This is a genomic window from Kribbella aluminosa (assembly GCF_017876295.1).
In the GTDB taxonomy this organism is placed as follows: Bacteria; Actinomycetota; Actinomycetes; order Propionibacteriales; family Kribbellaceae; genus Kribbella; species Kribbella aluminosa.
On record NZ_JAGINT010000001.1, the window covers coordinates 1,865,536 to 1,923,206 of the forward strand.

Consider the following 57,671-nt stretch of genomic DNA (forward strand, 5'->3'; position numbering starts at 1 on the left):
GCGCCCGATCGGCGATCCGCCACCCGAGCCACGGCGCGGTCCACTCGTACGCCGACTTCCGGTCCTCCCGCACGCACATCGCCGTGAACGTCGCGACCACGAACCCCTCGGGCGACCCGGCGTACTCCACCGATTGCCGCACGTACGCCGCGGTCGCCGGCTCCGCGAGCACGACCCCGTCCGCGACCCGCCCCGCGAGCGCCATCGACTTCGGCCCCTGCACGCCGAGCAGGATCGGCGGCACCACGGCCGGCGGCGCGTCGAGCTTCACCTTGTCGAGGTACACCTCCTTGCCCTCGAAGCTGACCTCCTCGCCGCGCAGCAACCGGGCGACACTCGTGGTGACCTCCTCGAGCGCTGTCAGCGGCGACTTCGGCCGTACCCCCATCTGCCCCATCCACGACTGCACGCCATGACCGATGCCGGGCAGGAAGCGCCCCGGCCCGAGCGCCTCCAGCGTCGCGAACTCCATCGCGGTCACGGCCGCCGTCCGCACCACGCCCGGCACGATCCCGAGCCCGACGGTCAACCGCTCGGTCGAGGTCAGCGCGGCCGACACCAGCGACGGTCCGGCGGTGAAGAAGCAGTCCTCGATGATCCACAGCTCGTCCGCCCCACCCTGGTCGAGCCGGCGTGCCACGTCGGTGACGAGCGCGGCCGGATAGGTACGCGGGAAGCACATTCCGATAGCGGTCATGGAGAGACCGTAGAAGACGCCGCCGACAGTTCGCTCGGCAGCTCGCTCGGCAGTTCGTGAAGGCCGCGTCAAAGGTGTCCACGGACCGCGAGTGAGGGCGACTAGGGCCCCGTGCGACGGGTAGGTTTCTGGTATGGCCCGTCCGCACTACTCGTCCCGTCTCGAGGACTGGTTCAACGCCGGGGTGCAGGTGGTGTTGCGGCGGCGCGGCTGGCAGGAGCGGATCATCCCGCAGGTCGGGTACGGCAACACCGAGTTCGTCCGCGTACTGGCGCGCGTGGTGCTCGGCCGCGACCCTCGTAACCAGCCGCGGTACGACGAGGACCAGGTGGTGCGCGGGTGGCGCGCGTTCGTAACAGCGCCGGCGACGAAGGTGCCGGTCACGGTGACGGTCAGCGGGCAGACGTTCGACACCGTCACCGACCGCGGCGGCTTCATCGATCTGACGGTTCCGGTGGTGCTGCCGCCGGGCTGGCACGAGATCGTGCTGGGTGTGCACGGCGACCGGCAGGCCCGGGCGCGGATCTTCGTCCCGGATCCGGACGCGACGTTCGGTCTGGTCAGCGACATCGACGACACCGTGATCCTCACGATGCTGCCGCGTCCGCTGATAGCAGCCTGGAACACGTTCGTACGGGACGAGCAGGCGCGCCGCGTCGTACCAGGGATGGCAGGCCTCTACGAGGAGCTGCTGGCGGACCACCCGGGTGCGCCGATGTTCTACCTGTCGACGGGCGCGTGGAACACCGCCCCGACGCTGACCCGCTTCTTCGCACGGCACGGGTACCCGCCGGGGCCGTTGCTGATGACGGACTGGGGACCTACGAATACAGGCTGGTTCCGTAGCGGCCAGGAGCACAAGCGGACCGCCCTACGCCGACTGGCACGTGAGTTCCCGAAGGTGCAGTGGGTGCTGGTCGGTGACGACGGTCAGCACGACCCCCAGCTGTACGGCGACTTCGCGCAGACACACCCGGACCACGTCCTCGCCATTGGCATCCGCCAGCTGACACCGGCCGAGCAGGTGCTGTCGCACGGTTTACCGGTGCCCAACGCGGACCCTGGCGCCCACGACCCGCAACGGCCGACCGCAGTCACGGTGCAAGGACCGGACGGGCACGCGCTCCGTCCGCAGCTGCGTTCGGTGCTCACGCGTCCCGAGACCACCTGAGCGGCTACTTCTCGCCGTACAGGACACTAGTGGTGACCGACGTACTCGAGGAGAGAACTAGTGACCGAACGCCGCACTCAGGTACTTGACGACCTGGAGAGCCGTGGCCTGATCGCCCACTCCACCGATCCAGACGCCCTGCGGGCCTCGATGGCGGCGGGGCCGATCACCTCGTATGTCGGTTTCGACCCCACCGCGCCCAGCCTGCACATGGGGAACCTGCTGCAGCTGCTGACCCTGCGCCGGCTCCAGCTCGCCGGCCACAACCCGATCGGGCTCGTTGGTGGCGCCACCGGATTGATCGGTGACCCCAAGGAGACGTCCGAGCGGGTGCTGAACCCCAAGGACCTCGTCCACGAGTGGGTCGAGCGGGTGCGCGGTCAGGTCGAGAAGTTCATCGACTTCGACCAGTCGCTGCCGAACCCGGCCCCGGATCGTCAACAACTACGACTGGACCAAGGACCTCAACACCCTCGACTTCCTGCGGGACATCGGGAAGCACTTCCCGGTGAACCGGATGCTCGGCCGTGAGGTGGTGAAGGCGCGGCTGGAGCAGGGGATCAGCTACACGGAGTTCAGCTACGTGCTGCTGCAGTCGCTGGACTTCCTGGAGCTGTACCGGCGGCACAACTGCACGCTGCAGACAGGTGGCAGCGACCAGTGGGGGAACCTGACAGCCGGCGTGGAGCTCATCCGCCGTACTGACCAGGGCAAAGCGCATGCGTTGGCGACACCACTGGTGACGAAGGCGGACGGGACCAAGTTCGGGAAGACCGAGTCCGGGACCGTGTGGCTGGACCGGGAGCTGACGACGCCGTACGCGTTCTACCAGTTCTGGTTCAACAGCGACGACCGCGACGTGATGCAGCTGGTGCGGTTCTACACGTTCCGTACGGCGGAAGAGATCGCCGCGCTGGAGCAGGCAACTGCTGAACGCCCACAGGCCCGGGAAGCGCAACGCGTACTGGCGGATGACGTGACGACGCTGGTGCACGGTGCTGAGGAGACCCGGCGCGTGCAGGAAGCGTCGAAGGCGTTGTTCGGCCAGGGGGAGCTGGGGTCGCTGGACGGCGCCACGCTCGTCGCGGCACTCCGCGAGGCACCGCATGTGGAGTTGGGTGCGGGTGAACAGATGCCGACGTACGGCGACCTGCTGGTGAAGTCCGGGCTGGTCGCGAGCAAGTCGGCTGCCCGCCGGACGGTGTCCGAGGGCGGGGCGTACCTGAACAACGAGAAGGTGAAGGACGCGGAGTACGTGCCGGCCGCGGACGACCTGCTGCCGGGTGGTGTGCTGGTGCTGCGGCGCGGGAAGCGTTCATTTGCAGGGGTTCTGGCTTCGCCTGCGCAGGGCTGACGGCTTGTCGCTGCTCGGATGTGGGGTGGGCTCCAATCCCACATCCGGGTTGCCAACGGCAAATTACAAGCCTGTGATTCAGCCCACCGGGGGCCGATTTGACCGGCCACCTGCGAGCCACGTACTGTTCTTCTTGTTGGAAGCGAGGCGCGGGACGCGAAAGCGGCCGGTCGCTCCAAAACCCCCAAAGGCTAGCTCAGCCGGAACGTGTCTTCGGACTCGGGTCGGCCAGCAGGACGCGGGTGGGGATCGAGAAAAACTGGGTCTTGACTCGGTGGATCTGGTCCGGTAGAGTAACGCAGGTTGCCCCGGGAGACTGGCTGCAAGGCCAAGCTGCGGTGTGCGCCCGATTCTTGAGAACTCAACAGCGTGCCGAAAGTCAATGCCGAAAGATGCATTAACCCCGTTTACAGGCATTAGATGACGATCCTTAGCCCCCCAGGTTTCTGGGTTGGGTGTGGGATGGTTGTTGTCTGTGGCGGATTCCTTTGAAATATAACGGATGACAAGTCAGTTTGATTTGTTTCTGATGTTCAAAGGATCATTCGATGTTGTTGACTCTCTGGGCTTCGGCTCAGCTTGTCTATATTTTTCAACGGAGAGTTTGATCCTGGCTCAGGACGAACGCTGGCGGCGTGCTTAACACATGCAAGTCGAGCGGTAAGGCCCCTTCGGGGGTACACGAGCGGCGAACGGGTGAGTAACACGTGAGCAACCTACCCTCAACTTTGGGATAAGCCTCGGAAACGGGGTCTAATACCGGATAATACTATGGGCCTCATGGTTTGTGGTTGAAAGTTCTGGCGGTTGGGGATGGGCTCGCGGCCTATCAGCTTGTTGGTGGGGTAGTGGCCTACCAAGGCGTCGACGGGTAGCCGGCCTGAGAGGGCGACCGGCCACACTGGGACTGAGACACGGCCCAGACTCCTACGGGAGGCAGCAGTGGGGAATATTGCGCAATGGACGAAAGTCTGACGCAGCAACGCCGCGTGAGGGATGACGGCCTTCGGGTTGTAAACCTCTTTCAGCAGGGACGAAGCGAGAGTGACGGTACCTGCAGAAGAAGGACCGGCCAACTACGTGCCAGCAGCCGCGGTAATACGTAGGGTCCGAGCGTTGTCCGGAATTATTGGGCGTAAAGGGCTCGTAGGCGGTTCGTCACGTCGGGAGTGAAAACTCGGGGCTCAACCCCGAGCCTGCTTCCGATACGGGCAGACTAGAGGTAGGCAGGGGAGAGCGGAACTCCTGGTGTAGCGGTGGAATGCGCAGATATCAGGAAGAACACCGGTGGCGAAGGCGGCTCTCTGGGCCTTACCTGACGCTGAGGAGCGAAAGCGTGGGTAGCGAACAGGATTAGATACCCTGGTAGTCCACGCCGTAAACGTTGGGCGCTAGGTGTGGGGGACATTCCACGTCCTCCGTGCCGCAGCTAACGCATTAAGCGCCCCGCCTGGGGAGTACGGCCGCAAGGCTAAAACTCAAAGGAATTGACGGGGGCCCGCACAAGCGGCGGAGCATGCGGATTAATTCGATGCAACGCGAAGAACCTTACCTGGGTTTGACATATAGGGAAATCCTCCAGAGATGGGGGGTCCGTAAGGGTCCTATACAGGTGGTGCATGGCTGTCGTCAGCTCGTGTCGTGAGATGTTGGGTTAAGTCCCGCAACGAGCGCAACCCTCGTCCTATGTTGCCAGCACGCCCTTCGGGGTGGTGGGGACTCATAGGAGACTGCCGGGGTCAACTCGGAGGAAGGTGGGGATGACGTCAAGTCATCATGCCCCTTATGTCCAGGGCTTCACGCATGCTACAATGGCCGGTACAAAGGGCTGCGAAACTGTAAGGTGGAGCGAATCCCAAAAAGCCGGTCTCAGTTCGGATTGGGGTCTGCAACTCGACCCCATGAAGTCGGAGTCGCTAGTAATCGCAGATCAGCAACGCTGCGGTGAATACGTTCCCGGGCCTTGTACACACCGCCCGTCACGTCATGAAAGTCGGCAACACCCGAAGCCGGTGGCCTAACCCTTGTGGAGGGAGCCGTCGAAGGTGGGGCTGGCGATTAGGACGAAGTCGTAACAAGGTAGCCGTACCGGAAGGTGCGGCTGGATCACCTCCTTTCTAAGGAGCACTTGGCGCTCATGTTGTGGGTGTCCATGTCATCACTTTCTCAGGCGAATGTTCTGGGGGTGATGGTGCTTCGGATTGTGGAACATTGACCATTAGGTCTGGAACTTGTGTTGTTCTTGCTAGTACTGCTGATCCTTTGGGGTGGGCGTGGAATGTGGGGATGGTGTGAGGGATGGGCCGAGGCGCGCTGTTGGGTCCTGAGGGATCGGGCTCTGGACTCGTGTGAGTTCGGGGACTGTTTCTTCAAGGGTCACGGGCCAACTGGGTGTTTCTGGTTGGTTGGGTGGCTGGGGCCGGCTCTCACCAGACTGCGGTGGGGTTCATTCTTCTGGGTGTGTTGTTTCCCTGGTGGGGTGGGTTTCTGCGGTGTGTGGTGGTTTTGGGTTGGTGTTCCTGCCCGTATTTTGAGAACTGTATAGTGGACGCGAGCATCTCTTTGTAGCGTAATTTTGCTTTTAGTTTTTGTGACAAGCTACTAAGGGCAATCGGTGGATGTCTTGGTACCAAGAGCCGATGAAGGACGTTGGAGCCTGCGATAAGCCCCGGGGAGTTGGCAACCGAGCTGTGATCCGGGGGTGTCCGAATGGGGAAACCCAGCTGGCATTCTAAAGCCAGTTACCAGTGCCTGAACACATAGGGTTCTGGAGGGAACGCGGGGAAGTGAAACATCTCAGTACCCGCAGGAAGAGAAAACAATAGTGATTCCGTGAGTAGTGGCGAGCGAAAGCGGATGAGGCTAAACCATGTGCGTGTGATAGCCGGCGTGCGTTGCGCATGTGGGGTCGTGGGAGCATTCAGATACTAATGCCGTGGTGTCAGAGAGTTATCAATCGTTGTTGAAGTCGAATCTTCTGGAATGTTGAGCCGTAGTGGGTTATAGCCCTGTAGGCGTAAGACAGCGACTCTCGAGTGTTTTCCCAAGTAGCACGGGACTCTTGAAATTCCGTGTGAATCTGGCGGGACCACCCGCTAAGCCTAAATACTTCTTGGTGACCGATAGCGGACTAGTACCGTGAGGGAAAGATGAAAAGTACCCCGGGAGGGGAGTGAAATAGTACCTGAAACCGATTGCCTACAATCCGTCGGAGCATTCCCTTGTGGGGTGTGACGGCGTGCCTTTTGAAGAATGAGCCTGCGAGTTAGTGGTGTGTGGCGAGGTTAACCCGTGTGGGGTAGCCGTAGCGAAAGCGAGTCTGAATAGGGCGCTTTAGTCGCATGCTCTAGACCCGAAGCGGAGTGATCTATCCATGGGCAGGTTGAAGCGTGGGTAAGACCGCGTGGAGGACCGAACCCACCAGGGTTGAAAACCTGGGGGATGACCTGTGGATAGGGGTGAAAGGCCAATCAAACTCCGTGATAGCTGGTTCTCCCCGAAATGCATATAGGTGCAGCGTCGCGTGTTTCTTACCGGAGGTAGAGCACTGGATGGTCTAGGGGGCTTACCGGCTTACCGAAATCAGCCAAACTCCGAATGCCGGTAAGTGAGAGCGCGGCAGTGAGACTGCGGGGGATAAGCTCCGTAGTCGAGAGGGAAACAGCCCAGATCACCAGCTAAGGCCCCTAAGCGATTGCTAAGTGGAAAAGGATGTGGAGTTGCCCAGACAACCAGGAGGTTGGCTTAGAAGCAGCCACCCTTGAAAGAGTGCGTAATAGCTCACTGGTCAAGTGATTCCGCGCCGACAATGTAGCGGGGCTCAAGCAATCCGCCGAAGCTGTGGCACTCACATGTGTACTCGGTGTCTTTGGACATCCAGGTGTGTGGGTGGGTAGGGGAGCGTCGTGCAGCGTGTGAAGCAGCCTAGTGATGGAGTTGTGGATGCTGCACGAGTGAGAATGCAGGCATGAGTAGCGAATGACGGGTGAGAAACCCGTCCGCCGAATGATCAAGGGTTCCAGGGTCAAGCTAATCTGCCCTGGGTAAGTCGGGACCTAAGGCGAGGCCGACAGGCGTAGTCGATGGACAACGGGTTGATATTCCCGTACCGGCATTAACACGACCCGACCGAATCTGCTGATGCTAAGCCAATGAAACCATGATGTCTTCGGATGGATTGGTGGGGTTGGTGGCCCGAGGTGGTAGTAGGTGCATTGAGGAGTGACGCAGGAGGGTAGTCCAACCGCGGCGATGGTAGGCGTAAGCTGATCCGCGGGCAAGGTGGTAGGGCGAGGCATAGGCAAATCCGTGTCTTATTTAGCCTGAGAGCCGAGGCGGACCCGTTTAGGGGAAGTGGATGATCCCATGCTGCCGAGAAAAACTTCGCAGTGAGTGTTAGAGCCGCCCGTACCCCAAACCGACACAGGTGATCAGGTAGAGAATACCAAGGCGATCGAGTGAACCATGGTTAAGGAACTCGGCAAAATGCCCCCGTAACTTCGGGAGAAGGGGGACCGGATCCGTTACCTTACTTGCTGAGGGAAGCGGTGATGGTCGCAGAGACCAGGCCCAAGCGACTGTTTACTAAAAACACAGGTCCGTGCGAAGAAGTAATTCGATGTATACGGACTGACGCCTGCCCGGTGCTGGAACGTTAAGGGGACAGGTTAGCTGGTTTTGGCCGGCGAAGCTTTGAACTTAAGCGCCAGTAAACGGCGGTGGTAACTATAACCATCCTAAGGTAGCGAAATTCCTTGTCGGGTAAGTTCCGACCTGCACGAATGGCGTAACGACTTGGGCGCTGTCTCAACCGTGGACTCGGCGAAATTGCATTACGAGTAAAGATGCTCGTTACGCGCAGCAGGACGGAAAGACCCCGGGACCTTTACTACAACTTGGTATTGGTGGTCGGTACAATTTGTGTAGGATAGGTGGGAGACTGTGAAGCTCGGACGCCAGTTCGGGTGGAGTCATCGTTGAAATACCACTCTGATTGTTCTGGCTGTCTAACTTTGGTCCGTTATCCGGATCAGGGACAGTGCCTGGTGGGTAGTTTGACTGGGGCGGTCGCCTCCTAAAAGGTAACGGAGGCGCTCAAAGGTTCCCTCAGCCTGGTTGGCAATCAGGTGTTGAGTGTAAGTGCACAAGGGAGCTTGACTGTGAGACAGACATGTCGAGCAGGGACGAAAGTCGGAACTAGTGATCCGGCGGTGGCATGTGGGAGCACCGTCGCTCAACGGATAAAAGGTACCCCGGGGATAACAGGCTGATCTTCCCCAAGAGTCCATATCGACGGGATGGTTTGGCACCTCGATGTCGGCTCGTCGCATCCTGGGGCTGGAGTAGGTCCCAAGGGTTGGGCTGTTCGCCCATTAAAGCGGCACGCGAGCTGGGTTTAGAACGTCGTGAGACAGTTCGGTCCCTATCCGCTGCGCGCGCAGGAGACTTGAGAAGGGCTGCCCCTAGTACGAGAGGACCGGGGTGGACGAACCTCTGGTGTGCCAGTTGTTCCGCCAGGAGCACGGCTGGTTGGCTACGTTCGGGAGTGATAACCGCTGAAAGCATCTAAGCGGGAAGCACGCTTCAAGATGAGGTCTCCCACCGGGTTAACCGGGTAAGGCCCCCAGTAGACCACTGGGTTGATAGGCCAGAGGTGGAAGCGCCGTAAGGTGTGGAGCTGACTGGTACTAATAGGCCGAGGGCTTGTCACTTATCTAAACTTCAAGCCTTGAGTTGCGCTCTGTAACGATGTTCGCGTTCACTGTATAGTTCCCAGGATACGGTCACCCCAGCAGCCCTTTTTGTGGTTCTGTGTTGGTTGATAGTGTTCTTATAGAGTTTCGGTGGCCATAGCGTCGGGGAAACACCCAGTCTCCATTCCGAACCTGGAAGTTAAGCCCTTCAGCGCCGATGGTACTGCGACCGGGAGGTCGTGGGAGAGTAGGACGCTGCCGGACATTCACACTGTTAAGGGCCACCCCGCGAGGGGTGGCCCTTAACATTTCCCCAGACGAATACACACTTGATGAACGACGCGCGGTGTCCCGGCAAGCGTCGTACGTGCAAGATCGGCAGCCGCGTGTTATCGGCTTTTGCCAATTGCCGGCGTTTCCCGCTCGGGTGACGATCGAACGGTGACTTTGCTCGAGAAACTCGTTATGACGTCGCTCAAGCGCGAACTACCGACACGTGCAGATGCGCTTCAGGTGCTCGCGGGCGAGGACGAGCTCGTGGACGTGGTGGCTGCGGCGTTCAAGGTACGACGTGAGTTCTTCGGGCGGCGGGTGAAGCTGAATACGATCGTCAATCTGAAGAGCGGATTGTGCCCGGAGGATTGCGCCTACTGTTCGCAGCGTCTCGGCTCGACCGCGGACATCCTGAAGTACTCGTGGATCGACTCCGTTGAGGCCGCGCAGCTCGCCGGCGATGCCGTCGCAGCCGGCGTGAAGCGGGTCTGCCTGGTTGCAAGCGGGCGCGGCCCAGGTGATCGTGATATCCGCCGCGTTGAGAGTGTGATCGGCGCGATCAAGGATGAGCACCCGCAAGTAGAAATCTGTGTCTGCCTCGGGCTGCTCCAGGCTGGGCAGGCCGAGCGGCTGCGTGCTGCCGGGGCTTACGCGTACAGCCACAACCTGAACACCAGCGAGCAGCGTTACGGCGACATCTGTACGACGCATACGTACGGGGACCGGGTCGAGACCCTGCAACGTGCGGCGCGAGGTGGGTTGTCGCCGTGCTCGGGCGCGATCTTCGGCATGGGGGAGTCGGACGACGAGATCGTCGATCTGGCATTCGCGCTGCGCGAGCTCGATCCGGACTCGGTGCCGGTGAACTTCCTGATCCCGTTCGAGGGAACGCCACTGGGAGGGCGCTGGGAGCTGACCCCGGAGAGGTGCCTGCGGATTCTCGCCCTGTTCCGTTTCTGCTTTCCGGACGTCGAGGTGCGCTTGGCCGGCGGCCGGGAGATCCATCTGCGCGGACTGCAGGTGCTGGCGCTGCACGTGGCGAACTCGATCTTCCTCGGCGACTACCTCACCAGCGAGGGGCAGCCGGGCGCTGACGATCTACAGCTGATCGCTGACGCCGGCTTCACCGTCGAGGGACTCGACCACACGACATCGCCGGATGTACGCCACGACCTGGTCACCCCCAGACGCCGCGGTGCCGGAACCAGCCCACGCAGAGACGCCTAACGCCGTGACGCCCGAGCTGGTGCGCGGGCTGGTGCCTGAGGTTGTGGCGCTGGAGGTGGTGCGCGGAGCGGTGCCTGAGGCTGTGGCGCCGAAGGCGGCGCGCGTGGCGGTGGGTGCGGCGGTGGCGGTGCGTGGGGCGGTGGATGTGGTGGTGCCGGAGGGGGTGCTCGTGGCGACGGTTAACACAGCCCGGTCCGGTGCCCATCACGGTGCCGTCGGCCGCCAGCGTCGGCCGCGGGTGTGGTCGGCGGTGGGCGTGGCGATGGTGATCGCGGGGGTCGCCGGGTGGCGGGGGACGTGTCAGTCATCCTGGTCCTCGCCGTCGGCCACCGCTTGTGGTCGATCGGCCTGCGGGCTGTTCGGGTGGTGATCGGTGGGCTGCCTGTGGGCGGACCTCGCGGGGCCTGACCCACTTGTGGGGATGAGGGTTGGTGGGAAATGGTCGGATGCGGTGGATCGATGGTTGGGACGGTAACGTTTGTCCGATTACTGATCTTCAGCATTGTTAGGAGTCATCGTGGCGACGCCACCTCGCAATCCTCGCTCCGGTTCTGGGGACCGTCGCGGTTCCTCCGGGGGCGCCGGCCGTTCCGGCCGTACTGGTGGTGGACGTTCTGACTCCGGTAACCGGTCGGGTTCCGGTGGGGCTGGTTCTGGTCGATCGGGGGGTCGTCCGGGATCCGGCAGTGGGTCTGGTGGCGGTCGGGGCGGTTCCGGTGATGGTCGCGGGGCTCCGGGGCGTGGCGGTTCGGGCGCCGGGTGGTCCGGATCGGGTGGGGGACAGTCGGCTTCCGGTGGTGCTCGTTCGGGCGGTCCCCGGTCGAGCGGTGGGCCACGTTCGAGCGGTGACCCTCGTTCGGGTGGTGGGCCACGTTCGAACGGCGGGCCCCGGTCGAGTGGTGGACCCCGGTTGGGCGGCGGACCTCGATCGGGTGGTGGCGGTGGTGGCGGTGCTCGTGGGGGCGCCGGCGGACGGTCTGGTGGGGCGCCGGTGCGGCGTAGTGGGATTGCTGGTGGGCGGTCCGGGGCTGGGCGTTCGGGTTCCGGCGATCGCGATGAGAACTCGTTCGAGAACCGGCGTGGGTTTGTTGGGTCCCGAGGGGATGACAAGGATCGGCGGGATCCGTTCCGCGGGCAGATGTCCGGCGAGGGGCGAGACGATCGGTCCGGTGGATATCGCCGGGACGAGCGCGGCGGCGCGCGTGGTGCCGGCGCGGGCCGTGGGATAGCCGGTTCGCGACGCGACGATCGCGGTGGGTTCCGCCGGGACGACCGCGGTGGTGACGACCGTGGTGGGTTCCGGCGCGATGAGCGTGGTGGGGACAGCCGTGGTGGGTTCCGGCGCGACGACCGTGGAGGTCAAGGGTCGGCTGGGTATCGGCGGGATGATCGCGGCGGCGACGACCGCGGAGCCCGGCGGGACGAGCGTGGTGGTCAGGGCGCTGGTGGGTATCGGCGGGATGACCGTGGCGAGGATCGCGGTGGGTTCCGGCGGGACGACCGTGGGGGCGACGACCGTGGTGGGTTCCGGCGCGATGAGCGTGGTGGGGACAGCCGTGGTGGGTTCCGGCGCGACGACCGTGGAGGTCAAGGGTCGGCTGGGTATCGGCGGGATGATCGCGGCGGCGACGACCGCGGAGCCCGGCGGGACGAGCGTGGTGCAGACAGCCGTGGCGGGTTCCGGCGCGACGACCGTGGGGTTCAAGGGTCGGGCGGGTATCCGCGGGATGACCGTGGCGGCGACGACCGCGGAGCCCGGCGGGACGAGCGTGGTGGTCAGGGCGCTGGTGGGTATCGGCGGGATGACCGTGGCGAGGATCGCGGTGGGTACCGGCGGGATGATCGCGGCGGTGACGACCGCGGGTCCCGGCGGGATGAGCGTGGTGGGGACGAGCGTGGGTTCCGGCGGGATGAGCGTGGGGATTCGCGGGGGCGGGTTGATGGGCGTGGTCGTGGGGGCGGTGCTGGTGGGGCCGGGCGCGGGGCTGGGGCTGGTGGTGCTGGGCGTGGGGGCGTTCGGCGGGATGAGCGTGGGGGCCGGGACGAGCGGCGTGGGGGGCCGCGGCGGGAGGAGCGGGAGGAGAGGGTTGGGCCTCGGCGGGACGATCCGAAGATTCCGGAGGGGATCACGGGGGCTGAGCTCGATCGTGGGGTGAAGGCTGAGCTGCGGTCGTTGCCGCGGACGTTGGCGGATCTGGTGGCGCAGCACCTGGTGGCGTCCGGGCGGTTCCTCGACGAGGACGCGGAGCTTGCGTATCAGCATGCGCGTACGGCGCGGCGGCTGGCGGCGCGGCTCGGCGGAGTGCGCGAAGCCGTCGCGATTACGGCGTACCTGGCTGAGCACTACGACGAGGCGTTGACCGAGTTCAGGGCCGTACGGCGGATGACCGGGAACCACGAGGTGCTCGCGATGATGGCCGACTGCGAGCGCGCGCTTGGGCGGCCCGAGAAGGCGCTGGCGCTGACGAAGGACAAGCACGCTCGTGAGCTGTCGGAGCCGACGCAGGTCGAGCTGCTGATCGTGGCGGCCGGCGCGCGGCGGGATCTCGGGCAGACGACGGCGGCGATTCAGATGCTCGAGGTGCCGGAGCTGACCAAGCGGACGCGGGCGGAGTGGTTGCCGCGGCTGCGGTACGCGTACGCCGACGCGTTGGCGGAGGTTGGGCGGACCGATGACGCGCTCGTGTGGTTCCACCGGGCGGCTGGGGTCGACGGTGACGGTGTGACCGGCGCGGCCGAGCGGGCGGCGGAGTTGGAGGGGCTCGAGTTCACCGACCTCGACGATGACGATGGTGTGGTGGACGACGAGTACGTCGACGAGGCGGACACCGGCGACGAGACCGGCGAAGCGGACGACGAGACCGCCGACGAAGCGGACGATGTCGACGGGACGGATGACGACACCGACGACGGCACGGACGATGTCGACCGGACGGACGACACCGTCGATGAAGCGGACGATGTCGGCGGCACGGACGATGTCGGCGAAACCGGCGAAACCGGCGAAACCGGCGAAACCGGCGAAACCGGCGAAACCGGCGATGGCGGCGACGGTACGGACGTCGAGGACCTCGGCGAGGTCGAGGGCGGATCTGCTGAAGGTGTGGCGGGCGGGGAGAGCAAGGGCGGCGGGGAGTAGGGCGTGGGGGTTGGGGGCCTGGCGGCCGAGGACCCGGTTGGTGTGCTGGTGGCGGCTGCGCTCACCAGGGGAGCGCAGCGGCTGCAGAAGTCGGTCCGGATGGTGGCGAACGAGGAGGACGACGCCATCCACCAGGTCCGGGTGTCCTGCCGGCGGCTGCGGAGCGACCTGAAGCTGTTCCGCAAACTGCTGGCGGGCGAATGGGCGACCGGACTCCGAGCCGACCTCGCCTCGCTCGCTCAGGCCTGCGGCGAGGCCCGTGACCTCGAGGTGATCGCCGACCTCGTCCGCGAGAACACCACCAGCGAGGACAACGCAGAGCACGTCGACACGATCCTCACCACGCTCACCCTCGGCCTGGACCGCGCAGCCGCCCGTTCCGCTGAGGTGGTCCTGAGCGACTCGACGAGGGATCTGCTCGCAACACTCGAGGCCGTCGCCGCAGCGCCCGACCTGAAGCCCAACGCGGACAAGCCCTGCAGCGAGGTCCTCCCGCAGCTGCTGCGCTCAGCCACGGACAAGTTCACCCAGGAGGCTGACAAGCTCCGGCCGTGGACCCCTGACGATGACTGGCACCAGGTACGTCTGCTGGCGAAGCGGGTGCGGTACGCCGCCGACACGAGCGCCGCCGTACTCGGTGACGAGGCGAAAGCCACAGCCGCGCACGCAGCGACGTACCAGGAGCTGTTGGGCCAGCACCAGGACCACTGTGCCGCGGCGGACGCTCTGACGGCCATGGCTGTCGAGGCGGCTGCTCAGGACGACCCGGAGCTCTCGTTCACGCTAGGACGCCTCACAGAGCGCCACAGAGCCGCGCGGAAGCCGCTGCGCGAGCAGTTCCTCAGCCTGTATCACCGCCCCTGACTCACAGCGTCCGGAACAGCAGTCCCACTCGTGGCTTCGGGCCGAACGACGTGGCCTTCTGCGGCAGTACGACGCCTTGCGCCGCAGAACGCAATACCTGGTCCATGTGAGGTGCTGTGAGCTCTACGGCGAGCTGCTGCGCGTCAGCAAGTGCTAGGGCGTCCGCAAGGGTGTGGTGGAAGCTGAGCGTGTCCTCAGACACTCCCCATGCCGGCAGCAGCACCTGGTGCAGCAGCGTGACCGCTGGCGCGTCCGATGCCGCATGGAGTGTCAGCCAGCTGGAGCCGTCCGTGACCGAGATGCGGTTCGGGTCGCCCTCCACCCGACCGGGCTGCATCTGCCAGCCGGACGGCGTGCGTAGCTGCACGGTCGCCAGGTCCAGCCCCGGTACGACGCGGTGGATTGGATCCAGCGTCAGCGGGTGCCGTACGTAGTCGACCAGCATGGCCAAGCCGACCTCTGCGCTCTGCCGGTACGGCTCACGCAACTGGCGCTCCAGGTACGCCGCGTACCGGTGGTGCCCGTCCGCGATGACGGCCTCGTGTTTGGCGAGCTCCGCCTCGATTCCTGCCAGTACCTCCGGGTCGCTGATGCGCCAGATCCGGTGCTCGGCGCCGTTGTACGTCTCGGCCTCCACCCAGGGTTCGCCGGACCGTGCCGTATCCACTGCGTCACTGGCCACGCCACCTCCCGCGTACGCGAGCAGAATGGGCTCCAGGTCGGCGTCCGTCGCCTGCATCAGTCTCAGGCGGTCGGCGACCCAGTGCGGCATCACGTCCTCGTGCGGCAGTACTACGTGACGTGTCGGGTCCAGCTGCAACGCGCCGACGAGCCCGCAGAGTAGGGCGTCCCCCAGGCGCTGCTCGTACACGTACAAAGCCGGCTGCTCGTCCTGCACCACCACACCGTCCCGCTGCCACCCGGACAGCCGGTGCGCCGGTTCGTCGTACCGGGCAGGTCCGAGATCCGGATCGCGTGGAAGGATGAGCCTCACCATGTTGTACAGATCAGAGTCAGTCAGCCGCCGCACGATGGCGGGTTCCAGCACGTCGTACGGCGGCGACGTGACGGCCCCCAGTGCACTCACCTTGCCCGCGACGAACCGCCACGCGCGCAGGGGATCGAGTCTCAGTACCGCATCCGGCATGCGCGGAATCGTACGGGAGGCCCGATGAGCTGTGCGCATTGCCGGGCCTCCGGCGCCGGCGGGCCATCGGGCTGTGACTCCCGGTCTTCCCTCGTCGCTCCGGTCGCTTCGCTCCCTCCGCTCCTCAGTCCAGACCGGGAGGCCAGATGACCAAGGAACGAACTGCGCCGGAACCGCTGTCGGCGTGTGACGAAGCGCTCGCGAGCCGGTACGACGTGGCGCTGCTGGACCTCGACGGTGTCGTGTACGTCGGTCCCGACCCCGTGCCGGACGCGCCCGAGAACCTGCGCAAGGCCGCCAAGGAAGGCATGCGGATCGGGTTCATCACGAACAACGCGAGCCGGCCGGCCACGATCGTTGCCGAGCACCTCGCGTCGTTCGGGCTGGACGTGCTCGCCGACGACGTGGTGACCTCCGCGCAGGCGGCGGCGAAGCTGGTCGCGAGCGAGTTCCCGAAGGGCTCGCCGGTGCTCGTGGTCGGCGGCGAGGGACTGTACGTCGCGCTCGAGGAGTACGGGCTGACGCCGGTGCGGAGCAGCGACGGGCACCCGGTCGCGGTCGTCCAGGGCTTCCACCCGGACGTGAACTGGGTGATGCTCGCCGACGGCGCGCACGCGATCAACGAGGGCGCGAAGTGGTACGCGACCAACCTGGACCTGACGATCCCGACCGCGGCCGGCAAGGCGCCCGGGAACGGGACGCTGGTGCAGGCGATCCGGGCCGCCGTCGACGTCGACCCGGTGGTCGCCGGGAAGCCCGAGCCGCCGCTGCTGGAGACCAGCATCGAACGGCTGGAAGCCAAGCGCCCGTTGATGATCGGGGACCGGCTGGACTCCGACATCGAGGGCGCGAACAAGGTCGGCATCGCGAGCCTGTGGGTGGCGACCGGGGTGAACGACGCGTACGACCTGGCGCGGGCGCCGAAGAACCAGCGGCCGACGTACGTCGCTGCCGGGCTCGGGGCGCTGGCGGAGAAGCAGCCCGGGGTGACCGTCGACGGCGGCAAGCACACCTGTGAGGGCTGGACCGCCGAGGTGGTGAACAACGCCGTCACGGTGAAGGGCGAGGGCGAGCCGTACGACGGTCTGCGCGCGATCCTGTCCGCGGTCTGGGCGGCGGTCGACGCGCCCGCCGAGCCTGCGAAGGCCGCGAAGGCGACCGCCCGCGGCCGGCGGCCCCGCCCGAAGCCTGCTCCGACAGCGGATTCCATCGCCCTGGACGCGGCCCTGCACCGGATCGGCCTCGACAAGTAGGTAGGTGCGGCTGGTATTGCGGCACCGAGGCGATACCGTTGCTGGGGACGACGCTAGGAGGCAGTCATGGTGATGGACGCGCTGCGCGGGTACGTACAACTGGCGAACGGGTTGACCGAGGTCACCAAGCAGAAGGCCCAGTCGGCTGCGAAGGCGCTTTTGCAGCAGACCGGGGCGGATTCGCTGACGACCAGGGTGAGCGACCTGGCCGACGAGATCGTTGCCACCAGCAAGAGCAACCGTCAGCTGCTGCAGGCGATCGTGGCGAACGAGGTCGAGGGCGCGGTCGCGCGGCTCGGGTTCGTCCGGTCCGAGGAGGTCGCGGGGCTCTCCCGACGGGTGAAGGCGCTGGAGACCGAGCTCGCCGAGGCGCACGCTGCCGCGGCGGAGCGGCCTGCCGAGCCGGCGCCGGTCGTGGAGGACGTTGTCGAGGCGACCGTGGTCGACGAGGCCCCTGCCCCGGCGAAGAAGGTCCCGGCGAAGAAGGCCGCGGCCAAGAAGGCTGCGCCTGCCAAGAAGACGCTTGCCAAGAAGACGCCTGCCAAGAAGACGCCTGCCAAGAAGGCTGCTGCGAAGAAGGCCCCGGCGAAGAAAGCGGCCAAGAAGGCCCCGGCGAAGAAGACGGCGAAGAAGGCCTGAGATGACCGAGCATCCAGGCGAGCAGTTCCCACCGGGCGTGGATCCGGATGTCGAGCCCGGCTTCGACCCGTACCGCTCCGAGGAACCCAAGCCCGACCCTGACTACGACACCGAGCCGGGTGCGCAGGACGCGCCGCACGATGCGGCGCGGGAGTCGGCGGGCGCGCACGTGGATCCTGCGGCTGTGGAGTTCGGGCCGGAGTTCGCCCGGGCTCCCGGCGAGGAGCACGAGCACGCCTTCGAAGCCGGCTCCGCCGAGGACCCGGCGTACGACGGCACCGGCTCCGGCGAGGACCCGGCGTACGACAGTGGCTCGGCCGAGGATCCGGTGTACGACGGCGACGGCTCCGGCGGGGATCCGGCGTACGGAGGGGATGACGGCGGGCATCCGTTGGTGGAGGAGACGATGGCTCGGCTGGACGGGTTGCGGGAGCGGCCGGTCAGTGAGCACGGTGAGGTGTACGCCGATCTGCACGAGCGACTGCAGACCGCGTTGGTCGAGGCCGACGCCGAGCAGAGCGACCGGGGCTGAGCGGCCGAGAGAGTGGCCAAGGGAGTCAAGCGGTCGCGGCTCGATGCGGAGCTGGTACGGCGGGGACTCGCGCGCTCCCGGGAGCACGCGAGTGAGCTGATCGCGGCCGGCAAGGTGAAGGTGTCCGGGACCGTGGCCGGCAAGCCCGCGACCGGGGTCGGTGCGGATGCGCCGATCGTCGTCGACACGTCCGAGCACGAGGATCCCGGGTACGCGAGCCGCGGTGCGCACAAGCTGATCGGCGCGCTGGAGGCGTTCCCGGACGTCCAGGTGAAGGGCCGCCGTACCCTCGACGCCGGTGCGTCGACCGGCGGGTTCACCGACGTACTGCTGCGTAACGAGGCCGCGCACGTGACCGCGGTCGACGTCGGGTACGGGCAGCTGGTGTGGGCGCTGCAGACCGACGACCGGGTCACCGTGATGGACCGAACCAATGTCCGGACGCTGACGCTGGAGGACATCGGTGGGGATCCCGTCGACCTGGTGGTCAGCGACCTGAGCTTCATCAGTCTGACGCTCGTACTGCCCGCGCTCATCGGTGTGGTGAAGCCGGACGGCGAGCTGGTGCTGATGGTGAAGCCGCAGTTCGAGGTCGGCAAGGAGCGGATCGGCAAGGGTGGCGTGGTCCGCGACCCGGAGCTGAGGGCTGCTGCGGTCCGAGGAGTCGCGGCCAAGGCACAGGAACTCGGGTGGGGGATCGAGGGCGTCGCCGCCAGTCCGTTGCCTGGTCCGTCAGGAAATGTCGAATACTTCCTGTGGATACGCCGGGAAGCGCCGCCTCTCGATGAGACGATGCTCCAAACGGCGATTGAACTCGGGCCGCAGTGAAGGAGGCAGGGGTTGGCTGAGCACGAGCCCCGGCGCGTGCTGCTGGTCACGCACACCGGCCGGGAGCAGGCGGTCGAGGCCGCTCGCGCCGCGCACCGGCTGCTGACCGACGCCGGGATGCAGGTCCGGCTGCTCGGCGGTGAGGCCGAGGAGCTCAAGCTCGACCCGGCGGAGATCGTCGACGACCCGGAGAAGGCGGCGAACGACGTCGAGCTGATCATGGTGCTCGGCGGCGACGGCTCGATCCTGCGCGGCGCCGAGCTGGCCCGCCCGCACGGTACGCCGGTGCTCGGGGTGAACCTGGGCCACGTCGGGTTCCTGGCCGAGGCCGAGGTCGACGACCTGGAGCGGATCGTCCAGGTGGTGGTGGACCGGACGTACACGGTCGAGGAGCGGATGACGCTGGCCGTCGACGTCCGGCTGGACGACGACCTGATCTTCGAGACCTGGGCGCTGAACGAGGCCAGCGTGGAGAAGGCGGCCCGCGAGAAGATGCTCGAGGTCCTGGTCGAGGTGGACGACCGGCCGCTGTCCCGCTACGGATGTGACGGTGTCGTGGTGGCGACGCCGACGGGCAGTACGGCGTACTCCTTCTCTGCGGGCGGGCCGATCGTCTGGCCGGAGGTCGAGGCGATCCTGATGGTGCCGCTGAGCGCGCACGCGTTGTTCTCGCGGCCGATCGTGGTGGCGCCGACGTCGCGGCTGTCGATCGAGCTGGTGCCGTCCTGGCACGGCCGTGGTGTGCTGTGGTGCGACGGCCGGCGGATGGTCGAGGTGCCGCCCGGCGCCGAGATCCAGGTCCGCCGGGGTACGACGCCGGTCCGGCTGGCGCGTGCCCACGAGGCGCCGTTCACCGACCGGCTGGTGGCGAAGTTCGACCTCCCGGTGCTCGGCTGGCGTGGGGCCGCCGAGCGCAAACGCAACGGAAACGGACACTAAGTGTCCTGTCGACGATGCTGGTCACACGCTATCGGCGCCCAGGCACGCACCTCGCGGCGTTGGACGAGCACCCACGATGAAACACCGCATCGAGGGCGCTCGTCCGCCTTGCGATGCACGCACCTGGACACCGCTATCGTGCAACCATCACCGTCGACAGGACACTGACATGCTCTCCGAGATCCGCATCACCGGGTTGGGCGTGATCGAGGACGCGACGCTGGACCTCGACCCCGGATTCACCGCCGTCACAGGTGAGACCGGTGCCGGCAAGACGATGGTCGTGACCGGGGTGAACCTGCTGCTCGGGGGTCGCGCCGACAGCGGGCTGGTGCGGCACGGGACCCGCCGGGCACGCGTCGAGGGCCGCGCGAGCGCCGTACCGCGGGCGATCGTGCAGCAGGCCGAGGATCGTGGCGGTGAGCTGGACGACGACGAGTTGCTGATCGCGCGGGAGCTGTCGTCGGAGGGCCGTTCGCGGGCGTTCCTCGGTGGCGCGTCGGTGCCGGTGTCGGTGCTCGCCGAGGTGTCCGGCGATCTGGTCGCGATCCACGGGCAGGCGGATCAGTGGCGGCTGCTGCAGCCCGCGAGGCAGCGCGAGACGCTCGATACCTTTGCAGGTAAGGCGGTTCTGGTCCCGCTGCAGGAGTACTCCGCGGCGTACAAGCGGCATCGCGAGGTCGAGACGGAGCTGACCGAGCTGACCACCCGCGAGCGCGATCGGCTGGCCGAGGCGGATCTGTTGCGCTTCGGGCTGGACGAGGTCGCGAAGGCGGAGCCGTTGCCCGGCGAGGACCTCGAGCTGGCGGCCGAGGAGCAGCGGCTCGCGTACGCCGACGGTCTGCGTACGGCGGCCACCACCGCCGCGGACGCGATCGCCTCGGAGGACCTGGACTCGACCCGGCCGAACGACGTACTCGGCCTGCTGGCGTTGACGAAACAGGTCCTGGACGGCGAGCGCGAGCACGACCCGAAGCTCGCCGAGCTGGCCGATCGTGCGGGCGAGCTGGGCTACCTGGCGGCCGACCTGGCGCAGGAGCTTTCGTCGTACGCCACCGACGTCGACACCGATCCGGCGCGGCTGTCCGTGGTGAGCGAGCGGCGGGCATTGCTGACTGCTCTGGTACGCAAGTACGGCGCTGACGAGGGCATCGTCGACGAGGTACTGGAGTGGGCGACGCGGTCCGCGACCCGGCTGGCCGAGCTGGACGGCAGCGACGACCGCGTGGAGCAGTTGAACGCCGAGCTGGCCGAACTGGACGCGACGCTCGCGGATCTCGGGCAGCAGATGCGCGCGGCCCGGATCGAGGCGGCCGAACGGCTGGGCGTCGCGGTGTCGGAAGAGCTGACCGGGCTGGCGATGCCGCACGCGAAGCTCTCGGTCGAGGTGCACGAGACGACCGCCGGCCCGTTCGGGATCGACGAGGTCGAGTTCTGCTTCGCGGCGAACCCGGGCAGCCCGGCGCGCCCGCTGCAGAAGGCCGCGTCCGGCGGTGAGCTGTCGCGGGTGATGCTCGCGCTCGAGGTGATCCTGTCCGACACGCATCCGGTGCCGACGCTGGTGTTCGACGAGATCGACGCCGGGATCGGCGGCCGGGCCGCGGTCGAGGTCGGGAAGCGGCTCGCGCGGCTGGCCGAGAAGACCCAGGTGATCGTGGTGACCCACCTGCCGCAGGTGGCGGCGTTCGCCGATCGTCATGCGGTCGTACTGAAGAGCGACGACGGATCGGTCACCACCAGCGGTCTGGTGGCGCTGGACGACGACGCCCGGCTGAAGGAACTCTCCCGGATGATGGCCGGGCTGGAGAACTCCGAGGCTGCGCAGACGCACGCCGAGGAACTGCTCGCACTTGCCGCCGAACGCCACAAACCGCGCCGGAAGCGTCGTTCGAAAGGATGATTTCACGCACCGTCACCGTTAATTCGGTGCGTGAACCAGGGGCCACCCGGGTAAATGAGCAGGTAAGGGGCTCTTGACATGGCAGGATGAGAGCGCGATGAAACTGCCCAGCCTGCGGAGAGCACGTACCACTGAACTGCCCGGCGTCACCGGCGTGGTCCGGCTGGATCGACGTACCAAGAATCTCACCAAACGGCTGAAGCCGGGTGAGATCGCGGTCATCGACCACGTCGACCTGGACCGGGTGAGCGCCGAGGCGCTGGTCGACTGCAAGGTCGCCGGGGTCGTGAACGTGGCCGACTCGATCAGCGGCCGGTACCCGAACCTCGGGCCGGAGATCCTTGTCGAGGCGGGCATCCCGCTGGTCGACGGGGTCGGTCGCGAGGTGTTCTCGGTGCTGCACGAGGGCGAACAGGTCCGGCTCGACGAGGGCACCCTGTACCGCGGGCCGGAGGCGGTCGCGAAGGGTGTCGCGCAGAACAGCAACTCGGTGGCCAACCTGATGGAGGACGCCCGTTCCGGGCTGTCCACTCAGCTCGAGGCCTTCACCGCGAACACGCTGGAGTACCTGCGCCGGGAGAAGGACCTGCTGCTGGACGGCGTCGGCGTACCGGAGATCCACACGCCGATGGAGGGCAAGCACGTCCTGATCGTGGTCCGCGGGTACGACTACCGCGACGACCTCGTCGCGCTGAAGCCGTACATCCGCGAGTACCGGCCGGTGCTGATCGGCGTCGACGGCGGCGCGGACGCCCTGGTCGAGAACGGCTACGTCCCGGACCTGATCGTCGGGGACATGGATTCTGTCAAGGACGAGACGCTGAGGTGCGGCGCCGAGGTGATCGTGCACGCGTACCGCGACGGCCGCGCGCCCGGGTCCGAACGGCTGGAGCGGCTCGGCGTGGAGTCGATCGAGTTCCCGGCCACCGGCACCAGCGAGGACGTCGCGATGCTGCTGGCCGACTCCAAGGGTTCCTCGCTGATCGTCGCGGTCGGCACCCACAACTCGCTGGTGGAGTTCCTCGACAAGGGACGCTCCGGGATGGCGAGCACCTTCATCACCCGGCTGCGGGTCGGTGCCAAGCTGGTGGACGCGAAGGGCGTCGGCCGGCTGTACCGGAGCCGGGTCTCGACGTTCCAGGTGGTCGCGCTGATCGTGGCCGGTCTGTTCGCGGTCGGGATGGCGCTGGTCGCCATCGGCGCCGACGATGTGCTCTGGTCGATCCTGCGGGCGCGCTGGAACGACCTCGTCTACTGGATCCGGGAGCTGTTCACTTGACGTCCACCCATCCCTGGAGGCTGGGATTCCAACCGTGCTACGCGGAGGTAGCGAGTTGAGGTTCACGCTTCTCGGACCCAGACATCGGGTCTCGGCGTGCGGTCGCGGCCCGTCCGGCCGCGATGTTTCGTGCTGCGTTCACGTCAGCGTTCGCGGTGTAACTGCAACATCGGCAGCGGAAGGCGGCTTGGCTCTCGCGCGCCCCCCGGTCCACGATCCCGCACCGCGGACAGGTCTGACTGGTGTAGGCAGGGTTGACCTTTTCGATCCGGCCGGGTGCCTTCTGCTCCAGACGGGTCACGAGCATGCCCCAGCCATTGGCGAGGATGCCTCGGTTCAGACCGGCTTTCTGAGCAATGCGCCGACCCGGCTCGTCCACCGTCCCCTTCGCGGACTTGGTCATCTGCATGATCTGGAGGTCCTCGACACGGATCAGGTCGAATCTGCGCGCCAGGGCAGTGGAGGTCTGTTCGACCCAGTTCTTCCGTCGGTCCGCTTCGCGGGCCTTTACCTTCGCGATCGCGGCCCGCAGTTTTGTGCGACGGTTCGACCCACGCTTGGTGCGCGAGATACCGCGCACCAACCGCACCAACCGCGCCCGCTCACCGGCCCGAAGTCCCGGGACTTTGAAGAGTTCACCGGTCGAGAGTGCCGCCGACACCGCAACGCCCCGATCGACCCCGACAACTCCACCGGTTCCGGGCGCGGCGATCGGGTCCGGAATGACAGCGAACGCGATGTGCCAGCGGCCGGCGCGGTCGCAAGTGACTCGATAGGACTTCGCGTCGGGCAGTGCCCTGGACATCCGGAACTGGACCCATCCAACCTTCGGAACGAGCACCCGCGCCCACTTCCTGGACAGCTTCTGGACGCGCTGAGCTTGGGCGCCGACAACCCGGAACCCCTCGTGTACACCGGCCCGACGCCAGGTCGGGCGGCCGTGTGTTCCCGCAGAGAAATTGGCGACAGCGCGATCGAAGTCCCGCAGCGCTTGTTGCTGCACGGTTTGCGACCCAGCCCGCAACCAGCCGTTCTCGGCGCGAGCTTCGGTCAACTGGCGAGACTGTTCAGCAAACCCTGGTGTATAGCTGCGGCGGCCTGGCGACCACATTCCCCATTGCTCCCGCGCGATGTTCCACACGTACCGCGCGTGTCTGCACTGCCCAAGCAGCAAAGTTACCTGCTCCGGGGTCGGTGCGAGACGGTACCTGGACATGAAAGGAACCCTGCCATGCGTCACCGACAATTCCGGGATCGCTGCTCCGCGGTGCATTTGCCCCCGCCCCATCTCCAAGGACTGAGCTTCCTCCGGAGGTTCGTGTGATCGACTTTCGCTACCACATCGTCTCGATCGTGGCGATCTTCTTCGCCCTGGGCGCCGGTGTGGTGCTCGGGGCCGGCCCGTTGAAGGGCACCGGCAGCGAGCTTGTCCAGGCGCAGGCCGACAAGGATCGCCAGCAACTCGCCGACGCCCGGGCGGAGCTCGTCCAGGTGAAGGCACTGGACAAGTACCGCGACGACTACGTCGCCAAGGTGACCGACGGGCTGACCGCCGGCAAGCTGGCGAACAAGAAGATCACGCTCGTCACGATGCCGAACGCCGACAGCGACCTGAGCGACGGCGTCCAGACCGAGCTGGAGAAGGCCGGCGGCACGATCTCCTCCAAGGTGTCACTGGACCCGAAGCTGTTCGACAGCGGGCAGCGCCAGCTGGTTGAGACGCTGGTCCAGCAACTCGTCACCGCGGACATGAACATCACGCCGAACAGTACGACGTACCAGCGGGCCGGCCTGCTGCTCGCGCGCGGGGTTGCCGCCAAGGAGGAGGGCAAGACCGTCGACGCGGACGCGACCAAGGTGCTCAGCGGGCTGACCGGCGCGAAGCTGCTGTCGCTGAAGCCGTCGACGGTGAAGGACCGGTCCAGCCTGATCGTGGTGATCGCCGCGAAGCCGCCGACGCCGACCCCGGACAACTCGACGTACACCGACGCCGTGGACTTCATCAAGGGCCTGGACATGGGCAGCGGCGGGGTCGTCGTCGCCGGGACGCCGGATTCCGCGAACGACGGCGGATTGCTCAAGGCCTTGCGGAGTGACTCCGACGCCACCAAGATCGTTTCCTCGGTGGACGTGGCCGATCTCCCCGCCGGCCAGATGACGGTGGTCTTCGCACTCGCCGAGCAGATCACCGGGAAGGCGGGGCAGTACGGCGCGATCAACGCGAAGAACGGCATCGCGCCGTCAGCCGTACAGACCAAGGGAAACTGACGTGGGACTTCTGAGCGCTGCCGTCGCGGCGGCCGCTACTTCCGGGCTCGAACGCGCGGCGGAGAAGCTGCCGAAGGAGAACCGGGAGCCCTTCGAGCGGACGAACCACCGCGGTGAGACGGTGACGCTGCTCGAGGGTCCGGGCGCGGTGCTCGGCGCCCTGGCCGGTGTGCTCGCCTCCCGTGGCAGCAACAAGGTCAAGGCGGCCGCGGTGGTCGCGGGTGCGGTGTCGGGCGCGGTCGGTGCGTACGACGATCTGCGCGGGACCACGCAGGCCAAGGGTTTCCGCGGTCATCTGAGCGCGTTGAAGCGCGGTGAGGTGACCAGCGGTGCGGTGAAGATCCTCGGCGTCGGCGCGGCCGGTATCGCCGCCGCCGCGCTGCTGCCGCGGAAGTCCCGCGGTGTGAAAGCCCTCGCCGGGGTCGTTGCCGACGGCGCCCTGATCGCCGGTACGGCGAACCTCACCAACCTGCTCGACCTCCGTCCGGGCCGCGCGCTGAAGGCCGTGACCGCGCTGAACGCACCGCTCGCGGTCGTGAACGGCCCGGCCGGTGCGGTCGTCGGTGCGGCCGCCGCCTCCGCCCCGGCCGACCTCGGCGAACGCGCCATGCTCGGCGACTGCGGCGCGAACGGCCTCGGCGCGATCACCGGTACGGCGCTCGCCACATCCCTGCCGCGCCCGCTGAAGGCGCTCGCGCTGGCGCTGGTCGTCGGCCTCAACCTGGCCAGCGAGAAGGTCAGCTTCACCAAGGTGATCGCCGACACCCCTGCCCTCGACAAGATCGACCAGTGGGGCCGACGACCCAGGTGAGTCGGGTCGCCCGCGCCGCGCTGATCGTCGCGGCGGTCACCGTTCTGGCGCGGGTTGTCGGCTTCGGCCGGTGGCTGGTGTTTTCGAAGACAGTTGGTGCGGGATGCCTGGCGGAGGCGTACACGACGGCCAACCAGCTGCCCAACATCCTGTTCGAGGTGGTTGCCGGTGGGGCGTTGGCCGGGGCGGTCATCCCGGTGCTGGCCGGTCCGGTCGCACGGGACGACAGGGCCGCGCAGGGCCGGATCATCGGGGCGTTGTTGTCCTGGTCGTTCGTGCTGCTGACGCCGGTCGCCGTACTGGCCTGGCTGCTCGCCGGGCGGTACACCGACGCGATGCTCGACCCGGGTGCAGCCTGCGGCAGCACGACGGCGACTGCGACCCGGATGCTGGCGATCTTCGTGCCGCAGATCTTCGGGTACGCCGTCGCGGTGGTCGCGACCGCCGTTCTCCAGTCCCACAAGCGTTTCGCGGCCGGCGCCCTGGCCCCGCTGATCTCCAGCCTGGTCGTGGTCGGGACGTACTTCGTCTTCGCGGCCGCCGCTCCGGACGCGGACCACGCCTCGCAGGGCGCCAACGACGTACTCGCCTGGGGCACTACGGCCGGTGTGCTCGCTCTTGCACTCACTGTCCTCGTCCCGATGCTCGTACTGCGCCTGCCGATCAAGCCGACGCTCAGGCTCGATCCTGGCGTCGGTCCGGTACTGCGGCGGCTCGCGCTCGCCGGAATCGCCGTACTGATCGCGCAGCAGCTCACGTTCGTCGTCACGACGTACCTGGCCAACCACCGCGGGGTAGCGGGCAGCATCGCCGTCTACACGTGGGCGAACGCGATCTACCTCCTGCCGTACGCCGTCCTGGCCGTGCCGATCACCACCGCCGTCTTTCCCCGCCTGGCAGCAGCGTTCGAGGCAGGGGAGGGGTTCGACCGGTACGCCGCCATGTCTACGCGGGCCGTGATGCTGGCGGGTGGCGCGGGTGCGGCCCTGCTGATCGGTACGGCGGTACCGGTCGCCCGCATCTTCGCGTACAACGACGGCGCGGTGCAGGCGGGTCAGGCGGCCTCCTTGGCCAACGGCCTGCTCGCGTTCGCCCCTGCCGCCATCGGGTTCGCCGTACTCATGCACCTCGGCCGTGTGCTCTACGCGCGGCACTCGGGGCGTGAGGTCGCTGTTGTGACCTCAGGCGCCTGGGTGCTCGTAGCGGTAGCCGGTGTGGTGCTCACAGCCCACTGGGACGCAGTACCGGCGCTGGCAGCCGCCATGTCGATCGGTATGGTCGTCGGAGCGTTCGTCCTGCTGCTGGTACTGCGTCGTGAGGCAGGGCCTGGTGTGCTGGCCGGAGTACCACGTGCGTACCTCACAGGCCTCGCAGGCGCTGTACTGGCGGGTGCTGCCGGGTGGGTGGTCGCCCTGCCCGCAGGACACGGTGGAGTGGGCAAGGCGGTCCTGTTCGCGCTCCTGTCCGGGCTCGCCGTTGTCGTCGTGTACGCCCTTGTCGTGCTTGCATTGGATCGCGCGGATGCTCGCGCACTCGTACGACGGGAGAAAGCATGAGGATCGGGCTGCTGCTCGCGGAGTCGCGCGGCGGGATCGGGCAGCACGTTGCCTCGCTGGTGCCGCGGTTCGTCAGTGCCGGGCACGAGGTGGTGGTGTGCGCCCCGCCTGGCACCGCTGAGCACTTCGACTTCGCTCCCGCAACCGTCGTGACCCAGGCTGTCGGGCTGCGCGGCTGTGATGTCATCCACGCGCACGGGTACCGCGCCGGTATGGCTGCGCTGCGGGACAGGTCTCGGCTGCGCCCACTGGTCGTCACCTGGCACAACGCGGTGATCGCTGCGGGGCCACGGGGGCTGGTGATGCGCATGGGGCAGCGGCTGGTTGCCCGCGGCGCCGACCTGACGCTAGGCGCCTCCAGCGACCTCGTGGAGCTGGCCAAGAGCCTTGGCGCCCGCAACGCCCAGCTGGCACCTGTAGCGGCTCCTGCGATGCCCACGGTCCGTATGTCGCGTGCAGCGGTCCGTCGTGAGCTGGGCCTCCGCGACCAGCCCGTCGTGCTCACGGTGGGCCGGCTGGCGCCGCAGAAGGACTACCCGACGCTCCTGTCCGTAGCTTCACGCGTGCACGAGTCCACCCCGGACGCAGTGTTCGTAGTCGTCGGTGACGGGCCGTTGCGGGACAACCTGCAGGCGCGGATCGACGCGGAGCACCTGCCCGTGCGGCTGCTCGGGCACCGCAACGACGTCGCGGACCTTCTGGGTGCCGCGGACGTGTTTCTGCTCACGTCGCACTGGGAGGCCCGCGCGCTGGTCCTCCAGGAGGCGATGCAGGTCGGCGTACCGGTGGTCGCGACCGCGGTCGGCGGCGTACCCGAACTGGTCGGCGACAGCGCAGTACTGGCGTTTCCCGGCGATGCGGACGGTCTGGCCGACGGCGTACGGGCGGTCCTGGCGGAGCCCGAGACGGCGAACGCTATGCGGACACGAGGCCGGGAACTGGCCGCCAGATGGATGGACGAGGACGCCGTGGCAAAGAATCTCATCGACATCTACGCGGGTCTCGTCGCGACCGGTGCTTGACACGAGGTAGGCTGGAGACCCGTGGACAGGGCTTCGACTTCCCAGCAGACCAAGCACGTATTCGTCACCGGTGGCGTGGCATCCAGTCTCGGTAAGGGACTGACAGCGTCCAGCCTCGGCAGTCTGCTGACGGCTCGGGGCATCCGCGTCACGATGCAGAAGCTGGATCCGTATCTGAACGTGGATCCCGGCACGATGAACCCGTTCCAGCACGGCGAGGTGTTCGTCACCAACGACGGCGCCGAGACCGACCTGGACATCGGCCACTACGAGCGCTTCCTGGACCGGGACCTCTCCCAGGTCGCGAACGTGACCACCGGCCAGGTGTACTCGAGCGTGATCGCCAAGGAGCGCCGCGGCGAGTACCTCGGCGACACCGTGCAGGTCATCCCGCACATCACCAACGAGATCAAGGAACGGATGCTGGCGATGGCCGGCCCGGACGTGGACGTCGTACTGCACGAGATCGGCGGTACGGTCGGCGACATCGAGTCGCTGCCGTTCCTCGAGGCGGCCCGGCAGGTCCGGCACGACGTCGGCCGCGACAACGTGTTCTTCCTGCACATCTCGCTGGTGCCGTACATGGCGCCGAGCGGCGAGCTGAAGACCAAGCCGACCCAGCACTCGGTCGCCGCGCTGCGCTCGATCGGTATCCAGCCGGACGCGATCGTCTGCCGGGCGGACCGGCCGATCCCGGACAACGTGAAGCGCAAGATCTCGCTGATGTGCGATGTCGACGTCGAGGCCGTGGTGGCCGCCGTCGACGCGCCGTCGATCTACGACATCCCGAAGGTGGTGCACGCCGAGGGCCTGGACGCGTACGTCGTCCGCCGGCTGAACCTGCCGTTCCGGGACGTCGACTGGACCCGCTGGGACGAGCTGCTCCGGGTCGTGCACCACCCGAAGGACGAGGTCACGGTCGCGCTGGTCGGTAAGTACATCGACCTGCCGGACGCGTACCTGTCGGTCGCCGAGGCGCTGCGCGCGGGCGGGTTCCACAACGACGCCCGGGTGAACCTGCGCTGGATCGCCTCCGACGAGTGCGCCACCCCGGAGGCCGCGGCCCGGCTGCTCGGGGACGCGGACGCGATCTGCGTCCCAGGCGGCTTCGGGGTGCGCGGCATCGAGGGCAAGATCGGCGCGATCCGGTACGCCCGCGAGCAGGGCGTGCCGATCCTCGGGCTCTGCCTCGGCCTGCAGTGCATGGTGATCGAGGTGGCCCGCGACCTGGCCGGGCTCGACCAGGCGAACTCCAGCGAGTTCGACCCGGACGCCGAGCAGCCGGTGATCGCGACCATGGAGGAGCAGAAGCACATCGTCGACGGCGCCGGCGACCTGGGCGGCACCATGCGGCTCGGTCTGTACCCGGCGAACCTGGCCGAGGGCTCGATCGTCCGCGAGGTGTACGGCGCTCCGTCGATCCAGGAACGGCACCGGCACCGGTACGAGGTGAACAACGCGTACCGGGACAAGCTGGAGGCCGCCGGCCTGGTGTTCAGCGGGCTGTCGCCGGACCACGAGCTGGTCGAGTTCATCGAGCTGGAAAGGGCCGTCCACCCGTACTTCGTGGCCACCCAGGCGCACCCGGAGCTGCGGTCGCGGCCGACCAAGCCGCACCCGTTGTTCTCCGGCCTGGTCGCGGCCGCACTCGACCGGCAGCGCGAGTCCCGGCTCCCGGTGGAGGACCCCAAGCCGGCCGCCGCGAAGAAGGCCGCCAAGCCTGCTGACAAGGCCGAGACGGTCAAGGCGTGATGAAGGACTACCCCGAGCTCCGGTTCGGCGCGGGCCTCGCCGACCGGCCGGAGCACTGGCCGGTCTCCGCCTCCGAGGTGGTGCACCAGACCGGCCGGGTGATCTCGGTACGCCGGGACACCATCGAGCCTCCGGGCGGTACGTCGTTCGTCCGGGATGTCGTCGTACATCCCGGAGCCGTCGGCGTGGTGGCGCTCGACGAGAACAACCGGATGCTCCTGGTCCGCCAGTACCGGCACCCGGTCGGCCACAAGCTGCTGGAGGCGCCCGCCGGGCTGCTCGACGTACAGGGTGAGCAGTACCGCCTGGGCGCCGAACGCGAACTGTGGGAGGAAACCGCGACCAAGGCTGCCGACTGGCGCGTCCTTGTAGACGCGTTCACCTCACCCGGCCTGACGAACGAGGCCGTCCGCATCTTCCTGGCCCGCGACCTCTCACCTGCCGACGAGACGTTCGAACGCGAAGCCGAAGAAGCCGACATGGAAACCGTCTGGGCCCCGCTGATCGACGTAGTCGGCGCAGTCCTGGCAGGCCAACTCCAAAACCCCATCCTGATCATGGGCGCCCTGGCCACCTGGACCGCCCTCAACGGCCCGGGCTTCGAAACCCTCCGCCCAGCCGACTCCCCGTGGCCGGCGAAGGACCGCTAGCCACGCGATCGAAGCCTCGGCGGGGAACAAAACCACCGTTCCGTGACGATTACCTACCCCACCGGTCGCCTTAAGATCCTCCCCGGATCAACCGGCGAGCGCCTCGCCGCCGTGCTCCGCGAGGGCGGCGGCGACCCGGCGGGCGTTCGCGGTGAACTCCTCGGCGGGGATCGCGGGGAGCAGGTCGTCCCAGATCGCGATCATCGCGCCGCGGAGCTGCATCATGCCGAGCGGCCGGGCGAGGAACCACAGGTGGAAGTGTTCGCTGCCGTCGCCCCAGCGGTTGAAGTGCGTGCGGGCGACCGGGTCCAGGTCCTGGATCGCCTTCGCGACCCGCTGGATCGTGGGGCCGAGGGTGGCGGTGAGCTCCGGCGGCAGGTTGTCCAGCCGGTAGTGGTCGCGCGGCTCGAGCGTTGCGACGAACGGTAGGCCGCTTGGCTTGCGGGCCTTCAGTTTCCATTGCGCGTCGCGCCAGATCGCGTCCTTGTCCGGCTCCGAGCACGACCAGCAATCCTCGCCGCCCTCGCCACCGCGGGTCGGCTCCGGCAGGACCGGCTCGTCGAGCGGCACCACCTGGACGTCGCCCTCGAACGGGAAGAACGGGTGGCCGACGAGTGGCTCGGCGGACCTGCGCTCACCGTACGGGAGCCGGCGGTGGTAGTCGGAAGTCATGCCCGCACTCTGCCGGAGAGTCGCCGTGCGGAGAAGTTTCGGTTGTCGTTTCAGTGGTTGACGGGGTGACGGGTGAGCGGTCACGCTGCGGGGAATCGATTTCCGTGAGGTGGCTGATGGAGCTGAGGCGGCGGACCGTGGTGCTGGGTGGACTGGGGCTGGCGGCCACCGGACTGGTCGGGCTGCCGGCGGAGGCCGCGGCGTTGGCCTGGGTGGGGGCGGGGCCGTTGCGGCACGTGTACGACCCGACGCCGGACGGGCCGCCGTACGAGTACCTGAACGACCACTGCGTGATCCAGGGACCTGACGGGACCTGGCACCTGTACGGGATCATCGGCGACTCCGCTCCGCCCGGCGGCTTCCCGGACGGTGCGAAGGAGATCCACTTCGCGCACGCGACCGCCCCGGCGCTGGACGGGCCGTGGACGACACAGCCGCACGTACTGACCGTCGACCCGAACTACTACGGCGAAGTACACCTCTGGGCGCCGCACGTGATCGAAAGCGGCGGCACGTACTACATGTACTACGCCGCCGGCGGTAACGGCTGCGCGATCAACCTGGCGACCTCCACTGACCTGTTCACCTGGACCCGGATCCCGCAAGGCCCGGTGTTCCGCGGTCTGGTCGCGCGGGACCCGTACGTCACCCGCATCGGCAACCAGTGGGTCATGTACTACTGCGAGCTCAAGGACTGGCAGTCGAACCACATCGTCGCGGCCCGCACCAGCACCGACCTGATCCACTGGAGCGCCGCACGGACTGTGTTCACCGACCCGAGTACCGACTCGAACGCATCGGTCACCGAGTCGCCGGTCGTGGTCGTGCGCGACGGCACCTACTACCTGTTCATCGGCCCGCGCTTCGGGTACGTCGGTACGGACGTCTTCCGCAGTACCGACCCGTTCAACTTCCAGCTGTCCGACTACGCCGGCCACGTGCCCGCGCATGCCCTTGAGGTCGTGGGCGACCACGTGACCGCGGCAGGCTCGTTCCAGCGCGGCATCTACCTGGCCGACCTGCAATGGCGCAGTACGCCGCCGGTGTGGCACAGCCCGGACAACCCGGCCGCCGGCCTGAACCCGCAGGGCGCCATCGAACTGTTTGCCCTGGACAACAACCACCGGATCGTACGAAGGGTGCTGCCGGGGGACTGGGAGCTGTTCAGCGACGAGGTCACGACTGTCCCGACCGTCGGCCGCAACACGGACGGCCGGCTGGAGCTCTTCACGGTTGCCAAGGACCAGGGCCTCATCCACCGCGTCCAGCGAGCCGACGCGACCTGGGGAGGCTGGGAGGTGTTCGGCGGTGCTGCTGGTGCCGCACCGGCCGTGTCACGCAACGCTGACGGCCGCCTCGAGGTGTTCGCCCTCGGCCCGGCAGGGGCGTACATCACGCACCGCTGGCAGAACGGGGGCGGCTCTTCGACCTGGAGCGACTGGGAGAGCTTCGGTGGTGCGGCCGGAGCACCACCTGTCGTGGGTGTGAACGCCGACGGCCGCATGGAGGTCTTCGCGCTAGGCCCCGGCGGTGCGTACGTCGCCCACCGCTGGCAGAACGCACCGAACGGTGACTGGAGCTCCTGGGACACGTCCTTCGGCGGGCCTGCTGCTGCGCTCAGTACGGTCAACCGGGACGGCCGTGGGCTGCTCAACGTGTTCGCGCTCGCCCCGGTGGGTACCGGCGTACACCGGAGAGTCCAGGCCGCACCGAGCGGTGGCTGGGCCGGCTGGCAGCAGGCGGACTCGTGGGCCGACGCTGCCGCACGTACTGCGGTCAACGCGGACGGGCGACTGGAGATGTTCTGCATCCCGCCTGGTCGCGCACAGATCACTCACCGCTGGCAGACGACACCGACCAGCGGCACGTGGAGCAACAGCGAGGTCTTCGACACACAGCCGGTCGCAGCCAGCCCTACGGTGATCGTGGACCCGAGCGGCCGTCAGCACGTGTTCGCCGCGTCACCGGACGGCGTACTGCGCGAACGTGTCCAGGTAGCTCCCAGCGGCGGCTGGGGACCCTGGCAGACGTTGCCAGGAGCCCCCATCCTTCCGCTACCTACCGGACACCCCTCCTAGCTACATCTGCGGTACGGCGGTCTCTCCGCCGGTGGTGAGCTCCGGGAGGTGTTCGCGGACCATGTAGCCGCTCGCGGCGAGCACCCAGATCGCGGACAGCAGCAGCGGAATCGTGCTCATCAACCAGCCACCGGCCACGAACGCACCGCTGGTCGCGAAGACGCCGAACGCGCCGAGGAAGGAGACCGCGGCGGCCAGCAGCCCGAGGTAGCCGAGCCAGTCCGGCATCAGGTGTGTCCGCAGTACGCCGATCCCGGCCGCGGCCAGCGGGAGCGCCGCGGCGAAGCCGATCAGCGTCGTGGTGAGCGCGCCGAGCTCGAACATCGACAACGTGATCGCCGCGTCCCGCCCGCTGATACCGGACGCGACCGCGGCCTGCATCCCGGCGTTCACGAAGATCGCGCCGCCGACCAGCACGGATCCTGCCATCAGCGCCAGGTGGACGTCGCTGCGCTCGGCCCGCTCCCGCATCGCCTCGGCGAACGCGACCGCGAACCAGATCACCAACCCGGCGGCGGCCGCCCACAACAGCGAGCTGAACAGGATCGTGGTCCGGTGGTCGGTCACCCAGCTCGAGATCGTGCTGCCCGAATCACCGACCGTCGGGGGGTTACCGGGCAGGAACCTGCCCAGCATCGCCAGGACGACGAAAGCCAGTCCGGCGAAACCGCCCCATCGCAACTCGTGTCGCTCAGTCATGGGGAACACCTCCAACATGCATCACACCGATGTGATGCACCTACTGCCGATGTTCCCCCGTTTCAGGCCGGAATCAAGCCCTACCGAAGGACAGTTGCCAGCGCCTCGTAGCCGGGCAGCAGATCGATGCCCTCGTGGCCCAGCAGCTGGATCGCGACGTGGTCCGCGCCGGCGTCCAGATGCGCCTTCAGACCGGCCGCCACCTCGACCGCGGAGCCGTGCAGCACCATCGCGTCGACGAGCGTGTCGCTGCCGCCGTCCGCGAAGTCGTCGTCGGAGAACCCGAGCCGTTTCCAGTTCGACAGGTAGTTGCTGAGCTGCAGGTACGGCGCCAGCCGGTCGCGCGCGGTCGCTCGCGCGATCTCCGGGTCGGTCTCCAGCACGATCGCCTGCCCCGGCGCGAGCAGCACCCCGCCGCCGCCGAGGATCCGGCGGGCCTCGCGGGTGTGCTCGGGCGTGGTCAGGTAGGGGAGGGCGCCGGCCGTCCGCGCCCCGGACAGCTGCAGCACCTTCGGCCCGAGCGCCGCCAGCGCCCGCCGGTCCGCCGGGACCTTCTCGTCGTCGAGCGCGTCGAGGTACCCGACGATCGTCTGGTACGGCGACCGGTACTCGCCGGTGGCCTCCCGGTGCCCGATCCCGACGCCGAGCAGGAACCGTCCGGGGTGCTCGTCCTCGAGCCGGTGGTACGACGCCGCGACCTCGGCCGCGGGCGACTTCCAGATGTTGACGATGCTGGTGCCGACGGCAACCGAAGACGTTGCGGCCAGCAACACCTCGGCGTCGCGCAGGCCGGCCTCCGGCGAACCGCCCAGCCAGAGCGTGCCGTACCCGGCGCGCTCGAGTCCGGCCGCGAGCTCCGGGCCGTAGTGCTGCCCCGCGTGCCAGATCCCGTAGCGTCCCAGTTCCATCGCCACTGCGTGCTCCTCTCGTCGAGCGTCCTTCCCACAGCATCCCTGACCACTACGAATAGCCGTCAATGATGGTTGCCGCGTCAGCCGCAGTACGATCAGACCATCCGGTCGAGTGGTATGAACCTCGCGGGCATACACTCGGCTTCGACCTGGCAGCGTCCCCTCAACCGCCGGGCCGCGGACACAACGATGTGGGCCGCACACCTGGACGGGAAAGAAGGGCGAGCTGTGAAGGTCGGAGTTCCCAAGGAAGTCAAGAACCACGAGTACCGGGTGGCGATCACCCCGTCCGGAGTGCACGAGTTCGTGCGCAGCGGGCACCAGGTTCTGATCGAGCAGGGGGCAGGCAACGGTTCGCTGATCCCGGACGCCGAGTTCGTCGCCGCCGGGGCGCGGATCGTGGCGGAAGCGGACGACGTATGGGCGGACGCGGAGCTGGTGCTCAAGGTGAAGGAGCCAGTGGCGGCGGAGTACCACCGGATGCGCAAGGACCAGGTGCTGTTCACCTACCTGCACCTCGCCGCCAGCCAGGACACCACCGATGCACTGCTCACGTCCGGCATCACCGGTATCGCCTACGAGACCGTGCAGCTGCCGGACGGCACCCTGCCGCTGCTGGCGCCGATGAGCGAGGTCGCCGGCCGGTTGGCTCCGCAGTCCGGCGCGTACCACCTGATGGCGCAGGGCGGCGGCCGTGGCGTGCTGCTCGGCGGCGTGTCCGGCGTGCACCCGGCCCGTGTGGTGATCCTCGGTGCCGGTGTCTCCGGGATGAACGCGGCCGCGATCGCGCTCGGTATGCAGGCGCAGGTGCAGCTGTTCGACCGGAACATCGCCCGGCTGCGGCAGGCCGACCAGATCTACCAGGGCCACCTGCTGACGATCGCGTCGAACGCCTACGAGATCGAGAAGGCCGTGCTGGAGGCCGATCTGGTCATCGGCGCGGTGCTGGTGGTCGGGGCGAAGGCGCCGAAGCTGGTCACCAACGACCTGGTCAGCCGGATGAAGCCGGGCAGCGTGCTGGTCGACATCGCGATCGACCAGGGCGGCTGCTTCGAGGACTCGCGGCCGACCACGCACGCCGACCCTGTGTACAAGGTCCACAACTCGCTGTTCTACTGCGTCGCGAACATGCCCGGTGCGGTGCCGAACACGTCGACGTACGCGCTCACCAACGTGACCCTGCCGTACGCGATCGACCTGGCGAACCTCGGCTGGCGCGAGGCCCTGAAGCAGGACCACAGCCTGGCGCTCGGGCTGAACACGTTCGACGGTCACGTGACCTACGGACCGGTCGCGGAGGCCCACGACCTGTCCCAGCTCAAGCTCGACGAGGTGCTGGTCTGAGTAGCTCAACGGGCATCACCCGAGCAGTTGGCGCATACCTGGACCACCTGACGGTGGAACGCGGCCTGGCCGCCAACACTCTGGCGTCGTACCGGCGCGACCTGCGCCGGTACGGCGGCTACCTGGCCGCCATCGGCATCGACGACCTCGGCAGGATCACGGAGGCCGTGGTCGGCGACTTCCTGATGCGGCTGCGGGAGGGCGACGCGGACCACCCGCCGCTGACCGCGTCCAGCGCCGGACGGACCGTTGTGGCGGTCCGTGGGTTCCACAAGTTCTGCGTACGCGAGGGGCTGACCGCAGTGGACCCTGCCGCGGCCGTGAAGCCCCCTGTGCCACCGCAACGGCTGCCCAAGGCGCTGTCTGTCGACGAGGTCACCCGGATCCTCACAGCGGCTGCGGGCGCCGAGGCCGAGCCGGCTGTTCTGGCTACTCGCGACGCGGCGTTGCTGGAGTTCCTGTACGGCACAGGCGCCCGTATCTCGGAGGCGGTCGGGCTGGACGTCGACGACATCGACCTGGACGCCGGTGGGGTCCTGCTGCGCGGCAAGGGCGGCAAAGAGCGGGTAGTACCTGTCGGTACCTACGCCCGTGACGCCCTGTCGGCGTACCTGGTCCGTGGCCGCCCTGACCTGGTGGCCCGCGGCCGCGGCACCCCGGCGCTCTTCTTGAACGCCCGCGGCGGCCGCTTGTCCCGGCAGAGCGCCTGGACGGTCCTGCGTCGCGCCACGCAACGTGCTGGCATCTCCAAGGAAATCTCGCCGCACACGCTCCGCCACTCCTACGCGACACACCTGTTGGACGGCGGCGCCGACGTACGCGTAGTCCAGGAGCTACTGGGCCATGCGTCGGTGACAACGACCCAGGTCTACACGCTGGTCACCGTCGACAAGCTGCGCGAGGTCTACGCGACGTCGCACCCACGGGCCCTCTCGTCGTCGTAGGGCTGCCGGACCCCGGTATCGGCGACTTAGAAACGGTGTGCGATCATCTCGTGACGGTTGGTCACTCGGGGAGGGTGACGGGCCACGTTCGGAGCTTTGTCGACAAACAGCCCCACCCCGGTGCGGAGTGGCTGGTTGAGAGTGCTTGAATGCACGCTTACAGTCGCTGGGATCGCCCGTATCGGTTGAAAGGTTTGACGAGTCATGAACGAGTCGACATTCCCGGGCACCGAACACGTGATGGGCCACTTTCCCGCCGCGGAGCCGGCCCAGCAGATCAGCACGCCGCTGAACCCCCAGCACGAACCACAGCACAGCACCCCGCCCCGTCCGGCCCCCGTGCCGGCGCGAGCCCTGCCCGACAACTATGCGGAGATGCCGAAGCCGACGGCCAAGCTCACCGCGGAGGACCTTGCGCCCGTGAACGACCCGAACGGCCCGCGTCACAAGATCGGGCCGACCGGCAGGCCGCTGCCGGATCTGCCGGAGCCGCAGCCGCCGACCAAGACCGGCCCGGCTCAGGTGATCGCGATGTGCAACCAGAAGGGCGGGGTCGGCAAGACCACCACCACGATCAACCTCGGCGCGGCGATCGCCGAGACCGGTCGCAAGGTCTTGCTGATCGACTTCGACCCGCAGGGATCCGCCTCGATCGGTCTCGGCGTCCAGCCGCACGACCTCGAGCTGTCGGTCTACAACCTGCTGATGCAGCGCGACATCACTCCGGACGAGGTGATCCGGCCGACCCGGGTGGAGAACCTCGACCTGCTGCCGGCCAACATCGACCTGTCCGCGGCCGAGGTGCAGCTGGTCCAGGAAGTCGCCCGCGAGTACACGCTGCAGCGCGTCCTGGACCCGATCATCCCGCTGTACGACGTGATCCTGATCGACTGCGCGCCGTCCCTGGGCCTGCTCACGGTGAACGCGCTGACCGCGTCGAACGGCATCGTCGTACCGCTGGAGTGCGAGTTCTTCGCGCTCCGCGGGCTGGCCATGCTGACCGACACGATCGCCAAGGTGCAGGACCGGCTGAACCCGAAGCTCGAGATCGTCGGGATCCTCGGCACCATGTTCGACGGGCGTACGACGCACGCCCGGGAGGTCCTCGACCGGGTGGTCCAGGCCTTCGACGAACGCGTCTTCCACACAGTCATCCGGCGTACCGTCAAGTTCCCCGAGACCACGGTCGTCGGCGAGCCGATCACGACGTACGCCCCGTCATCGAACGCGGCATCGCAGTACCGCGATCTCGCCAAGGAGGTGCTGGCGCGTTGTCCCGCCGGGTGAGCCTGCCAGGTGCCAGTGAACTCTTCGGGGGTGCGGCACCGAAGCAGACCCAACCCGAGAAGCGCACCACCACTGACGGACCGGCGACCACCGTCCGGTCCCGTACGGCCGTCGTCGACGAACGTAAGTCAAGTGGTCGAATTCGGCACGACACGAAGATCACCGTGTACGTGACCGAAGAAGAGCTGATCGGTTTGGAGAAGACCAGACTCGCGCTGCGCGCGGAGCACGGCCTGACCGCCGACCGGGGCCGGATCGTCCGGGAGGCGATCGACGTCCTGCTCGCCGACTTCGTCGACCACGGGCCGGACTCGGTGCTGGTACGGCGGTTGAAGGCCTCGGAGTGACCGTGTCCGCCACGGACCCGCCGGACCTCGTACCCGAGGGCGCTGTTGCCGAGGGCAAGGGGTTCAGCGTTCACCTGGTGAACTTCGAAGGACCGTTCGACCTGCTGCTGCAGCTGATCTCGAAACACAAGCTGGACATCACCGAGATCGCGCTGTCGGTGATCACGGACGACTTCATCGCGCACATCAAGGCGCTGGGGTCCGAGTGGGACCTCGACCAGACGTCGGAGTTCCTGCTGATCGCGGCGACGCTGCTCGACCTGAAGGCGGCCCGGCTGCTGCCCAAGGGCGAGGTCGAGGACGACGAGGACCTGGCGCTGCTGGAGGCGCGGGACCTGCTGTTCGCGCGGCTGCTGCAGTACCGGGCGTTCAAGCAGATCGCGGCGCTGATGCAGGAGCGGATGGCGCTGGAGGCGCGGCGGTTCCCGCGGGCCGTAGGGGTGGAGCCGCGGTTCGCGGAGCTGCTGCCCGAGGTACTGCTCGGGATCGATCCCGCCGGACTGGCCGCGCTGGCCGCGCGGGCGCTGGCGCCGAAGGACGACGTACCGCCCGGGGTCTCGCTGGCGCACCTGCACGCGCCGGCTGTCACGGTGCGGGAGCAAGCGATCGTGATCGTGAACCGGCTGCGGCGGCAGCGGAGCGCGACGTTCCGCTCGCTGGTGGCGGATTCGCCGGACACGGTGACGACGGTATGCCGGTTCCTGGCGTTGCTGGAGCTGTTCCGTGAGGCGGCGGTGTCGTTCGACCAGGTGACACCGTTGGGTGAGCTGACGATCCGGTGGACAGGCACCGACGAGGGCGAGATCGACGTCAGCGACGAGTTCGACGAGGAACACCAACCGGACGACGAAACCGGCGAAGCTCCCGTAGTCACCGAGGACACCGCCTTCCTCGAGCCCGGGCCGAGCGCCACCGACGAATCCGACATCGACCCGGCCGCCGACCCGGCCCCAGCACCCGACGAGACGGCAAACCAGTGACCGACCACACCAACACCACCGAGTCGTCCGAGGACACGCCCCCACGGGACACCCCCGCCGAGGTACCCCCCGCGCAGGACGCCTCCGCCAAGGACGCGCCCGCTGCGTCGGCCTCTGCGGAGTCGGCCTCTGCGGAGTCGGCCTCTGCGGAGTCGGCCTCTGCGGAGTCGGCTCGGGTTGGGGAGGATTTTGCTCCCGATTCGGCAAACAATCCTCCCCAACCGGTGGAGGTTGAGCCCGCGGAGGCGGCGCCCGCGGGGGCGGGGCAGATGGCGTTGGTGGTGGGGGATGAGGTTGTTGTTGACGACGCCACGATGCGGCGGGCGATCGAGGCTATTTTGATGGTCACGGACGAGCCGCTGCCGGTGCTGACGTTGGCGCGGGCGGTGGGGCGGACTCCGGGGGACATTGCTGCGGCGCTGGAGGGGCTGGCAGCGGAGTACACCGAGCAGGGGCGCGGGTTCGACCTGCGGGAGATCGGCGGCGGGTGGCGGTTCTACACCCGCCCGGACGCCGCGCAGTACGTCGAACGCTTCGTCCTCGACGGCCAGCAGTCGCGGATCACCCAAGCGGCGCTGGAAACGCTGGCTGTGGTCGCGTACAAGCAGCCGGTCAGCCGAGCGCGGGTCTCCGCGATCCGCGGGGTGAACGTCGACGGCGTGATGCGTACGCTCGTCGCCCGCGGTCTGGTGGAGGAGGCGGGCGCGGACACGGAGTCCCAGGCGACGCTGTACCGCACCACGACGTACTTCCTGGAACGCATGGGCATGCAGTCGCTGGACGACCTCCCCGAGCTGGCGCCGTACCTCCCCGAGATGGACGACATCGAGGAAGAACTCGCCGCCCAAACCCTCCCACCCGCAGATCCCACGGAGGCGGCCGGCGCGGCAGCCGCCGCGGACGAGGCAGCCACCGATCAGGCGCAGCTGACCGGGACGACGTCCGGCGCAGAAACCGAGGACGACAGCATCTCCACCGACCCAGCAGCCCGCGAGCCCGGCGTGGGTCTGGCGGGTCGAGCTGCGGTTGATGACGAGCTGGAGTTCGGTACGCCGGAGCCCGCGATCGCCGGCGATGGTGCTGCGTCCGACGGTGACGCCGTACGTGGTGCGCATGCCGCCGACGCATCCGTGGATGACGCGGGCGACGGGTCCGGCGCGGATACCTCGGGTCACGCTGTGGCTGGGGAAGACGTGGAGCTTGAGCTCGGTACGTCGGACTCGGCGGTTGCTGGTGGTGCGCCCGGCGGCGGGACCGTGGGTGGCCTGCTGGGCGACGACGGAGCTGTGGATGAGGCGGACGATGCGCCCGGCGCGGATGCGGCCGAGCACGTCGTCCGGGACGACGCCGACGACGCGAAGCGCGAGGTGGGGGACGACGCTGACGTGGTGGAGCGTGTGGTGGGGGACGACGCTGACGGGGTGGGGCACGTGGTGAGGGACGACGCTGACGGGGCGGAGCATGGTTTGGGAGGAGGCGCTGACGTGGTGGGTGAGGGCGTTGATGTGGCGGGGCGTGCTGTGGGTGACGGCGACGGGGCAGGTCGTGCTGAGGGCGGCGCCGTGAGTGGGGTTGTGGGGGATGGGGTGCGGTATGGGGGATGAGGTCGGGGTTCGGTTGCAGAAGGTTTTGGCTCGGGCGGGGGTGGCTTCGCGGCGGAGTGCGGAGTTGATGATCGAGGAGGGGCGGGTCGAGGTCGACGGGCGGGTGGTGACCGAGTTCGGGGTGCGGGTGGATCCGGAGACCGCGGTGATCCGGGTGGACGGGGCGCGGATTCCGCCGGTCAGTGCGAACGTCTACCTGGTGCTGAACAAGCCCCGCGGGGTCGTCACCACGATGTCCGACCCGCAGGGGCGGCCGTGTATCACCGACTTCGTGCAGGACCGGCCGGAGCGGCTGTTCCACATCGGCCGGCTCGACACCGACACCGAGGGACTGCTGCTGCTCACCAACCACGGTGAGTTCGCGCACCGCCTCGCGCACCCGTCGTACGAGGTCTCCAAGACGTACGTCGCCGAGGTCGACGGCAACCTCAAGCCGGCGGTACTGCGCAGACTTCTGGACGGCGTGGTCCTCGAGGACGGCCCGGCCCGCGCCGATACCGTGAAGATCGTGTCCAACGTCCCGGGCCGCACGCTGGTCGAGATGAGCCTGCACGAGGGCCGGAACCGGATCGTCCGGCGGATGTTCGACGCGGTCGGGCACCCGGTGAAGCGGCTGACCCGGACCGCGATCGGCCCGGTCCGCCGCGGCAACCTGCACACCGGCGAGCTCCGCGAACTCGACCACAAGGAGCTCGGCCAGCTCCTCGACCTCGTCGACCTGTAGCCGGCGGTGCTCAGGTCTCCAGGTCGGCCTCCTCGGGTACGACGACGCTGTTGACCATGTCGGTGATCCGCTCGGACGGCAGTGCGACCGCCAGCGCCCAGTAGTAGATGATCAGGCTGAACACCGCTACCGCGAAGATGTCCCACCAGAGCGGGAACCACGGGTGCTTGAGCGGCCCGAAGTCGCTCAGGTACACGATCAGGCCCATCCCGACCAGGTAGGCCGGCAGCCACGAGGCGGCCCGCAGGTCGAGCTGCGGGGTGATCGGGTTCAGCTTGAACACCCGGTTGCCGACCAGGATGACGTACCCGATCAGGATCGCGACGCCGAGCTTCCAGTCGGTGACCCAGCCGGACCACAGGATCAGCAGGTTCGCGACCACGAACGCCAGCGGCGACATCCACGTTGCTCCAGGCAACCGGTACGGGCGGTCCGCCTCGGGCAGCCGCCTGCGGAAGACGCCGAGCGACAGCGGCGCCCCGGCGTACATCAGCACGCTCGCGCTGGTGATCAGCCCGACCAGCGACCGCCAGCTCGGGAACGGCAGGAAGCAGACGCACCCGATAATGAACGCGGTGATCAGGCCGACCCAAGGTACGCCGCGGTCGTTGGTCTTCTCGAACACCGACGGCACGTACCCGTTGCGGCTCAGCCCGTACGAGACCCGTGAGCTGCCGGTGATGTAGATCAGGCCGGTGCCGGCCGGGGAGACGATCGCGTCGAGGTAGAGGATCGTGGCCAGCCAGCCGAGACTTGCCAGCGTCGCGACCTGCGCGAACGGCCCGGTCAACGTGTTGAAGGCCGCCGTCGCCCACGTGCCCTGTACCTGGGACGCGGGCAGTGCACCGAGGAACGCGACCTGCAGCGCGATGTAGATCAGCGCGCCGATCACGATCGAGCCGATCACCGCGCGCGGGATGTCACGCTTCGGGTTGCTGCTCTCGCCGGCCAGCTGGTCGGCCTGCTCGAACCCGAGCAGGGCGAAGATGATGCCGCTGGTCGAGACCGCGCCCAGGATGCCCTTCGCGCCGCCCGGGTTGAAGCCGTCGGCGGCGGTGAAGTTGCTGCCGTGGAACTGGGCGATCGCCAGTACGAAGATCGTCAGCAGCGGGATGCCGACCTTCCACCAGGTTGCGATGCTGTTGGTACGGGCCAGCAGCCGGATGCTGAGGAAGTTGATCGCGGTGACCGCGGCCATCAGCAGGATTGCCACCACGATCCCGGGTGCGGTCAGGATGTGCTGACCGCCGCTCGTCTTCTCCCAGCCCTTCGCGAACGAGTAATGGGTGCCGTAGGTGATCATCGCGAGCACCTCGATCGGTGCCACGGTGGCCGCCTGCAGCCAGGAGAACCAGCCGAACGACGCCCCGGCCGCGCCACCGAAGGCGTAGTGCGGGAATCGCGCCGTACCGCCGGAGACCGGGTACATGCCGCCGAGTTCGGCGTGCGTGAGCGCCAGGATGAGGATCGCGACACCGCCGATCACCCAGGAGATGATCGCCGCGGGGCCGGCCGTCGCCAGCGCGCCCTGGGCACCGAACAGCCAGCCGGAGCCGATGATCGATCCCTCGGAAGCCCAGATCAGGCCGACGAAACCGATGTCACGTCGGAGTCCGGGCCGGTTCCGCTCCGTCGAGGGATGTGCAATGGAAGTGGCCATACCCGCACCATCGCTCCGGTCCGCGACCGGTGCAGTAACGCTGCCTGGAGATCCGACCCCCAGCTAGCAGGTACGGCGGTGTTCCGGCCTGCTGTGAGGACGCGACGGCGTACCGGATCGCATGCTGGCGGGAAGAGAACCCTTCGGCGACCATGAAGGATCGACGATGCGAACATCATCCAGAGCTGTCGCGCTGACCGGGAGCACTTTGGCCCTCCTGGCCGGTCTTGTTGCGTGTGGCAACAACAACAATTCGTCGGGCGGCAGCAGCAGTGCGCCGCCGGCCAACACCAAGGTCGGCATCCTGCTGCCGGACACGGCCTCGTCGCCCCGCTGGGTCTCCGCCGATCCGAACGAGCTCCGCAAGCAGTGCACTGCCAACAATCTGACCTGCTACATCGACAACGCCAACAACAGTGCGACGAACATGCAGTCGCAGGCCCAGGCGCTGATCAACAAGGGCGTAGGCGTGCTGCTGGTGACGAACCTGGACTCGGGCTCCGGCAAGGCGATCGAGTCGCTGGCCAAGCAGCACAACGTGGTGACGATCGACTACGACCGGCTGACCACCGGCGGCACCGCGGCGTACTACGTCTCGTTCGACAACGTGAAGGTCGGCGCGGACCAGGGCACGGCGCTGACCGCCTGTCCACAGGTCGCCGGCAAGAGCAAGGTCGGGTACGTCGAGATCGACGGCGCGCCGACCGACAACAACGCGACGCTGTTCGCGCAGGGCTACAACTCGGTGCTGTCCAAGCAGGCCGGGTGGACGAAGCTCGGTGACCAGACCGGCAACTGGGACCCGGCGACCGCGCAGACGGTGTTCACCACGATGCTCGGCAAGAACCCGAGCCTCAATGCGGTGATGGTTGCCAACGACACCATGGCGCAGTCGGTGATCAACGTGCTGAAGTCGCAGAGTCTGGCCGGCAAGGTCGCGGTGTCCGGTCAGGACGCGACCGCGGGCGGCCTGGACAACGTGATGGCGGGCACCCAGTGCTTCACGATCTACAAGCCGGTCGCCGGTGAGGCGGATGTCGCGATCAAGCTGGCGGGGCAGATCCTGTCCGGTCAGAAGCCGACCGCGCCGGCCATGATCAAGGATCCGGCGAACGGCCGTGAGGTTCCGTCGTACCTGGCCGATCCGACCGTGATCACGAAGAAGAACGTGGCGCTGCCGGTGACGGACGGGTACGAGACGGCGCAGTCGGTCTGCCCGACGGCCGCGTTGAAGACGCTGTGCGCCGAGAACGGGATCCACACCCCGTGAGAATCCTGGAACTGCACGGCATCGGCAAGTCGTTCGGCCCGGTGATGGCGCTGACGTCGGTGGACTTCGGCGCCGAGGCCGGGGAGGTGACCGCGCTGGTCGGGGACAACGGCGCGGGCAAGTCGACGCTGGTGAAGTGCATCGGCGGCATCTACCGGATCGACGAGGGCGAGATCCTGGTCGACGGTACCGAGCAGCAGCTGCACGAACCCCGGGACGCGGCGCACCTCGGGATCGAGATCGTCCACCAGGACCTGGCGCTGTGCGACAACCTCGATGTCGTGGGCAACATGTTCCTCGGCCGGGAGCGGATCGGCCGGCTGCACACGCTGGACGAGAACTCGATGGAGCAGCTGGCCGCCGAGACGCTGACGTCGCTGTCGGTCCGGACGGTGCGTTCGGTCCGGCAGAAGGTGGCCAGCCTGTCCGGCGGTCAGCGGCAGACGGTCGCGATCGCGAAGTCGGTGCTGTGGAGCTCGAAGATCGTGATCCTCGACGAGCCGACCGCGGCGCTCGGCGTCGCGCAGACCGAGCAGGTGCTGGAGCTGGTCCGGCGGCTCGCCGACCGCGGCGTGGCCGTCGTGCTGGTGTCGCACAACATGAACGACGTGATGCAGGTGGCCGACTCGATCGCGGTGCTGTTCCTGGGCCGGATGGCGACCCAGGTACGGCGTACCGAGGTGACGCAGACGCAGGTCGTCGAGCTGATCACCTCCGGCCGATCGGGCGACCTGGGACTGGCAGGAGCGGTATGAACACGACGGTTGCCGACGACACCCAACGGCACGACAGGACGCCCCGGCACCGTGAGGCAGCCGCGCTGACTTCTTACATCCGCGACTACCTGGCCCTGCTGCGCGGCGGTGAGCTCGGGTCCGCGCCGGCGGTCGTCGGGCTGATCGTGATCACGGCCTTCTTCGCGATCGTCCACCAGGGCTTCCTCAGCGCGTACAACCTGGAGGCGCTGGTGATCCAGGGCCGCGCCGATCATCGTGATGGCGATGGGCCTGGTCTTCGTGCTGCTGCTCGGCGAGATCGACCTGTCCGCCGGGACCACGGGCGGCCTGTGCTCCGCGGTCATGGCCGTGCTGATGTTGCGGCAGGGATGGTACTGGTGGCTCGCGGTCCTGGCCGGGCTCGGGTTCGGGTTGGCGATCGGGTTCGTGATGGGGTGGTTGCGGGCTCGGGCGGGGATCCCGTCGTTCGTGATCACGCTGGCGACGTTCCTCGCGTTCCAGGGCGCGACGCTGATCCTGGTGGGTGGCCAAGGGTCGGTGATCCTGCCCGCCGGTACGCCGTTGATCGCGCTGGAGAACAGCTTCCTGCCGCTGTGGCTGGGCTGGACCCTGCTCGGCGTGTTCGTGCTCGGGTACGCCGCGGTGAAGCTGGGCGATGCCCGGTCCAGGCGCCGTACCGGACTCTCGGCGACGCCGGTCGCGGTGATCGTGGCGAAGGTGGCCGGGGTCGCCGTGCTCGGCATCGCGTTCACCTACGAGATGGGCATCAACCGCAACCTGGTCACCAACGCGTTCTTCAGCAGCAAGGCGCAGGGCGAGCCCTGGGTCGTCGTACTGCTGGCGCTGCTGTTCGTGGTGTGGCACTTCACGCTGAGCCGGACGCGGTACGGGCGGCACGTGTACGCCGTCGGCGGCAACGAGGAGGCGTCCCGGCGCGGCGGCGTCGCGGTCTCGCGGATCCGGATCTCGGTGTTCGTGATCTGCTCCGGGATGGCGGCGGTGTCGGGCCTGGTCGCGGCGTCGTTGCTGCAGTCCGTGCAGTCGAACTCGGGCGCCGGCAACACGCTGCTGCTGGCGGTGGGCGCGGCGGTCATCGGCGGTACGTCGTTGTTCGGCGGCCGCGGCCGGATGATCGACGCGGTACTCGGCGGTCTGGTCGTGGCGGTCATCATCAACGGGATGAGCGACCTGATCCAGGGCTCGAACTCGTCCGGGTACGAGTGGGTCGTGACGGGCGCCGTACTGCTGCTGGCGGCCGGTTTCGATGCCGTCGTACGGCGGGGGAAGACGGCGTGATCAGCTGAGCAGGCGGCGGATCGCGCCGGCCGACAGACTGGTCTTGGCGACGAACCCGATCGCCGGGCTGGCCGCGATCAGGTCCGCGTAGTCCTGCTCCGCGTGGCTGGAGATCAGGATCATCGGGGACGACTCGCCGTCCGCGTGCAGCCGGGTGATCAGGTCGAACCCGCTCTCGCCGCCGAGGTCGATGTCGACCAGGACGACGTCCGGCCGCAACCGGCCGATCAGGTTCGCGGCCTCGGCGGTCGTGGTCGCCGTACCGACGACCGTGACGCCCTCGCGGACCAACAGTCCCCGGGCCGCGTCCAGGAAGCGCCGGCTGTCGTCCACGATCACGCACCGCATGGCACCAGCATCGCAGCGCCGGACCGCCGGGGCATTCCTGCTGCCTGTACTACAGCGGCAGCGTCGCGGTCAGCGTAGTGCCTTTACCTGAAGGGCTTTCGACTACCAGCGTGCCGTCGAGTGCGGCGATCCGGTCGGCGAGTCCGACCAGCCCGGAACCGTTCGACGGGTCCGCTCCGCCGTGACCGTCGTCGCGTACCGACAGCCGCAGCCGGTCGGGCTCGAGCCGTACGTCGACCAGCGCGACGGATGCGTCCGCGTGCTTGGCGGCGTTGGTGAGCGCCTCGGACACGACGTAGTACGCGGCCGCCTCGATCGGTGCCGGCAGCCGGCCCGGTACGTCGACGTCGACCACGACCGGGAGCTTCGAGCGGCGGGCCAGCATCCGGACCGCCGGCGCGATCCCGCCCTGGGTGAGGATCGCCGGATGGATGCCGCGGGCAATCTCCCGGAGCTCGTCCAGGGCCTCCGCCAAATCGTTGGCCACCCCCTCGAGCTCGACGGTCGCGCCGTCCGCCTGCAGGGCTCGGACGTCGAGGGCGATCGAGACCAGCCGCTGCTGGATGCCGTCGTGCAGGTCGCGCTCGATCCGCCGCCGGGTCTCGTCCGCGGACCGCACGATCCGGGCCCGGGACGCGGCCAGGTCGGCGCTCGCCGTACCCAGCGAGGACGCCATCGTGTTGAACGTCCGCTCCAGCGTGCGGATCTCGCCGACGCCCGACTCGGGTACCCGGACCGTCAGCTCGCCCGCTGCCAGCCGGGTCGCCATCTCGGCCGTCACCCGCACGGGCCGGACGATCGCCCTGCTCAGGTAGACCGTGAACCCGAGCACGAGGACGACGGACCCGGCCAGTCCCGCCGTCGCCGCCACGACCGCACGGTCGGCGATCGCATCCGAATGCCGCTGCTCGGTGGCGGACAGCTGCTCCTCGAACGTGATCAACGTATCGAGCACCGAGCGGATCGCGGTGACCCGCCGGGTGCCTTCGGAGATCGCGGCCGCGGTCCGCGCCGAGTCCGGGTCCCGCTGCGCGAGCTCGATCTGCGGCAACGAGTAGTCCTGAAGGTACGACGTGATGCTCCGGCCCGCCGCCTGCGCCCGGGCAACCTCGTCGGGACTACCCGCGACAAGCCCCTGCAGCGCGTCGGTCTGTTCCGGCAGCTGGGCCGCTGCCTGCTCCCACGGCTGCAGGAACTTCTCCTGACCGGTGATGACGAAGTCTCGTTGCCCCGTGGCCAGGTCCGCGACCAGCCGCTCCACCTGATGCGCACTGTTCAGTACTGCGGACGTGCGCTGCGCCTGGTCCTGCGACGCACGCAGCCCCTGAACAGACACCAGCAGTACGACGAACCCGGAGCCGACGAGCACCATCAACAGCCCGCTTGCGATCATCACCCGTCCGGCCACTCCGGGACGCCGGGACATCAGCGACCGTCCAGGTACCTCAGGACAGCCAGCACCCGACGGTGGTCGTCATTGGTCTCCGGGAGGTCCAACTTGGTCAGGATGCTGCGGACGTGCTTCTCCACGGTCCCCTCGGTCACCCACAGCCGACGCGCTACTCCGGCGTTCGACCGACCCTGTGCGACCAGCGACAGGACCTCCCGCTCACGCTCGCTCAGCGCAGCCAGGGGGTTGTTGCGGTGCTGTGCGTCGACCAGCTCCTGGACGACGGCCGGGTCGACCACGGAGCCACCGCGGGCAACCCGCCGTAGGCTCTCCAGGAATTCATCGACGTCTGTCACCCGGCTCTTGAGCAGGTAGCCCACGCCATGCCCCGCAGCCATCAGCTGCAGGGCATGCTCCACGTCCACGTGCGCGGACAGCAGCACCACGGCGGTGTCCGGGCGTTCGCGGCGGATCACGTCCGCTGCGTCAAGTCCCTCGGTGGTGTGGTCCGGTGGCATCCGGATATCCACGATCACCAGGTCCGGTGCGTCCCGGCGTACCAGCTCCAGCAGCTCGGGGCCGTCGCCTGCCGTGCCGAGTACCGCGAACCCGGAGCGCTCGAGCAGACTGGCAAGTCCCTCCCGCAGCAGGACGTCGTCGTCCGCAATAGCCACTCGGGTCCGGCTCACGGTCCACCCCTTGATCGCCAGGTGATTCCAGTGTCACCGGGCAATCAAGTCACTCTCTGTAGAGCAGCTGTGTCAACGCCTGGGGGCCAGAGAGCTGTCGAAGAAGCCTCGGACCAGTCGTCGTACGTCGGAGATGCCGCAATTGGAGCGGCCGATGAGTTTGGCTCGGGCGGCCGTCGTCATGAGGCCGGCTGCCTGGAGCTGGGGTGCCAGCGCTGCGTAGTCCGTCCAGGGTGTCGAGATAGCCCTCCAGGTTGACGGCTGCGCGGACCTTTGGATGTGCCAACGACACCGCGGCAGTTGCACCGCCGGCCGAGTGCCCGTACACGCCCACCTGCTCCGCGTCCAGCTGGTCCAGTACGAACCGCATGTCCGCGAAACGCGTGTCCATCATCAACCGCGACCGCACAGGGTCCGTCTGTACGTCGGGGCTGATCTCGATGACCAGCAGCCGTCCGTCCGGGAACACGACCTCGCTGGCCTCACCAGGGTGGTCCATCGTCACCACGACGTACCCGTGACTCGCCAGGTCCTCGGCCAGCGACGTACCGACGGTCCGTGGGTCCGCACCGGCCGAGCTGTAGAGCAGGGTCGGGTGTCGGCCGGCCACTGCGGGTGCGTCGACGTACGAGTGAGTCAGGGTGGCTGCCCAGTCCACACCGCTCGGGGGGAGCTCTGGGTGCAGTACGCCGGCGTCCAGCTGCTTGAACACCTCAGCGGCGGCAGGTGCGAGCTGCGGGGCGCGCTGATACCCACGTACGGCGGCTGCTGGATAGAAGACCGTCAGCGCGATCTCGCGGGTGCGGGCTCCGTTCCAAGGATCAGAGCGCTGCGTGTCGGTCAGTGCGCGGGTCGTCGTCCCGACGGGCCACGGGCCGGTCGGAGCGGGGAGGCGCAGGGTGCGGTCGGTAGCCGCGGACGCCGTCTGGATCCCGGTCAGCGCAGAGGCGGCGGTCGCGGCGGTAGCGGTCGTAGCGGTCAGGAAGGTACGTCGTCTCATGCAGCCGACGGTGTCAGCCACCGCCACGCTGCGTCAGTAGAAGTCAGGCGTCTCCACCCGGACTTCCAGCCGCGGGTGGAGACGCCCTGCGTCAGGCGCCGTTGAGGACGGTGCCGGCGTTGTAGTACCGGAAGTACGGCTCGGTCGGGGAGAGCGCGCTCGGCACCTTGCCGAGGCCCTTGATCACCGTTGCGGCGCCGTTGGCGTGGCCTACCGCGTACAGGTAGCCAGTGCCGTGGACGCGGTCGATGCCGAGCAGCAGGGTGCCCTGTTGACCGCACCTCTCGGCGATCAGTGTGCCGAAGACCTGCCAGGTCGAGGTCCGCACCTTCGTCACCACCGGCTTCCCGGAGCCCGTCGGCACCTGCACCGTGTAGAGCGCGCCACCGTTGGTGATGGCGAGGAAAGTGTCGGACGTCCGGCCCTGACCGATCAGCGCCATCGTCTTCACCGCCTTGAAGCCGCCGAACACGGTCTTGTACTGCGGGCCGCCGGCTGTGAGCCTCCAGCGCACGATGTCGGCGTCACCGGGCACGCTGTGCAGCGCGTAGAGGTTCGACCGAGCGACGCCGGCGGCCGAGTAGTCGCTGCGGTCGAGCCAGAAGTACACGCCCTTCCAGCCGCCACCGATGTGCGTGCTCTTCACGGTGCCCGGCACCGCCGCGGTGCCTGTGCCGTCGGTGAGGTAGGTCGAGTTGTAGAGCTGGTCGACGATGGTGACCAGTCCTTGGCGCTGCTCCCCGGCCGGAGCGACGGGCTCGTAGCGGACCGAGCTGGCCAGACCGGTCTCGCCGTCCGGATAGAGGTCGTTCGGCCCGACCGTCCGGGCGCCGGCGCTTGGTGCGGCCGTGATGGTCTGCAGGGTGTGGTCACCACCTGACGTGACCGAGCCGAGCCGCAGGGAGCAGCTGGCGGTGGATCCGGTTGGCGCCGCGCCGGCCGGTGTGGTCACCAGTGCTCCCGCCACCAGTGCTCCCGCCACCAGTGCTCCCGCCAGCAGGGCTCCGGCGGCGAGGATTCGCCCGTGCTTGATCATCTGAACACCTTTCGTCAGTGGTCACGATGCGGGCGGACGAGCCAAGGTTGTCGGGAGGTTGTCGGCAGGTTGCGGGCATCAAAGGGATAACGGGGTACGACGGCGCGCCTGAGACATCGCCCGCTTGTCGGAAGGGCGCCGTACTGTGGGGGATGTGAACCGGCGAATCTTCGGTCTCGAGAACGAGTACGGCGTCACCTGTACGTTCCGCGGGCAGCGGCGACTGACCCCGGACGAGGTCGCGCGGTACCTCTTCCGGCGTGTCGTGTCCTGGGGACGGAGCAGCAACGTCTTCCTCCGCAACGGCGCCCGGTTGTACCTGGACGTGGGCTCGCACCCGGAGTACGCCACCGGCGAGTGCGACTCGGTCACCGACCTGATCGCGCACGACAAGGCCGGTGAGCGGATCCTCGAGGGCCTGCTGGTGGACGCGCAGAAGCGGCTGCACGACGAGGGCATCTTCGGCGACGTCTACCTGTTCAAGAACAACACCGACTCGGCCGGCAACAGCTACGGCTGCCACGAGAACTACCTGGTCAGCAGGCACGGCGACTTCGCCAAGCTCGCCGATGTGCTGATTCCGTTCCTGGTCACCCGGCAACTGATCTGCGGCGCCGGCAAGGTGCTGCAGACCCCCCGCGGCGCGGTGTACTCCGTGTCGCAACGCGCCGAGCACATCTGGGAAGGCGTCTCCAGCGCGACCACCCGGTCCCGGCCGATCATCAACACCCGGGACGAGCCGCACGCGGACGCCGAGCGCTTCCGCCGGCTGCACGTGATCGTCGGCGACTCGAACATGTCCGAGACCACGATGCTGCTCAAGGTGGCCAGCACGGACCTGGTGCTGCGGATGATCGAGGCCGGCATCGTGATGCGCGACCTGACCCTGGACAACCCGATCCGGGCGATCCGGGAGATCAGCCACGACATGACCGGCCGCCGCGAGGTCCGGCTGGCGAACGGGCGCGAGGCGTCGGCGCTGGACATCCAGGGTGAGTACCTGAGCAAGGCGCGCGACTTCGTCGACCGTCGCGAGCTCGGCACGCCGGCCGTCGAGCGGGCGCTGTCGCTGTGGGAGCGGACGCTGAAGGCGATCGAGTCCGGCGACCTGTCCGGGATCGAGCGCGAGATCGACTGGGTGATCAAGTACCGGCTGATCGAGCGCTACCGCGCGCAGAACAACCTCGGCCTGGCCAGCCCGCGGGTCGCGCAGCTCGACCTGGCGTACCACGACATCCACCGGCCGCGCGGGCTGTACTACCTGCTCGAGCGCAAGGGCGCGGTCACCCGGGTCGTCGACGACCTGCGGGTGTTCGAGGCCAAGTCGGTGCCGCCGCAGACCACCCGGGCGCGGCTGCGCGGCGAGTTCATCAAGCGGGCCCAGGAGCGGCGCCGCGACTTCACCGTCGACTGGGTGCACCTGAAGCTCAACGACCAGGCGCAGCGCACGGTGCTCTGCAAAGACCCGTTCAAGTCCCACGACGAAAGAGTCGAAAAGCTCATCGCCAGCATGTGAAGGAAGAAAACAGAGGTGATGGGGGCGCACGACGAAAGTCGAGAAGCTCATCGCCAGCATGTGAAGGAAAAACAGAGGTGATGGGGGCGCACGACGAAAGTCGAGAAGCTCATCGCCAGCATGTGAAGGAAAAACAGAGGTGATGGGGGCGCACGACGAGCGAGTCGAGAAGCTCGTCGCCAGCATGTAGGTGATCACTAAATGGAGTGCTTGGTCGACGTGTGCTGCTTAGAAAGGGCGCATGACGACTGAGATCCGGCCGGTGACTCCTGCCGAAGCTGCGGAGTATCTGCGCGTGCTGCCGTACGTGAACGGTTTCCCGCAGGAAGAGCCCGAGCCGTCGGCCTGGTACGCCGGGAGTGCCGCCTGGCCGCCGCAGGTCCCGAAGACCGCTGCGGACGTGGACCGGTACGCCGAGGATCTGCACGCGGACTGGTTCCGCCCGCAGGCCGCGTTCGTGGACGGGAAGATCGCGGGCGGGTCGGCGATCGTCTCGGTCCAGCTGACCGTGCCGGGTGGCCGGCAGGTAGCACTCGGCGGTGTGACGTCGACGGCCGTGCTGCCGACGTACCGGCGACGCGGGCTGTTGCGACAGATCATGTCCGCGATGCTGGACGACTGCCGCGAGCGCGGTGAGTTCCTGGCCGGACTGAGCGCCAGCGAGGGGACCATCTACGGCCGGTACGGGTTCTCCCCGGCCACGTTCCAGCACCGCTGGGAGGTACGGCGTACCGACGCTGCGTTTCGGGACGACTTCGCCGACCCCGGTTCACTCGATCTGGTCGACGCCGCCGCAGCAGCTGAGGTATGGCCGGTGCTGCACGAGCAGGTGCGGGCTGTGCGTGTGGGGGAGATCAGTCCGTTGCCGGGCAAGTGGGACGGGTTGGGCGGGCTCCCGGCGGATGGCTCGGGCCTGGCGCATCACCTGCTGCACCGCGACGCGACAGGTGCAGTGGACGGCGCCGCCATCTTCCGGCTGCCCTGGTCGCCGGACCCGGCACAGGCCGGCGTACTGCAGGTGGAGGCGCTCGAAGCGTTGACGGTCGATGCTTACCGAGCGCTATGGGGCCTCCTGCTCGACTTCGACCTGACCAAGCGGGTGGTAGCCGCACGCAGACCGGTGGACGAGCCGCTGCGGTGGATGCTGACCAACCCGCGGGCGCTCAAGCTCACCCGTACCCGGGACAACCTGTGGCTGCGGATTCTCGACGTACCGGCGGCATTGGAGGCACGCACGTACGCCGCCACCGATGCGCTGGTGCTGGAAGTGGAGTCGGCGCGATGGCTGCTGGATGCCGGGCCGGACGGCGCCAGCTGCACGCCTACTGACCGAGCTGCGGACCTCACACTCGGCGCGAACGAGCTGGGCTCGCTGTACCTCGGCGGCGTACGCGCGAGTGAGTTCGCCTGCTCGCGCCGCGTCGTCGAGCACACACTCGGAGCCGTTTCCCGGCTGGACGCCTTGCTGCGACCGGATCGCGCTCCGCACAACGCCGTGGGTTTCTGACCGCTGTGACTGTGCGTGCTGTGACGTAATGGTGACTCGGGCGGCTGCTCGTCCAGTTGAATCCGCAAGCTAGGGTGGGCCGCGTCGTTGACCGGAGGCAAGCGGCGCGCCATGCGCCGGGATGGTTCGAGGTGCTGGTTTCGTGCGCAAGCTGTTGAGTCTGGTCGTTGTCGCGGCGCTGGGGGCCTCCCTGGTGGCGTGCGGATCGGGCAAGAAGAACGAGTTCGACGCCGCCGGGCTCAAGGTGACCTCGGACTTCGGGCAGAAGCCGACCATCACGCACCGCCAAGGTGACCCGGAGAAGCAGCTGGTCACCGAGGTTCTCAAGGAGGGCGACGGCCCGGTGGTGACGAAGGGCGAGCTGCTCACCGCGAACTACCTGGGCCAGATCTGGCGGGACGGCAAGGTCTTCGACAACTCCTACGACCGCGGCGCGCCGTCGTCGTTCCCGATCGGGGTCGGCGGCGTCATCTCCGGCTGGGACGAGGGTCTGGTCGGTAAGAAGATCGGCAGCCGGGTGCTGCTCTCGATCCCGTCCGACAAGGGCTACAAGTCCACGGGCAACTCGCAGGCCGGCATCAAGGGCGACGACACGCTGATCTTCGTCGTCGACCTGGTCGGCGCGGCCGCCAACGACACCCCGCTGGACGCCGCAACGGTGACCCCGTCGACGCCGACCAAGATCAGCGTCACCGGCGCCCTGAACGCCGAGCCGAAGGTCACCGTCGCGCCCGGCACCAAGCCGCCGGCGAAGCCCGGCAAGCCAGTCGTGTTCGCGCTCGGCAAGGGCAAGCCGGTGGAGAAGTCCAGCCAGCTGATCGGCCGCTACGTGGTCTACGACTACACCGGCAAGAAGCAGGCCAGCACCTGGGACCCCCAGCCCGCCACCGCGCAGAGCGCCGCCCAGCCGGCCGCGCCGACCGACCAGCTCCAGGTCGGCCCCGGCCCGAGCGGCCAGACCGGCGCGCTCGACGGCCTGGCCGGCGTCCCGATCGGCAGCCGCGTCCTGGTCGAGCTCCCGGCCTCCAAGGACCAGGCGGGCAAGACGGTCAACGCATTCGCGGTGATCGACATCCTGAACGCCTTCCCGGCCGCGAAGCAGACCGGGAAGTAAAGCCTTCGAAGGACCGGCTCCCGCGGTGGGTGCCGGTCCTTCGGCGTTTCAGCTGGTACGCCGGACCGGGCGGCGGCTGAACCAGCGGTTCGAGTCGGGCTGGAAGCTGAGCAGGATCGCGGTGATCACCGCGGTGAGGTGGACGCAGCGGACGGCGCTGAACGCGATGAACGAGGCGGACCAGTGCAAGGTGCCGAAGTCGCCGTTGTGCAGCAGCCAGCCGATCGGGCCGGCGACCAGGGACGCGACGCCGACTGTGCCGAGCAGACCGGTCAGCAGCCAGCGGGACCAGCCGACGCCAGGGCGGAAGTAGCGGTCGATGACGACGAACAGGCCGCCGTACACGATCGCCCGGAAGGCGACCTGCATCACCAGGCCGAGCAGCGGGGCGCCGTCGGCGATCGCGCCGGCGACACCTAGGACGGACTCGGCGACACCTGCACCGACGGCGGTGAGCCACAGCGTGGTCGCTCCGCGGACGGCCAGCGGCGGCTGCGGCCGGGCGACGTCGTGGATCGTGAGGTTGCGGTGCTTGGTGCTGTTCATACCACCACTGTCGCCGCGGACGGCCTCCCGATCAGGAGTGCTGCGACCCCAGCCCGGGTAGACCTGGATCCACTGCTCAGCTACGTGCAGGCACGTCAACCAGCCCGGCGGCATGGCGTCCGGCGGCGGCAGCGGCCTCGAAGTACGCACGGTCCTCGTCGAGGCCGCGGCCCATGGTCGACAGCTTCACGGGGGCGGCCTGCATCGCGTCGTACAGCCCGTCGACGCCTACGCGGACCACGTGGTGCCTGGCCTTCAGGGGCTCGGCTGCGTCGCGTACTGCGTCGCCGAAGTCCCCATCCAGATCCGGTACGACGACGTCGGCCGGCTGGAGTGCTACCCGGCCGTACGCGGTCAGGCTGTGGTGGGAGATGCCACGGTGTCGCGGCCGCGGGTCTGCCTCGGAGATGCGGAGTGAGGCGACCGCCCGTCCGCCCAGGGTGCCGATGGCGTTCACGGCCTCGCCGGACTGCACACCGGAGAAGCCCCAGCGCGTGCCGGTACCCAGGTTGCCCGGGCCTTGCGTAATCACGACCAGCTCGGCCGTAAGCACCTGTACTGCGGTCAGCAGCCCGGTGTGGACGGTTACCGCTTCACGGTCTCCGCCGTACGCCTGGCCGACGGTCACAGTGCCGCTGAGCCACCCGGCGTCCCGTAGCGTCGCCACACTCCGGGAGAACGCCAGGGGGAGCGCGCCGCCGTCAGTCATCACGTAGACGACGCGTGTGGTCGGCCGGGCCTCGTAGACACCGGCCAGCACAGCCGGCAGGGCGGAGTGCAGGTCGGCGACCACCACCGGCGTACCGAAGAGGTCGTCAGCGTCCCGCAGTACGTCGTGGTCGGGGGAGTCCTGCTCGTCCGCGCCCATCACCATCGTCTGGAGCGGCGTGTAGCGCGCCTTCACCAGGTGCCCGTGCTCAGGCAGGTCCTCCGGGAGCCTGTCCGGTACGGCGACCACCAGGGCGTATCCGCCCGTGC

46 protein-coding genes, 3 rRNA genes and 1 pseudogene (2 of these 50 only partly in view) are annotated in these 57,671 nt (G+C 67.9%); 36 read left to right on the top strand and 14 right to left on the bottom strand.

Annotated features, from left to right (window positions below; translation table 11 throughout):
- Nucleotides 1-697: the 5' portion of an LLM class flavin-dependent oxidoreductase gene (locus tag JOF29_RS09205; RefSeq protein ID WP_245357517.1), read on the bottom strand. 251 nt of this gene lie to the left of the window's left edge; only the first 697 of its 948 coding nucleotides appear in the window; it begins with the start codon at nucleotides 695-697; its stop codon lies off the left edge, out of view.
- Between the two features lie 133 nt (nucleotides 698-830).
- On the opposite strand from JOF29_RS09205, the gene JOF29_RS09210 reads away from it, so the two are divergent.
- From JOF29_RS09210 to JOF29_RS09250, 9 genes and pseudogenes are all read left to right on the top strand, one after another.
- Nucleotides 831-1,868: an App1 family protein phosphatidate phosphatase gene (locus JOF29_RS09210; RefSeq protein WP_209693791.1), complete on the top strand. Its 1,038-nt coding sequence runs from the start codon at nucleotides 831-833 to the stop codon at nucleotides 1,866-1,868.
- Between the two features lie 60 nt (nucleotides 1,869-1,928).
- A pseudogene (tyrS, locus tag JOF29_RS09215) lies at nucleotides 1,929-3,222 on the top strand (tyrosine--tRNA ligase).
- A 592-nt stretch (nucleotides 3,223-3,814) separates the two neighbouring features.
- Nucleotides 3,815-5,339: ribosomal RNA gene (locus tag JOF29_RS09220) — 16S ribosomal RNA — on the top strand.
- A 474-nt stretch (nucleotides 5,340-5,813) separates the two neighbouring features.
- Nucleotides 5,814-8,933 (top strand): 23S ribosomal RNA (locus JOF29_RS09225).
- Between the two features lie 128 nt (nucleotides 8,934-9,061).
- A 5S ribosomal RNA gene (gene rrf, locus JOF29_RS09230) occupies nucleotides 9,062-9,179 on the top strand.
- Together the 16S, 23S and 5S rRNA genes form the textbook arrangement of a ribosomal RNA operon.
- A gap of 201 nt (nucleotides 9,180-9,380) precedes the next feature.
- On the top strand, nucleotides 9,381-10,415 hold the full coding sequence (bioB, locus tag JOF29_RS09235; protein ID WP_209696048.1) for a biotin synthase BioB: 1,035 nt from the start codon (nucleotides 9,381-9,383) through the stop codon (nucleotides 10,413-10,415).
- Nucleotides 10,416-11,692: 1,277 nt separating this feature from the next.
- Entirely contained in the window at nucleotides 11,693-12,571 is an 879-nt protein-coding gene (locus JOF29_RS09240) for a hypothetical protein (protein WP_209693792.1), read from the top strand.
- Nucleotides 12,568-13,554, top strand: a complete 987-nt coding sequence (locus tag JOF29_RS09245; RefSeq protein WP_307863229.1) for a tetratricopeptide repeat protein — start codon at nucleotides 12,568-12,570, stop codon at nucleotides 13,552-13,554. The genes JOF29_RS09240 and JOF29_RS09245 overlap by 4 nt, the downstream gene beginning before the upstream one ends.
- A gap of 3 nt (nucleotides 13,555-13,557) precedes the next feature.
- Entirely contained in the window at nucleotides 13,558-14,418 is an 861-nt protein-coding gene (locus tag JOF29_RS09250) for a CHAD domain-containing protein (RefSeq protein WP_209693793.1), read from the top strand.
- Between the two features lies 1 nt (nucleotide 14,419).
- Here the strand turns inward: JOF29_RS09250 and JOF29_RS09255 are convergent, their stop codons facing one another.
- A complete protein-coding gene (locus tag JOF29_RS09255; protein WP_209693794.1) occupies nucleotides 14,420-15,565 on the bottom strand; it encodes a DUF1015 domain-containing protein in 1,146 nt (381 codons plus the stop codon).
- A 146-nt stretch (nucleotides 15,566-15,711) separates the two neighbouring features.
- Between JOF29_RS09255 and JOF29_RS09260 the strand changes: the two genes are divergently transcribed.
- From JOF29_RS09260 to steA, 7 genes are all read left to right on the top strand, one after another.
- The gene (locus JOF29_RS09260) at nucleotides 15,712-16,818 is read left to right on the top strand and encodes an HAD-IIA family hydrolase (RefSeq protein WP_209693795.1); all 1,107 of its coding nucleotides are present in this window, start codon (nucleotides 15,712-15,714) and stop codon (nucleotides 16,816-16,818) included.
- 66 nt (nucleotides 16,819-16,884) lie between these two features.
- The gene (locus tag JOF29_RS09265; protein ID WP_209693796.1) at nucleotides 16,885-17,457 is read left to right on the top strand and encodes a polyhydroxyalkanoate synthesis protein PhaF; all 573 of its coding nucleotides are present in this window, start codon (nucleotides 16,885-16,887) and stop codon (nucleotides 17,455-17,457) included.
- A 1-nt stretch (nucleotide 17,458) separates the two neighbouring features.
- Complete coding sequence (locus JOF29_RS09270; protein WP_209693797.1) at nucleotides 17,459-17,989, top strand: hypothetical protein; 531 nt, start codon at nucleotides 17,459-17,461, stop codon at nucleotides 17,987-17,989.
- Nucleotides 17,990-18,001: 12 nt separating this feature from the next.
- Nucleotides 18,002-18,817, top strand: coding sequence for a TlyA family RNA methyltransferase (locus JOF29_RS09275; protein ID WP_209693798.1), 816 nt, complete (start codon nucleotides 18,002-18,004; stop codon nucleotides 18,815-18,817).
- 12 nt (nucleotides 18,818-18,829) lie between these two features.
- The gene (locus JOF29_RS09280; protein WP_209693799.1) at nucleotides 18,830-19,756 is read left to right on the top strand and encodes an NAD kinase; all 927 of its coding nucleotides are present in this window, start codon (nucleotides 18,830-18,832) and stop codon (nucleotides 19,754-19,756) included.
- Between the two features lie 169 nt (nucleotides 19,757-19,925).
- Nucleotides 19,926-21,656, top strand: coding sequence for a DNA repair protein RecN (recN, locus tag JOF29_RS09285; RefSeq protein ID WP_209693800.1), 1,731 nt, complete (start codon nucleotides 19,926-19,928; stop codon nucleotides 21,654-21,656).
- A gap of 97 nt (nucleotides 21,657-21,753) precedes the next feature.
- Complete coding sequence (steA, locus tag JOF29_RS09290; RefSeq protein WP_209693801.1) at nucleotides 21,754-22,935, top strand: putative cytokinetic ring protein SteA; 1,182 nt, start codon at nucleotides 21,754-21,756, stop codon at nucleotides 22,933-22,935.
- A gap of 37 nt (nucleotides 22,936-22,972) precedes the next feature.
- Here steA and JOF29_RS09295 read toward each other — a convergent pair whose 3' ends face one another.
- Nucleotides 22,973-24,208, bottom strand: a complete 1,236-nt coding sequence (locus JOF29_RS09295) for an RNA-guided endonuclease InsQ/TnpB family protein (RefSeq protein WP_307863548.1) — start codon at nucleotides 24,206-24,208, stop codon at nucleotides 22,973-22,975.
- A 47-nt stretch (nucleotides 24,209-24,255) separates the two neighbouring features.
- Here JOF29_RS09295 and JOF29_RS09300 point away from each other — a divergent pair, with 47 nt between their 5' ends.
- From JOF29_RS09300 to JOF29_RS09325, 6 genes are read left to right on the top strand one after another with little or no spacing between them, the layout of a single operon-like run.
- A complete protein-coding gene (locus JOF29_RS09300; protein WP_209693802.1) occupies nucleotides 24,256-25,203 on the top strand; it encodes a copper transporter in 948 nt (315 codons plus the stop codon).
- 1 nt (nucleotide 25,204) lies between these two features.
- Nucleotides 25,205-26,014: a hypothetical protein gene (locus JOF29_RS09305; protein ID WP_209693803.1), complete on the top strand. Its 810-nt coding sequence runs from the start codon at nucleotides 25,205-25,207 to the stop codon at nucleotides 26,012-26,014.
- Nucleotides 25,993-27,570, top strand: coding sequence for a murein biosynthesis integral membrane protein MurJ (gene murJ, locus JOF29_RS09310; protein ID WP_307863230.1), 1,578 nt, complete (start codon nucleotides 25,993-25,995; stop codon nucleotides 27,568-27,570). Before JOF29_RS09305 ends, murJ begins: the two co-directional genes overlap by 22 nt.
- Nucleotides 27,567-28,592 (top strand): glycosyltransferase family 4 protein, encoded by a 1,026-nt coding sequence (locus tag JOF29_RS09315; RefSeq protein WP_209693804.1) that lies wholly within the window; start codon nucleotides 27,567-27,569, stop codon nucleotides 28,590-28,592. Before murJ ends, JOF29_RS09315 begins: the two co-directional genes overlap by 4 nt.
- 21 nt (nucleotides 28,593-28,613) lie before the next feature.
- Nucleotides 28,614-30,344 (top strand): CTP synthase, encoded by a 1,731-nt coding sequence (pyrG, locus tag JOF29_RS09320; RefSeq protein ID WP_209693805.1) that lies wholly within the window; start codon nucleotides 28,614-28,616, stop codon nucleotides 30,342-30,344.
- The gene (locus JOF29_RS09325; protein WP_209696051.1) at nucleotides 30,344-30,994 is read left to right on the top strand and encodes an NUDIX domain-containing protein; all 651 of its coding nucleotides are present in this window, start codon (nucleotides 30,344-30,346) and stop codon (nucleotides 30,992-30,994) included. The genes pyrG and JOF29_RS09325 overlap by 1 nt, the downstream gene beginning before the upstream one ends.
- Before the next feature lie 87 nt (nucleotides 30,995-31,081).
- On the opposite strand, the gene JOF29_RS09330 is transcribed toward JOF29_RS09325, so the two are convergent.
- Nucleotides 31,082-31,666, bottom strand: coding sequence for an HIT family protein (locus JOF29_RS09330; RefSeq protein ID WP_209693806.1), 585 nt, complete (start codon nucleotides 31,664-31,666; stop codon nucleotides 31,082-31,084).
- A gap of 116 nt (nucleotides 31,667-31,782) precedes the next feature.
- On the opposite strand from JOF29_RS09330, the gene JOF29_RS09335 reads away from it, so the two are divergent.
- Nucleotides 31,783-33,744, top strand: coding sequence for a DUF8189 domain-containing protein (locus JOF29_RS09335; RefSeq protein WP_209693807.1), 1,962 nt, complete (start codon nucleotides 31,783-31,785; stop codon nucleotides 33,742-33,744).
- Here JOF29_RS09335 and JOF29_RS09340 read toward each other — a convergent pair whose 3' ends face one another.
- Nucleotides 33,745-34,443 carry a DUF4386 family protein gene (locus JOF29_RS09340; RefSeq protein ID WP_209693808.1) on the bottom strand — a complete coding sequence of 233 codons (699 nt, stop codon included), beginning with the start codon at nucleotides 34,441-34,443 and terminating at the stop codon, nucleotides 33,745-33,747.
- An 80-nt stretch (nucleotides 34,444-34,523) separates the two neighbouring features.
- On the bottom strand, nucleotides 34,524-35,351 hold the full coding sequence (locus tag JOF29_RS09345; protein ID WP_245358298.1) for an LLM class F420-dependent oxidoreductase: 828 nt from the start codon (nucleotides 35,349-35,351) through the stop codon (nucleotides 34,524-34,526).
- A 231-nt stretch (nucleotides 35,352-35,582) separates the two neighbouring features.
- On the opposite strand from JOF29_RS09345, the gene ald reads away from it, so the two are divergent.
- From ald to JOF29_RS09380, 7 genes are all read left to right on the top strand, one after another.
- Nucleotides 35,583-36,698 (top strand): alanine dehydrogenase, encoded by a 1,116-nt coding sequence (gene ald / locus JOF29_RS09350; protein ID WP_209693810.1) that lies wholly within the window; start codon nucleotides 35,583-35,585, stop codon nucleotides 36,696-36,698.
- On the top strand, nucleotides 36,695-37,642 hold the full coding sequence (xerD, locus tag JOF29_RS09355) for a site-specific tyrosine recombinase XerD (protein WP_209696052.1): 948 nt from the start codon (nucleotides 36,695-36,697) through the stop codon (nucleotides 37,640-37,642). Before ald ends, xerD begins: the two co-directional genes overlap by 4 nt.
- Nucleotides 37,643-38,017: 375 nt before the next feature.
- Entirely contained in the window at nucleotides 38,018-38,929 is a 912-nt protein-coding gene (locus JOF29_RS09360; protein ID WP_209696053.1) for a ParA family protein, read from the top strand.
- Nucleotides 38,914-39,276 (top strand): hypothetical protein, encoded by a 363-nt coding sequence (locus JOF29_RS09365; protein WP_209693811.1) that lies wholly within the window; start codon nucleotides 38,914-38,916, stop codon nucleotides 39,274-39,276. Before JOF29_RS09360 ends, JOF29_RS09365 begins: the two co-directional genes overlap by 16 nt.
- Before the next feature lie 2 nt (nucleotides 39,277-39,278).
- Nucleotides 39,279-40,256, top strand: a complete 978-nt coding sequence (locus JOF29_RS09370) for a segregation and condensation protein A (RefSeq protein WP_307863231.1) — start codon at nucleotides 39,279-39,281, stop codon at nucleotides 40,254-40,256.
- Nucleotides 40,257-40,480: 224 nt separating this feature from the next.
- Nucleotides 40,481-41,860, top strand: coding sequence for an SMC-Scp complex subunit ScpB (gene scpB / locus JOF29_RS09375; protein ID WP_307863232.1), 1,380 nt, complete (start codon nucleotides 40,481-40,483; stop codon nucleotides 41,858-41,860).
- The gene (locus JOF29_RS09380; RefSeq protein ID WP_209693813.1) at nucleotides 41,850-42,584 is read left to right on the top strand and encodes a pseudouridine synthase; all 735 of its coding nucleotides are present in this window, start codon (nucleotides 41,850-41,852) and stop codon (nucleotides 42,582-42,584) included. The genes scpB and JOF29_RS09380 overlap by 11 nt, the downstream gene beginning before the upstream one ends.
- A gap of 10 nt (nucleotides 42,585-42,594) precedes the next feature.
- Here the strand turns inward: JOF29_RS09380 and JOF29_RS09385 are convergent, their stop codons facing one another.
- Nucleotides 42,595-44,244, bottom strand: coding sequence for an APC family permease (locus JOF29_RS09385; RefSeq protein ID WP_209693814.1), 1,650 nt, complete (start codon nucleotides 44,242-44,244; stop codon nucleotides 42,595-42,597).
- A gap of 166 nt (nucleotides 44,245-44,410) precedes the next feature.
- Here JOF29_RS09385 and JOF29_RS09390 point away from each other — a divergent pair, with 166 nt between their 5' ends.
- The 3 genes from JOF29_RS09390 (at nucleotide 44,411) to JOF29_RS09400 (ending at nucleotide 47,547) form a co-directional block, all read left to right on the top strand.
- Nucleotides 44,411-45,514, top strand: coding sequence for a sugar ABC transporter substrate-binding protein (locus tag JOF29_RS09390; protein ID WP_209693815.1), 1,104 nt, complete (start codon nucleotides 44,411-44,413; stop codon nucleotides 45,512-45,514).
- The gene (locus JOF29_RS09395; RefSeq protein ID WP_307863233.1) at nucleotides 45,511-46,269 is read left to right on the top strand and encodes an ATP-binding cassette domain-containing protein; all 759 of its coding nucleotides are present in this window, start codon (nucleotides 45,511-45,513) and stop codon (nucleotides 46,267-46,269) included. Before JOF29_RS09390 ends, JOF29_RS09395 begins: the two co-directional genes overlap by 4 nt.
- A gap of 231 nt (nucleotides 46,270-46,500) precedes the next feature.
- The gene (locus tag JOF29_RS09400; RefSeq protein ID WP_307863550.1) at nucleotides 46,501-47,547 is read left to right on the top strand and encodes a sugar ABC transporter permease; all 1,047 of its coding nucleotides are present in this window, start codon (nucleotides 46,501-46,503) and stop codon (nucleotides 47,545-47,547) included.
- On the opposite strand, the gene JOF29_RS09405 is transcribed toward JOF29_RS09400, so the two are convergent.
- The 5 genes from JOF29_RS09405 to JOF29_RS09425 all read right to left on the bottom strand — a co-directional run bounded on the left by JOF29_RS09405 (nucleotide 47,548) and on the right by JOF29_RS09425 (nucleotide 52,010).
- Nucleotides 47,548-47,895 carry a response regulator gene (locus tag JOF29_RS09405; RefSeq protein WP_209693817.1) on the bottom strand — a complete coding sequence of 116 codons (348 nt, stop codon included), beginning with the start codon at nucleotides 47,893-47,895 and terminating at the stop codon, nucleotides 47,548-47,550.
- Nucleotides 47,896-47,944: 49 nt separating this feature from the next.
- Nucleotides 47,945-49,288: a sensor histidine kinase gene (locus JOF29_RS09410; RefSeq protein ID WP_209693818.1), complete on the bottom strand. Its 1,344-nt coding sequence runs from the start codon at nucleotides 49,286-49,288 to the stop codon at nucleotides 47,945-47,947.
- Nucleotides 49,289-49,320: 32 nt separating this feature from the next.
- Complete coding sequence (locus tag JOF29_RS09415) at nucleotides 49,321-49,974, bottom strand: response regulator transcription factor (RefSeq protein ID WP_209693819.1); 654 nt, start codon at nucleotides 49,972-49,974, stop codon at nucleotides 49,321-49,323.
- 49 nt (nucleotides 49,975-50,023) lie between these two features.
- The gene (locus JOF29_RS09420; protein ID WP_209693820.1) at nucleotides 50,024-50,974 is read right to left on the bottom strand and encodes an alpha/beta hydrolase; all 951 of its coding nucleotides are present in this window, start codon (nucleotides 50,972-50,974) and stop codon (nucleotides 50,024-50,026) included.
- Nucleotides 50,975-51,065: 91 nt separating this feature from the next.
- Nucleotides 51,066-52,010, bottom strand: a complete 945-nt coding sequence (locus tag JOF29_RS09425; protein ID WP_209693821.1) for a hypothetical protein — start codon at nucleotides 52,008-52,010, stop codon at nucleotides 51,066-51,068.
- Between the two features lie 154 nt (nucleotides 52,011-52,164).
- On the opposite strand from JOF29_RS09425, the gene pafA reads away from it, so the two are divergent.
- The 3 genes from pafA (at nucleotide 52,165) to JOF29_RS09440 (ending at nucleotide 56,147) form a co-directional block, all read left to right on the top strand.
- Nucleotides 52,165-53,526 (top strand): Pup--protein ligase, encoded by a 1,362-nt coding sequence (pafA, locus tag JOF29_RS09430; protein WP_012922680.1) that lies wholly within the window; start codon nucleotides 52,165-52,167, stop codon nucleotides 53,524-53,526.
- A gap of 241 nt (nucleotides 53,527-53,767) precedes the next feature.
- Nucleotides 53,768-55,033, top strand: coding sequence for a GNAT family N-acetyltransferase (locus JOF29_RS09435; protein WP_209693822.1), 1,266 nt, complete (start codon nucleotides 53,768-53,770; stop codon nucleotides 55,031-55,033).
- Nucleotides 55,034-55,175: 142 nt separating this feature from the next.
- Nucleotides 55,176-56,147 carry an FKBP-type peptidyl-prolyl cis-trans isomerase gene (locus JOF29_RS09440; protein ID WP_307863234.1) on the top strand — a complete coding sequence of 324 codons (972 nt, stop codon included), beginning with the start codon at nucleotides 55,176-55,178 and terminating at the stop codon, nucleotides 56,145-56,147.
- Between the two features lie 48 nt (nucleotides 56,148-56,195).
- Here the strand turns inward: JOF29_RS09440 and JOF29_RS09445 are convergent, their stop codons facing one another.
- Both JOF29_RS09445 and JOF29_RS09450 read right to left on the bottom strand, forming a co-directional pair.
- A complete protein-coding gene (locus JOF29_RS09445; RefSeq protein ID WP_209693824.1) occupies nucleotides 56,196-56,693 on the bottom strand; it encodes a hypothetical protein in 498 nt (165 codons plus the stop codon).
- 76 nt (nucleotides 56,694-56,769) lie between these two features.
- Nucleotides 56,770-57,671, bottom strand: partial view of a DUF3866 family protein gene (locus JOF29_RS09450; protein ID WP_209693825.1) — the 3' portion only. It continues 181 nt past the right edge of the window; only the last 902 of its 1,083 coding nucleotides appear in the window; its start codon lies beyond the right edge, outside the window — the gene reads right to left on this strand; its stop codon occupies nucleotides 56,770-56,772.

Excerpts from the sequence above, each read along its gene's own strand:
- JOF29_RS09260 (WP_209693795.1), top strand. The coding sequence starts at position 15,712 with ATGACCAAGGAACGAACTGCGCCGGAACCGCTGTCGGCGTGTGACGAA.
- JOF29_RS09410 (WP_209693818.1), bottom strand. The coding sequence starts at position 49,288 with ATGATCGCAAGCGGGCTGTTGATGGTGCTCGTCGGCTCCGGGTTCGTC.
- JOF29_RS09270 (WP_209693797.1), top strand. The coding sequence starts at position 17,459 with ATGACCGAGCATCCAGGCGAGCAGTTCCCACCGGGCGTGGATCCGGAT.
- JOF29_RS09255 (WP_209693794.1), bottom strand. The coding sequence starts at position 15,565 with ATGCCGGATGCGGTACTGAGACTCGATCCCCTGCGCGCGTGGCGGTTC.
- JOF29_RS09340 (WP_209693808.1), bottom strand. The coding sequence starts at position 34,443 with ATGACTGAGCGACACGAGTTGCGATGGGGCGGTTTCGCCGGACTGGCT.
- JOF29_RS09315 (WP_209693804.1), top strand. The coding sequence starts at position 27,567 with ATGAGGATCGGGCTGCTGCTCGCGGAGTCGCGCGGCGGGATCGGGCAG.
- bioB (WP_209696048.1), top strand. The coding sequence starts at position 9,381 with ATGACGTCGCTCAAGCGCGAACTACCGACACGTGCAGATGCGCTTCAG.
- JOF29_RS09390 (WP_209693815.1), top strand. The coding sequence starts at position 44,411 with ATGCGAACATCATCCAGAGCTGTCGCGCTGACCGGGAGCACTTTGGCC.
- JOF29_RS09330 (WP_209693806.1), bottom strand. The coding sequence starts at position 31,666 with ATGACTTCCGACTACCACCGCCGGCTCCCGTACGGTGAGCGCAGGTCC.
- JOF29_RS09420 (WP_209693820.1), bottom strand. The coding sequence starts at position 50,974 with ATGAGACGACGTACCTTCCTGACCGCTACGACCGCTACCGCCGCGACC.
- JOF29_RS09425 (WP_209693821.1), bottom strand. The coding sequence starts at position 52,010 with ATGATCAAGCACGGGCGAATCCTCGCCGCCGGAGCCCTGCTGGCGGGA.
- JOF29_RS09325 (WP_209696051.1), top strand. The coding sequence starts at position 30,344 with ATGAAGGACTACCCCGAGCTCCGGTTCGGCGCGGGCCTCGCCGACCGG.
- JOF29_RS09360 (WP_209696053.1), top strand. The coding sequence starts at position 38,018 with ATGCCGAAGCCGACGGCCAAGCTCACCGCGGAGGACCTTGCGCCCGTG.
- steA (WP_209693801.1), top strand. The coding sequence starts at position 21,754 with ATGAAACTGCCCAGCCTGCGGAGAGCACGTACCACTGAACTGCCCGGC.
- JOF29_RS09435 (WP_209693822.1), top strand. The coding sequence starts at position 53,768 with ATGACGACTGAGATCCGGCCGGTGACTCCTGCCGAAGCTGCGGAGTAT.
- JOF29_RS09405 (WP_209693817.1), bottom strand. The coding sequence starts at position 47,895 with ATGCGGTGCGTGATCGTGGACGACAGCCGGCGCTTCCTGGACGCGGCC.
- JOF29_RS09335 (WP_209693807.1), top strand. The coding sequence starts at position 31,783 with ATGGAGCTGAGGCGGCGGACCGTGGTGCTGGGTGGACTGGGGCTGGCG.
- recN (WP_209693800.1), top strand. The coding sequence starts at position 19,926 with ATGCTCTCCGAGATCCGCATCACCGGGTTGGGCGTGATCGAGGACGCG.
- JOF29_RS09385 (WP_209693814.1), bottom strand. The coding sequence starts at position 44,244 with ATGGCCACTTCCATTGCACATCCCTCGACGGAGCGGAACCGGCCCGGA.
- JOF29_RS09380 (WP_209693813.1), top strand. The coding sequence starts at position 41,850 with ATGGGGGATGAGGTCGGGGTTCGGTTGCAGAAGGTTTTGGCTCGGGCG.
- JOF29_RS09295 (WP_307863548.1), bottom strand. The coding sequence starts at position 24,208 with ATGCACCGCGGAGCAGCGATCCCGGAATTGTCGGTGACGCATGGCAGG.
- JOF29_RS09210 (WP_209693791.1), top strand. The coding sequence starts at position 831 with ATGGCCCGTCCGCACTACTCGTCCCGTCTCGAGGACTGGTTCAACGCC.
- JOF29_RS09265 (WP_209693796.1), top strand. The coding sequence starts at position 16,885 with ATGGTGATGGACGCGCTGCGCGGGTACGTACAACTGGCGAACGGGTTG.
- JOF29_RS09345 (WP_245358298.1), bottom strand. The coding sequence starts at position 35,351 with ATGGAACTGGGACGCTACGGGATCTGGCACGCGGGGCAGCACTACGGC.
- JOF29_RS09445 (WP_209693824.1), bottom strand. The coding sequence starts at position 56,693 with ATGAACAGCACCAAGCACCGCAACCTCACGATCCACGACGTCGCCCGG.